At 58.9% G+C, this 40716-nt stretch carries 31 protein-coding genes and 1 pseudogene; 9 read left to right on the top strand and 23 right to left on the bottom strand.

The window, feature by feature from the left end; genetic code table 11:
• Positions 1-346: 346 nt before the first annotated feature.
• The 4 genes from M2447_RS12470 to tatC all read right to left on the bottom strand — a co-directional run bounded on the left by M2447_RS12470 (position 347) and on the right by tatC (position 4648).
• The gene (locus tag M2447_RS12470) at positions 347-1033 is read right to left on the bottom strand and encodes a TylF/MycF/NovP-related O-methyltransferase (protein ID WP_277558878.1); all 687 of its coding nucleotides are present in this window, start codon (positions 1031-1033) and stop codon (positions 347-349) included.
• Between the two features lie 217 nt (positions 1034-1250).
• Positions 1251-2300: an NAD-dependent epimerase/dehydratase family protein gene (locus M2447_RS12465; RefSeq protein ID WP_277558877.1), complete on the bottom strand. Its 1050-nt coding sequence runs from the start codon at positions 2298-2300 to the stop codon at positions 1251-1253.
• Positions 2297-3715 carry an NAD(P)/FAD-dependent oxidoreductase gene (locus M2447_RS12460; RefSeq protein ID WP_277558876.1) on the bottom strand — a complete coding sequence of 473 codons (1419 nt, stop codon included), beginning with the start codon at positions 3713-3715 and terminating at the stop codon, positions 2297-2299. Before M2447_RS12460 ends, M2447_RS12465 begins: the two co-directional genes overlap by 4 nt.
• Positions 3716-3817: 102 nt before the next feature.
• Entirely contained in the window at positions 3818-4648 is an 831-nt protein-coding gene (gene tatC, locus M2447_RS12455; protein WP_277558875.1) for a twin-arginine translocase subunit TatC, read from the bottom strand.
• Between the two features lie 83 nt (positions 4649-4731).
• Between tatC and M2447_RS12450 the strand changes: the two genes are divergently transcribed.
• A complete protein-coding gene (locus M2447_RS12450) occupies positions 4732-5223 on the top strand; it encodes a DUF3299 domain-containing protein (RefSeq protein ID WP_277558874.1) in 492 nt (163 codons plus the stop codon).
• Positions 5224-5268: 45 nt separating this feature from the next.
• On the opposite strand, the gene M2447_RS12445 is transcribed toward M2447_RS12450, so the two are convergent.
• From M2447_RS12445 to M2447_RS12430, 4 genes are all read right to left on the bottom strand, one after another.
• The gene (locus tag M2447_RS12445; RefSeq protein ID WP_277558873.1) at positions 5269-6165 is read right to left on the bottom strand and encodes a DMT family transporter; all 897 of its coding nucleotides are present in this window, start codon (positions 6163-6165) and stop codon (positions 5269-5271) included.
• Positions 6166-6305: 140 nt separating this feature from the next.
• Entirely contained in the window at positions 6306-8963 is a 2658-nt protein-coding gene (gene galB / locus M2447_RS12440) for a beta-galactosidase GalB (RefSeq protein ID WP_277558872.1), read from the bottom strand.
• 100 nt (positions 8964-9063) lie between these two features.
• Positions 9064-9741, bottom strand: a complete 678-nt coding sequence (locus M2447_RS12435) for an SIMPL domain-containing protein (RefSeq protein ID WP_277558871.1) — start codon at positions 9739-9741, stop codon at positions 9064-9066.
• Between the two features lie 72 nt (positions 9742-9813).
• Positions 9814-10545, bottom strand: a complete 732-nt coding sequence (locus M2447_RS12430; protein WP_277558870.1) for a YggS family pyridoxal phosphate-dependent enzyme — start codon at positions 10543-10545, stop codon at positions 9814-9816.
• Between the two features lie 72 nt (positions 10546-10617).
• Between M2447_RS12430 and M2447_RS12425 the strand changes: the two genes are divergently transcribed.
• Positions 10618-11517: a LysR family transcriptional regulator gene (locus tag M2447_RS12425; protein WP_277558869.1), complete on the top strand. Its 900-nt coding sequence runs from the start codon at positions 10618-10620 to the stop codon at positions 11515-11517.
• Positions 11518-11585: 68 nt separating this feature from the next.
• Here M2447_RS12425 and M2447_RS12420 read toward each other — a convergent pair whose 3' ends face one another.
• The gene (locus M2447_RS12420) at positions 11586-12032 is read right to left on the bottom strand and encodes a hypothetical protein (protein ID WP_277510947.1); all 447 of its coding nucleotides are present in this window, start codon (positions 12030-12032) and stop codon (positions 11586-11588) included.
• 143 nt (positions 12033-12175) lie between these two features.
• Between M2447_RS12420 and M2447_RS12415 the strand changes: the two genes are divergently transcribed.
• A complete protein-coding gene (locus tag M2447_RS12415; RefSeq protein ID WP_277558868.1) occupies positions 12176-13708 on the top strand; it encodes a beta-ketoacyl-ACP synthase 3 in 1533 nt (510 codons plus the stop codon).
• 27 nt (positions 13709-13735) lie between these two features.
• On the opposite strand, the gene M2447_RS12410 is transcribed toward M2447_RS12415, so the two are convergent.
• On the bottom strand, positions 13736-14860 hold the full coding sequence (locus M2447_RS12410; RefSeq protein WP_277510950.1) for a glycerate kinase: 1125 nt from the start codon (positions 14858-14860) through the stop codon (positions 13736-13738).
• A 157-nt stretch (positions 14861-15017) separates the two neighbouring features.
• Between M2447_RS12410 and uvrB the strand changes: the two genes are divergently transcribed.
• A complete protein-coding gene (uvrB, locus tag M2447_RS12405; RefSeq protein WP_277558867.1) occupies positions 15018-17075 on the top strand; it encodes an excinuclease ABC subunit UvrB in 2058 nt (685 codons plus the stop codon).
• A 227-nt stretch (positions 17076-17302) separates the two neighbouring features.
• Positions 17303-18058: a sigma-70 family RNA polymerase sigma factor gene (locus M2447_RS12400; protein ID WP_277558866.1), complete on the top strand. Its 756-nt coding sequence runs from the start codon at positions 17303-17305 to the stop codon at positions 18056-18058.
• A gap of 87 nt (positions 18059-18145) precedes the next feature.
• Here the strand turns inward: M2447_RS12400 and M2447_RS12395 are convergent, their stop codons facing one another.
• Entirely contained in the window at positions 18146-18472 is a 327-nt protein-coding gene (locus tag M2447_RS12395; RefSeq protein ID WP_277558865.1) for a cupin domain-containing protein, read from the bottom strand.
• A 220-nt stretch (positions 18473-18692) separates the two neighbouring features.
• Here M2447_RS12395 and M2447_RS12390 point away from each other — a divergent pair, with 220 nt between their 5' ends.
• The gene (locus M2447_RS12390; protein ID WP_277510954.1) at positions 18693-19385 is read left to right on the top strand and encodes a metal-dependent hydrolase; all 693 of its coding nucleotides are present in this window, start codon (positions 18693-18695) and stop codon (positions 19383-19385) included.
• Between the two features lie 115 nt (positions 19386-19500).
• Here the strand turns inward: M2447_RS12390 and lipA are convergent, their stop codons facing one another.
• The 5 genes from lipA to M2447_RS12365 all read right to left on the bottom strand — a co-directional run bounded on the left by lipA (position 19501) and on the right by M2447_RS12365 (position 25726).
• Positions 19501-20457 carry a lipoyl synthase gene (gene lipA, locus M2447_RS12385; RefSeq protein ID WP_277558864.1) on the bottom strand — a complete coding sequence of 319 codons (957 nt, stop codon included), beginning with the start codon at positions 20455-20457 and terminating at the stop codon, positions 19501-19503.
• A 122-nt stretch (positions 20458-20579) separates the two neighbouring features.
• Entirely contained in the window at positions 20580-21254 is a 675-nt protein-coding gene (gene plsY, locus M2447_RS12380; protein WP_277510956.1) for a glycerol-3-phosphate 1-O-acyltransferase PlsY, read from the bottom strand.
• A 115-nt stretch (positions 21255-21369) separates the two neighbouring features.
• Complete coding sequence (gene hrpB / locus M2447_RS12375; protein ID WP_277558862.1) at positions 21370-23931, bottom strand: ATP-dependent helicase HrpB; 2562 nt, start codon at positions 23929-23931, stop codon at positions 21370-21372.
• Between the two features lie 165 nt (positions 23932-24096).
• Positions 24097-25332 (bottom strand): pyrophosphate--fructose-6-phosphate 1-phosphotransferase, encoded by a 1236-nt coding sequence (locus M2447_RS12370; RefSeq protein WP_277558861.1) that lies wholly within the window; start codon positions 25330-25332, stop codon positions 24097-24099.
• A gap of 64 nt (positions 25333-25396) precedes the next feature.
• The gene (locus M2447_RS12365) at positions 25397-25726 is read right to left on the bottom strand and encodes a hypothetical protein (protein WP_277558860.1); all 330 of its coding nucleotides are present in this window, start codon (positions 25724-25726) and stop codon (positions 25397-25399) included.
• 137 nt (positions 25727-25863) lie between these two features.
• Here M2447_RS12365 and M2447_RS12360 point away from each other — a divergent pair, with 137 nt between their 5' ends.
• A complete protein-coding gene (locus tag M2447_RS12360) occupies positions 25864-26394 on the top strand; it encodes a YchJ family metal-binding protein (RefSeq protein ID WP_277510963.1) in 531 nt (176 codons plus the stop codon).
• Between the two features lie 45 nt (positions 26395-26439).
• Here M2447_RS12360 and M2447_RS12355 read toward each other — a convergent pair whose 3' ends face one another.
• On the bottom strand, positions 26440-27249 hold the full coding sequence (locus M2447_RS12355; RefSeq protein ID WP_277510965.1) for a prohibitin family protein: 810 nt from the start codon (positions 27247-27249) through the stop codon (positions 26440-26442).
• 131 nt (positions 27250-27380) lie between these two features.
• Between M2447_RS12355 and M2447_RS12350 the strand changes: the two genes are divergently transcribed.
• Positions 27381-28610, top strand: coding sequence for a DUF2851 family protein (locus M2447_RS12350; protein WP_277558858.1), 1230 nt, complete (start codon positions 27381-27383; stop codon positions 28608-28610).
• A gap of 131 nt (positions 28611-28741) precedes the next feature.
• Here the strand turns inward: M2447_RS12350 and M2447_RS12345 are convergent, their stop codons facing one another.
• From M2447_RS12345 to M2447_RS12335, 3 genes are all read right to left on the bottom strand, one after another.
• Entirely contained in the window at positions 28742-29089 is a 348-nt protein-coding gene (locus M2447_RS12345) for a hypothetical protein (protein WP_277510967.1), read from the bottom strand.
• Between the two features lie 330 nt (positions 29090-29419).
• Complete coding sequence (locus tag M2447_RS12340; protein WP_277558857.1) at positions 29420-31894, bottom strand: carboxy terminal-processing peptidase; 2475 nt, start codon at positions 31892-31894, stop codon at positions 29420-29422.
• A 167-nt stretch (positions 31895-32061) separates the two neighbouring features.
• The gene (locus M2447_RS12335) at positions 32062-34824 is read right to left on the bottom strand and encodes a family 78 glycoside hydrolase catalytic domain (protein ID WP_277558856.1); all 2763 of its coding nucleotides are present in this window, start codon (positions 34822-34824) and stop codon (positions 32062-32064) included.
• A 1088-nt stretch (positions 34825-35912) separates the two neighbouring features.
• On the opposite strand from M2447_RS12335, the gene M2447_RS12330 reads away from it, so the two are divergent.
• Complete coding sequence (locus M2447_RS12330; protein WP_277558855.1) at positions 35913-37652, top strand: hypothetical protein; 1740 nt, start codon at positions 35913-35915, stop codon at positions 37650-37652.
• 93 nt (positions 37653-37745) lie between these two features.
• Here M2447_RS12330 and M2447_RS12325 read toward each other — a convergent pair whose 3' ends face one another.
• The 3 genes and pseudogenes from M2447_RS12325 to M2447_RS12315 form a co-directional block, all read right to left on the bottom strand.
• Positions 37746-38114 (bottom strand): hypothetical protein, encoded by a 369-nt coding sequence (locus M2447_RS12325; protein ID WP_277558854.1) that lies wholly within the window; start codon positions 38112-38114, stop codon positions 37746-37748.
• A 25-nt stretch (positions 38115-38139) separates the two neighbouring features.
• Positions 38140-40455, bottom strand: a complete 2316-nt coding sequence (locus M2447_RS12320; RefSeq protein WP_108824823.1) for an oligopeptide transporter, OPT family — start codon at positions 40453-40455, stop codon at positions 38140-38142.
• 27 nt (positions 40456-40482) lie between these two features.
• Positions 40483-40716: pseudogene (locus tag M2447_RS12315) on the bottom strand (hypothetical protein); the annotation flags it as partial.

The following is a 40716-nucleotide window of genomic DNA, read 5'->3' as shown; positions in this document are numbered from 1 at the left end:
TCCTCCCAGCGCCCGCCGGTTTGCAGGAACTGGAAGAAGAAGATCAACTGGCCCTCGCGTGTAACCGGCGATTGGTCGTCCCACTCCGCGTAAAAACGCCCACCGGGTGTGTCCACCGGCCAGTTGCCCGGCGGGTAGGCGGCACTTGCACGGTTATTTGAGGGCTCACCCGCAGGGTGAGCGCAAATCGGGGGCGCTGGCGTTTCCATCTCCCTGCTCTTACCTCATTTACCCCCGCCTGGCTCTCTTTTTCATTTTCCTTTTTAGGTTTACACACAACCTTCCTCCGCCGACTTTATGCTTTTTAAAATGTGCGAAACTTGACGGACGCTACCGCCACCTAATCCTACTTTATTATTATCGCACTCCCTGAGGCATCCGCCACGGGAACAAGTGTGATGCCCCGTGCTGTGCAAAACTCAACAACCGCCTTGTTAGCCCCTTTATATTGCTTGTTGTTGTAGTCATGAATCAATATATATCCTCCCTTTGACAGGCGCCCATAAAAAAAATCAAGCCCGGCCAGGATGGGTTCATACAAATCCGCATCTATTGACACGAGGGCGAATTTTGCCTCAACATCCTTGGCGGTATCCGGAAAAAACCCTTTTTTTATTATGCATTGTCCGGAATGTCGCATTTTTGATAAAACAAGATTTGCGGAGGTTTTTGAGAAATCATCAATGACAGCGGCGTCGCCGCTGGATCTGCCTTTTTTCATCTCCGTTTTCTCAAAACCCTCAAATGTGTCAAACAGATAGAGTTTTTTTTCAGGAAAGGCCGCGTTTATATATTTTGCAAAATCACCTCTGTAAACACCAAGCTCAGCGGTTTCGCCCTCAACGCGATTTCTTTTGATTTCCTGGCAAACAAGCTCCAGTGTGGACGCCCTTACCGCGTCGAAGGTGAAGTTGTAGTCAAACAGCTTCCCATATGGTGTAAAACGGTGGGTGTCACTTGTTACAAAGATATCCATTTTCCCGATAAGAATATTAAAATATCTCACAAGGGATCTTCCGATTTTTAAGATCATAATATTATGGCGTTGGCTGTTTTATGGCTATGGCACTGGTTCAGGAAAGGAGCATATTGATTGGATTCCTAAAAATCACAAAGGAACCGGCAATTTGGCGGCTATGCATTCGGTAATAAGGAATATAATCTGGTTATTTGCATATAGGTAGAAGAGGCCGGAAATTCGTTAATACTCGAGGCATGTCTGAGATCTCAAAATCAAGGGCGCTCGCGTGTCACGACAGCCATTTGAGCAGCCTGATGATTCCCATCTCGGCTGTTTGCTTGTGCGCGGACACATTCTTGCGACGACGAATTGCATCAATATTGTCATGATAATATTTATATGACTTATACAACATTTCCTCATTTGTGAGCGTGGGAGCCCACCCTAATTCGCGTTTAATTTTTTCAGTGCCAAATACGAAATCCTCCGCAATCATTTTATATTGATAGGGGCCTAGCGGCGAGATGCGCAACGCATGGGCTATTTTCATCGCCCATATCGTCGGTTTCCTGGGAAGCGCTGCCACCCGCGCCCGGTTGCCCGCTTTGTCGATGACGTGTTGATAGACTTCGCGGAAACTTTTGACGTTGTCCGAACCGATGTTAAAAATCTCGGTTTTGGGATAATCAAGCGCGCGCAGGCAAGCATCAGCAAGATCCATCGCGTAGATGAATTGATATCGATTTTTCCCTCCTCCGACGACCCATACCTTGCGCCCCTCATCTATGAATTCAAATAGAATGCCAAGCAAGCCGAGCCTGCCGCTGTCGATTATGGTGGGACAGCGAATGATAATACTGATGATGCGATCCTGCTGACTGAGCAAAATTTTTTCACCCTCCCATTTCGATTTTCCGTAAATTTCCACTGGGTTTGGCATGTCGGTTTCAAGAACCGGGCGATGGAGATTTTCCGCCCACAGACAGTTGGTTGATGTGAAAACGATTTTACCAACACCATGTTCAGCAGCCAGTTCAGCGACCAGTTTCGTGCCATCCACATTGGAAGACCAGAGGAATTTTTTGTCCTTTACCGCATGGGCTAGAATCGCGGCGCAATGAAAAATAGCATGAATCTTTTCACTGCTAAAAATCTCTCTCATTAATGCTTCGTCCCGGATATCTCCGCGCACGGATCGCAGATGGGGATGCGCATCTTCGTCCGGTTCAAGGTCAATGGAAACAACGCGAAATCCGCGCCCCAATAGGCATCGTTTCAGTATGCTTCCAAAAAAACCTGCGCCACCAGTGACTAATAGTGTGTTCGCGTTATGCTTCATTTATGCGTTCGTATTTGTTTTTCCTCGTGATACTCGGCGTCGGTGTTTACCTGCCAAAGGTCAAAGCGGGCTCCCTCCACGTTGCGCGCCGCCAGCAGGGCGGTCATCATTGAGTGATCCATATTGTTGTAGCGATGCATGCCGTTGCGTCCGATCACTTGCAAATTGGATAATTTCTCCAACTCGCGTTGAATGAGGGCCACATCATCCGCATAATTCGGGCCGTAAACCGGATAGGCTTTGGGCATGCGCACCACGCAGCCATCAAAGATTTCGTCTGCTGTTGACACAAGTCCAAGCTGCCGCAGTTCACGCTTACCGAGATCAATTAACATCTCGTCGCTGGCGTTCCACATTTCATCGCCTTCAAAACAAAAATATTCCAGTCCGAGGCACGTCACTCCTGCCTCCGGTGTCAATGCGCGGCTCCAGTTGTTAAAGTTCTGGATCCGTCCGAGTTTCACGCCGGGGTCATGGATGTAAATCCAGTTGTCGGGAAACACGTTTTCGCGCCGAACCATCAGCGCCACTGTCAGGAAATCCCGGTATTCAAGTCGTGATGCCGCGGCCAATGCCTCGGGCGGAACAGCCGGGGCAAGCGCTCGCACGGTTTCCTGCAAAGGCATGGATACTATAAATGAATCCCCTTCCCATCGACGTCCGTCTTCGGTTTCGACGGCTATCACCCGCATGCCATCATGCTCTATTTTTTTCACGGCAGTTCCCATTTCCACGCGTCGCTCCGAAGCGAGTATGTCATCACGCGTCTTCTCCCACATCATGCCGGGGCCGAGGCGAGGATACTGAAATTCTTCAATAAGGGTTTTTACCACTTCGCCTTTTTTCGTTTTTTGGGGAAAGAGAGCGTGTTGCACCGCGCTGACAAGCGACAGCCCCTTGATGCGCTGGGCCGCCCAATCCGCACTGATTTGATCGCAAGGGCGTCCCCAAACTTTTTCCGTGTAGGTTTTGAAGAAAATGGAGAACAGTTTTTTTCCAAAACGATTGCTGACCCAGTCCTGAAAAGAACGCTCTTCTGGTATCGGGCGCAGCTTGACTTTAAGGTAGCTAAGCACGCACAGAAAGCTGGTCCATATGCCGAGATTAAAAAGCGCATTGAATGCCTTTAGAGGATAGTCGAAAAATTTACCCCGATAATAAATGCGTGAAAGGCGCCGCACCTTTATAAAATCATTTGGGAGGCGATTGTGCCACCAATCGGTAATTTCCGCGCTTTTGCTGAAAAAACGATGACCACCTATGTCAAAGCGAAAACCTTTATATTTGACCGTGCGCGAAATGCCGCCGACATAATTGTCGTCTTTTTCCAAAATTATTACCTGATGGCCTTTTTCGACAAGGCTAGCACCTGCCGTCAATCCAGCCGGACCTGCTCCAATAATGATTATTTTCATGAGACGTGGTTTTTTTCTAAAAAAATGAAAATGGAATGGTGGCCAAATATCGTGGATAAACCAGCTTTTTCAGCGGTTATTGTATAGATGCAATCGCATCCCCTATGGAGTCGCGGCCTCGTCGCGTTTTTTCTGCATGCGGCCGCCGATGAAAATCGCCGTCTCGAACAACACATACAACGGCAGCGCGAAGATCGTTTGCGTGAACGGGTCGGGCGTCGGCGTGATGATTGCCGCCATGATAAAAATGCCCACGATCGCGTGGCGGCGGTATTTGCGCAGCGTCTCCACCCGCAGGATGCCGAGATAAACCAGCAGCACGATCACGAGCGGAAATTCAAACGATATGCCCACGCCGATTGTCAGCCAGGCAAGCGTGCCGTAATAACTTGCGATCGTCCACTCGGCGGTCGCGCCAAGAATGTCGCCGGTCAGCGCGGAAATTTTTAACGTGCTCGGCACGAGCAGGAGAAAGCTGAACAGCGAGCCGACGACAAAAAGAACCAGCGACGACAGGCACACGGGGATAATCATGTGCTTTTCCTTTTTAGTAAGCGCGGGCGCGACAAACTGGGATGCGAAGAAAAAGAAAAACGGCATCGCCGGCACCAGCGCCCCGAGAAAGCAAAGCTGGATCACCGCCGTGAACGAATCCGTGACATAAATCATCCGCAGGTTTTCCGGAAGCTCGGGAAACTGCTCGCGCGCCATGTTGAACGGCAGCAGGAGGATCGAGTTCGCCTGCCGGAGAAAAACGCCGATCACCACCGCAAAGAGCACGTAAACGACAATGCATTTGAGAATCACCCAGCGCAATTCCTCGAGGTGATCGAAGAAGCCCATGGGTTTCTCTCGCGGGTCCATGACGTCCTCCGGCAAACTGCCGTCGGCCTCATAGATATCGTCGTCGTTGTTGTCGTCGTTCTGGCTCACAAAAACGCACAGGTTGAGCAAAGTGCGCCGAACTGGAAAGCCGATTGTTGACCCTTCCGTGCCAACGGCCAAATTTTGCCAGCATGTCCTTTGCCGTCCGTTTCCTTTTGCTCGCCGCCGCGTTCGCGCTCATTGGCGCGGTTGCCGATGCTAACACAGGAGGCGGCGACAGCAACAAGGTTGGCTTCGATGTGCTCGGCGGTTTTCCGTTCAGCCCGCCGGCCTATGATCCGGACAAACCCCGCGCGCAGGCCGGCCCGCAAGTGGACGAACAACTCCCCGTCGCCGTTCGCAAACTCAATGGAAAAAAAGTCACCATCACCGGCTTCATGCTGCCCGTGCGAATGAAAGACGGGCGGGCGGTTGAGTTCCTGCTTCTGCGCGACCAGTCCATGTGCTGCTTCGGCGAGCAGCCGCAAATGAACGAGTGGGTTGTCGTGCGCATGGCAAAACCCGGCGCTTATGCGCCCGATGTCCCGAAATCGTTTGAGGGCACGCTTCGAGTCGGCGCGATCGAGGAAAACGGCTATCTAAGCGGCATCTACCTGCTGGAAAATGCGCGTGCCGCGAAATGAGCGGGGCGGATGGCGCCCCGCGATTATTCTCCTCGGCGGGACAATTTATTTCGCATGCGTTATCGGCGAGCTTTTGCGGATCGCCACCCACGCGCGAAACACCGACGCACCAAGCACAATCACCCCGCCGACAATCGCCCACGGCGCGGGCGCCTCGCCGATCGCGAGCATCACCCACACGGGATTGAGTATCGGCTCGATCACCGGAATCAAAACCGCCTCGAGCGCGGTGACGTGCCTGATCGCCCGCGCATAGAGGAAATAAGCGAGCGCGAGCTGCACCGTCCCAAGCGCGATAAGCGCGCCCCACCCCGTCGCGGACGTCCCGCCAAACGGCGCGTGAATCAACACCGGCAACCCGACAAATCCGCTGATAAGATTGCCGAGGATCAACGCATCCGCCGGCGACGAGTCTTTTTGCCTGCGCATGAAAATCGCCGTCAGCCCGAAGAACACGCCGCTGATGATCGCGACGATATTGCCAAAAAACAAATCCGCGCGAAACTTGTCCGCAAAAAACAATGCGATGCCCGCGAGCGTGGCCGCGATCGCGATCCAGTCGGCCCGCGTGGCGCGCTCGCGCAGTAACCACCAGCCGAGCAGGGCGACCCAGACCGGGCATGTGTGCTGGAGCAAAATCGCATTGGCCGCCGTGGTCAGCTTCGTGGCCGCGACAAACGTGATCGTGCACCCCGCGTAACTGAGCGCCGTCGCGAGCGACGCCCGTGAAAACGACAGGCACCGCGGCCGAATCACCAACGCGAGCACCGCCGCCGCGATAAATCCGCGCCCGCTCGAAATCGCGAGCGGCGACCACGGCACCAGTTTGATGAGCACCCCGCCAAGACTCCAAAACAACGCCGTCGCAAACAACAACGCGATCGCGCGTTTGTGCAAGGCGTCGGCGGCGGGCGAATCGGAAGTTGTGACAGGCGGTTTCAAGCGGCGTTTATTCCACGCTGTGCCTGCGCGCGCGCCGTCTGTTTTGCAATATTACTTTCGCCATCGCGGATGGCCGGGCGGGTGAAACGCAAAACACACCGCCCGCGCCACAGTCACACTTCCAATCACTCCCGCGTCCCTTATCTGGCGCTGATCGCGATTTCCGCGGGCGCGAGGCTTTCGCTTTCGGCGCGCAGCGTGAAGTCGCCGCCCGCGCCGGGTTTCGCGCGGACGATCACGAGGGCGAGGCCGTTGAACGCTTCGCGTTCGCTGGCTTGAAAGGGCGCGTGGCTCGTGGGATCGCCGTTGTCCACGGCGACGATTTCGCCGGGCCCGGTGATGGAGAAATTAATCTTGTTCATCGAGCGAGGGACTTGCCGTCCGTTTTTGTCGGCAACGGTCACGGTGATGAAGCTGAGGTCCCGGCCGTCGGCGCGGATTTCCCGGCGGTCCGCGGCGAGCAAAAGTTTCTCCGCCCCGCCCGTGGTGCGTGTTGTCGTTTCGGCCCAGGGCTTGCCGTTTTTATAGGTGACGACTTTTAACTCGCCCGGCGCGTAAACAACGTCGTTCCAGCGGAAGCGGTATTCGTATTGGCCGCGTTTTTTGCGCCCGAGGGATTTGCCGTTGAGGAACAGCTCGGCCTCGTCGCCGCTGGTGTAAACGTGCACGGGCGTGACCTGGCCGATGCGCTCGGGCCAGTTCCAGTGCGGCAGGATGTGCGCCATCGGTTTGTCGGGCATCCAGTGCGATTGGTAGAGGTAGTAGCGGTCTTTCGGGAAACCGGCGAGATCGACGATGCCGAAATAGGAGCTGCGCGAGGGAACGCGTTTTTTGTCGAGCGCGTTCATTTCCTTTTCCATGCGGGCGCGGTCGGCGGCGCCGGCGAAGTTGAGAAGGTTGGTGGTGTCGCTGTTATAGGGCGTGGGTTCGCCGAGGTAATCGAAACCGGTCCAAACAAACTCGCCCATGATGCCGGGCACTTCGTCGTGCGAGCGCCATTCGTCGTCGGGTGTGGTGGCCCAGCGCGGGGCGTAGAGGTCGTAGGAGCTCATCTGGTAGTTTTGGCGATCCAAGCCATCGGCCTTGTCGTCGCTGACGGGAAACACATACACGCCGCGCGTGCTGATGGTGGAGGCGGTTTCGGCGCCCAAGAGAGGGAGGTGCGGGTGGGTGGCGCGAACCTTGGCGTATTCCCGCGGTTTGTAATTGTAACCGACGATGTCGACGGCAGTCATCATGCCGTTGTAGGCGGCCTGAATCACGTTGAAGCCGGCGGCCACGGGGCGCGTGCGGTCCTCCTCGCGAATGACGCCGGCGAGATACGCGGCGGTTTTCCATCCGCCGGGCGCGGCTTGCTCGCGGATTTCGTTGCCAATGCTCCACTGGATAACGCAGGGATGGTTGCGGTCGCGGCGCACCATGGCGCGAAGGTCTTTTTCGGCCCAGTCGGGGAAGAGGCGCGAGTAGTCGTCGCGCACTTTTCCGATGGCCCAGGCGTCGAACGCCTCGACTTGCACGAGCATGCCCATGCGATCGCAGAGTTCGAGGAGTTCGGGCGCGGGCGGGTTGTGCGAAGTGCGGATGGCGTTGGCGCCAAACGACTGGAGGATTTCGATCTGGCGCTCGAGCGCGCGGAGATTGAGCGCGGAGCCGAGCGCGCCGAGGTCGTGATGCATGCAGACGCCGCGAATGGGAACGCGTTTGCCGTTGAGAAAAAAGCCCTCCGTGGTGTGCTCGATGGAGCGGATTCCGAAGGGCGTGAGCACGCGGTCGACGACTTTTCCACCTTGGGTGATTTCTGTTTCCGCGACGTAGCGGTTGCGCTCCCCGAGACTCCAAAGACGCGGGTTTTCGAGCGTGAAGGTTTGCGAAATCCACGCCTGGTTGCGCGCGGCGGCGTTGAGCGCGGCGGGTTGGGCGGTGGCGATGGCGGGGCCGGAAGGCGCGCCGTTGGCGTCGGCGGCGTAGAGGCGCGTCGTGAGTTTGGTGTCGGCGCGGGCGTCGGTTTTATTGTCGAGCGTGACCGCGACATCGACGATGGCGGAGGCCGCGGTGACGCGCGGCGTGGTGACAAAAACGCCCCATTGCGCAATGGCGACGGGCGCGGTTTTGAGCAGCCAGGTGTTGCGATAAATGCCGCCGCCGGGATACCAGCGCGACGCTTCGCGGGGATTGTCGAGGCGGATGGCGATCACGTTTTTCGCGCCGGGCTTGATGTGCGGCGTCAGATCGACGCGCCACGAGGAGTAGCCGTAGGGCCAGCCGCCGGCAAACTGGCCGTTGATCCAAACCATCGAATAAGACATCGCGCCGTCGAGTTCGAGGTATATCCGGCGTCCGGCGTCGGCGGCGGGCAGGTCGAAGGTTTTGCGATACCACGCGACGCCGAACCACGGCAGTTTCGCGGTCTTGCCGGTAAGCTCCTGATAGAACGGCCCCTCGATGCCCCAGTCGTGAGGGAGGTCGAGCGCGCGCCAGGCGGAGTCGTCGAACTTGGATGTGGTGTAATCAATGGCGCGGCCGTAAAGATGGGCGGGATTTGGCGCCGGCGGCGGCAGGCGGAGCGCGGCGGGCGGGCTCATGTTGAGCAGGTCGTCGCCGCACGGGAGCAACCACGGCTTGACGCGCTCATAGTCGAGTGAGTTGCCCACATTGGCGGGATCCCCGCGGGTGAATCGCCAGCCGTCGTTAAACGAAACGCGTTCGCGCGCGGGGGCGGAGGATGCCTGAGCATTCGAAAAAGCGGCGAGGATGGTGAGCGCGAAAAACGCGGAGAACAGGGTCGAGGGTTTGTGCATGATTAAAAAGGAAACAGTGTCCGCCCAACAGAAACGCCCGCGAAAACGAACGCGAGCATCAAGGTGTTTTACCGTGCGGATTTTCGGCAAGCCCTGCGCCTTATTTCAACTCAAAGGTCGCGGTCACTCGCACGGAAAACTCAACCGACTGGACGCCTTCGGAAATCTCCATCTGCGTAAAGTTGTTCGAACTAATGGAGCCATATCTGCTTTTCGGTTCCATATCCATTTCCTCGGCAGATATCAATTGCCCGAGTGTAGCGTTGCCCGCTTTGGCGAGGAGTTCAGCCTTGTCTCGCGCCGCCTTGAGCGCGCCAGTGATGGCTTTTTTGCGCGCCTCGCCCTCTTTTGACGATGTATACTTTGTTCCCCACAATGAGAGTTCTTCGCGAAGACCTGCGTAAGTCGCCAGTTCGGGAAATTTGGACACATCATTCAGCGTAAGCGTTAGGGAAATAGCTGAGCTGAAACCATTGTCGATGCGCCGACGCCCATCACGCACCCACTCCTTTTCAGCCATGCGGCTGTTCAGGACAATCTCATCCTTACGAATACCGAGTGACTTGGCTTTTTTAAAAAACTCGTCCACCAGCGCGTCGAGCTTGGCATTGCTACCTTCGAGCGTTGGGTCGACAGCCTGGATGGAAACTCGGACTTTGACTTTGTCGGCGGGTATCTCGACACGGACAGTTCCAATGGTGGTGATGGAGCGATCAGCGGCATTGGCGGTGACTGCAAAAAGGCAGGCAAGGATAAAAGCAAGAGAGATGTTTTTCATGGGATTGGGATGGATTGAGGATGAAAATAATATCATCCGACTCCTGCGGGCAAGCGGAGAGTCCGCACGCCGTCACTCCCGCGCGCCATACAACGCCGTGCCGACTCGGATGATCGTGCTGCCCGCGGCTATCGCCTCCTTGTAATCGCCCGTCATGCCCATCGAGAGTTCGCGAAGCGCGGTGCCGCGCGTCGCGGCGAGATTGTCGCGGATGGCGCGCAGGTTCGCAAAGGTGCGCACGGCCATCTGGCGCATTTCGCCGGGGTTTTCGGAAAGCGGCGCAATTGTCATGAGGCCGTCCACGCGCAGGTGCGGAAGCGCGAGCGCGGTGTCAAGCAGGCGCGGGGCGTCCGCGGGTTCGGCGCCAAATTTCGCGGGGTCGTTGCCGGCGTTGATTTGCAAAAGGATTGGAAGCGTTTTGCCAAGCTCGCCGGCGGCGCGGTCGAGATGACGGAGGAGTTTTTCGCCGTCCACGCTTTGCACGCGGTCGAAGAGCTCGGCGGCGAGGCGGGCCTTGTTGCTTTGCAAGTGGCCGATCAGCTCCCATTTCAGTTTGCCCGCGCTCATCGCGGCGGCGGTTTCGGGCGAGACGAGCGGTTTTTTGGAGGCGGCTTCCTGCACGCGGTTTTCACCGACGAGGGCAAGTCCGAGGCGCGCCGCGTGATCCACCGCCCAGGCATCGTGTGTCTTGGTGACCGCCAGCAACCGCACCTCAGACGGGTCGCGCCCGGCGGAGCGACAGGCCTCGGCCATTTGCTCCCGCAACGCATCGGCGCGCACTTTATACTGCTCAAAAGTGATCATTGTTGAAAAAAAATTTAATAGTTTGCGCCTCAATTAGCGCGATTTATAGTGAAGCATTCTTACTAGGGAAACATGCAACTGGAAAATTTCAAAGTATTCGCCGACCTTGTTGAGACAAAAAGTTTCTCAAAGGCGGCCAAGATCAACCACATTACACAGTCGGCGGTGAGCCAGCAGGCGCGCGCGATGGAGCGCAACTTCAAGACGCTGCTCATCGACCGCAGCCAGAAGCAGTTTCAACTCACGCGCGAGGGCATGCGCATTTACGAGACATCCAAGGAAATCCTGCACCTATACGACAAGTTGTTAAGCGAGTTGCAGGAGATGAAAAAAGTGATCAGCGGCACCATCCGCATCTCGACGATTTATTCGATCGGCCTTCACGAGCTGCCGCCATTCATCAAACGCTTCCTTCACGCCTATCCGTCGGTCAACGTGCGCATCGAATACCGCCGCTCAAACCTCGTCTATGAGGACATCCTGCACAACTCGGTCGATTTCGGGCTCGTCGCGTTTCCGGTAAAAACGCGCCAGGTCGAGATGCTGCCGTTTCGCAACGACCGGCTCGTGCTCATCACGCACCCGGCGCATTCGCTAGCGAAACGCTCCGCGCTCACGCTCGACGATCTGGTCGGGCAAAAGTTCATCGGCTTTGATCCCGACATCCCGACGCGCAAGGCGGTCGACCAGATTTTCCGCAACGGTAAAATGGAAATCGAACCCGTCATGGAGTTCGACAACATCGAAACGGTGAAGCGCGCCGTCGAAATCGACCACGGCGTGTCCATCGTGCCGCAAGCCACCGTGCAGCAGGAGGCCAAGCAGGGCACGCTCGCCGTCGTGCAGTTCGCCGGAAAAGAATTCACGCGCCCGCTGGCGATCCTCCACCGCAAAGGCCGCGTGCTCACGCCCGCGATGAAAAAATTCGTCGAAACGCTCACGCATCAATCGGGCGGCAACCCCGCCGAATAACCCGGAGCGGCGAGCTCCAAGCCTCCGGACGAGGCACAGCGCGCCTCGCAAAAAAGTGCCCGAAAAAATCAAGGGGCGCGGCCTCGTCGCGCCCGGCATCCCGGAGCGCCCCGCCCCGGCACGCGCTTTTCCTTTCCCGCCCTGTTCCTGGGTTTGCCGATCACGCCAAGACGCGAGTCCCGTCTCCCGGCGATCTCGACGATTTTTTCGGCGACCGATTCGAAACGCTCGTGCTCCTCGGGCAAGAACAACCACTTCGGCAAAACCGAGTGCGGAGCCAGCGCGGGAAAATCCGCCATGAGCGACCCGTGGTGCTCGTATCCCGTGCACACGCACATGCCGCGCCACGCGGGATCACCGCCCGAGGGGAAAAACAGCATCAGTTTGCCGTCGAGATACGCCGCCTTGCCGCCAAACATGGGGCGAAGCATGAAACTCGGATCGCCCTCAAGCGGCTCCCAAAGCCAGGCGAGCGGATGGATTTTGATGGCCTTGCCAAAGGGAATGTCGCGCATGGGTCGTGTGTCCTTTCAATTGTTACGATCATTGAAAAATTGCAGAAATTCGAGCGCGTTCAAAACGATTTGATAAATTTTCAATTTGCGAAGGCGTGCTTGCGATTGGAGGCTTCGCACTATTTAACGCCACCCTTCACAAAATGGATACCTTCCTTATCGACATTCCCATGCCTTCAATGGGCGCGACGGTTAGCGAGTTGACGGTGATCGACATCATCGTGCAACCCGGCGCGCAAGTTTCCAAGGGCCAAAAGCTCGCCGAGCTCGAAAGCGATAAATCCGTTTTTGAGTTCGAATCGCCGTGCGCCGGCATCGTGCGCGAAATATTCGGGCGCGCGGGCGACATCATGCCCTCGGGAGCACCATTCCTGCGCATGGAAACGGACGACGAAACCTTGAAGCATCTGCAGGCAACCGGAAATCCCTCCGCGCCGGCACCGGCCCCAAAAACAATCCCGGCCGCCGCCAAACCCGCAACGCCGCCACCGCCCGCCCCGGCCAAGTCCGCCCCGACAGCGACCGCAGTGCAATGGACGCCGCGCGCAATCAAACTCGTCCAGGAAGCCGGCCTCAACCACGCGGCGATCACAGACATCACGCCCACCGGCCCCGGTGGACGCGTATCGGGCGACGATGTCACCGCGTGGCTTGCCAAGCGCACAATCCCCGCCGCCGCCAAACCCGCCGACGAAACCGTGTGCATCGCGGGAGTCGGCTACGCCTTCCCGAAAGTCGTGCGCACAAACACGGACATTTTGAAGGAATTTCCCGACATGACCGAGGAAGCAGTCCTCAAGCTCACCGGCATACGCGAACGCCGCTACGCCGGCGAGGGCGAATCGGCCACAAGCCTCGCCGCCACCGCCGTGCTCCACGCGCTCGCGCAGGCGAAAATGGACGTGTCGCAAATCGACGGCGTGATCATGGCGACACTCATCCCCGACCAGCCCGTGCCCTCAATGGCCAGCGCGCTGGCCAGGCAGCTCGGCATTCCGCACGCGCTCGCGTTCGACCTCAACGCCGCCTGCGCCGGCTGGCTCTACGCGCTCGAAGTCGGGCGCGCCTTCATCCGCGCCGGCACCGCGAAAAAGCTGATCGTTGTCACCGCCGAGCTCCTCTCGCGCATCACCAACCCGAAGGACCACGCCACGGCGTTTCTCTTCGGCGACGGCGCGGGCGCGGCAATCCTCACCAGCGCGGCCGGCGGACACCGACTCGCGCCCATGGCGCTCTCCGGCGACGCGAACCAATTCGAGGCAATCCAGCGCCCCGGCGGCGGCGCGCGCCAGCCCTTCCCGGACAAGAGCGGCGAGGATCATCACGACTTTTACCTTCAGATGAACGGCGGCGTTGTGTTCAAGCACGCCGTGATCGCGTTTGCCGACCAGATCGAATCGACGCTCAAGCGCCACAACCTGAAAGCCGAGGACATCGCCTGGATCGTGCCGCACCAAGCCAACGAACGCATCCTGCGCGCCGTGAGCAAACGCGTCGGCATTCCCTACGAGAAATTTGTCGTGACGATCGGCAAATACGGCAACACCTCGGCGGCGAGCATTTCGATGGCGCTCGGCTGGGCCGCGGAAGAGGAGATTTTTGTCACGGGTGACAAAATCATTTTCTGCAGCGTCGGCGCCGGACTGACCTTCGCAAGCGGGTTGCTCGTGTGGTGACTTTTGCCCCGGCGTGATTTCTCGCGCTCAGGGTTGCATTCTTTCCGCGGCGAAACGACTGGCGGCGGCCTCAAGCGCGGCGCCAGCTCCCGCGCCCGCGGAGTCGGCGCCGGCAAGCGTGTAAATATCGGCGAAAATCTCGCGCAGGCCTTTTTCCGCGCCGGCTTCAACGCACCCGCCAAAGGCGACCACGGGCTTCCCTTCGCGGCGGGCGAGGCGCGCAAGCTCGGCGGGGCCTTTTCCAAAAAGTGTCTGGTTGTCGAGCCTGCCTTCGCCGGTGATGACAAGGTCGCATTCGCGCACCGCCGCCTCAATTCCGGCGAGCGCGGCGATTATTTCAAAACCGGGTTTCAACTTTGCGCCGGCGAAAGTCATCAAGCCGTAACCGAGACCGCCCGCAGCCCCCGCGCCCGGCGAGTCGCGGTAATCGACGCCCAAGTCGCGCGCGATCAGCCCGGCAATGCGCGCCAGCGCGGCGTCGAGGCACGCGGGATCGCGCAGGCCTTTTTGCGGACCGTAAACATGCGACGCGCCGTCGGCCCCGAGCAGCGGATTTGTGACATCGCACAACCCGGCCACCTCCACGCCTCCGAGCGGATTTGACGCGGGCGCGACGATGCCGGTGATGTGCTCGTAGTTTTCGGGAAGCGGAACGACCTCGTTTCCCCGCGCGTCGAGAAAGCGATAATCGAGGGCCGCGCCGACGCCGAGCCCCGCGTCGTTGGTGGCGCTTCCGCCGAGACCGGCATGGATTTTTTTCGCGCCACCTGCAGCAAGCGCGCGCAGCATTTCGCCGACACCGCGCGTTGTGGCGCGCCAGGGATCGCGCGATTGCGGCGGCACGAGCTTGAGACCGGAGACACAGGCAACCTCAAAAAACGCGTCGCCGTCCGAAACCGCGGCCACCCCCTCGCACGGCTCGCCAAACGGGCCGGCTGACGGAACCGCCACAAGACGCGCGCCGGGCAGCGCGGCGCAAACCGCGTCGGTCGTGCCCTCGCCGCCGTCGGCAATCGGAAGCAGCCGGACGGCCAGTGCGCCGCCATTCGGCGCAACGGCGCGCAGGCCGCGCTCGATTGCGCGCGCGGCCTGCGTTGCGGTGAGCGTGCCCTTGAACTTGTCGGGCGCGATGAGGATTTTCTGCGGAGGCATGCGGTTGGTGAATTGGGATGAAACGATGAACGCGGAGCGAGGGGAAAAAGAGGCAGCCCCGCGATTGATGAGGCGGCCATCTTTTTAAAAATTCGGGATTTGAGACCTTGTGATTGCAAGACCGCTCGCCAATCCTCGCAGAGGAATTTTTCCACCCATGTCCCTTTTCAAACTCAACGCCGAATACAAGCCCACGGGCGACCAGCCGCAGGCGATCGACACGCTTGTTGATTCCATCCGCGCCGGGCACAAGCACCAGACGCTTCTCGGCGTCACCGGCTCGGGCAAAACTTTCACGATGGCCAACGTCATCGCGCGCCTCGACCGGCCCGCGCTCATCATCTCGCACAACAAAACCCTCGCCGCGCAGCTCTACTCCGAGTTCAAGAATTTCTTCCCCGAAAACGCCGTCGAATACTTCGTCTCCTACTACGACTATTACCAGCCCGAGGCCTACATCGCGTCGAGCGACACCTACATCGAAAAAGACTCCTCGCGCAACGACGAGCTCGAGCGCCTGCGCATCGCCGCCGCCAGCTCGCTCGTCTCGCGCCGCGATGTGATCGTCGTCGCCAGCGTGTCGTGCATCTACGGCCTCGGCTCGCCGGAGGATTTCGCCGAGCAACGCATCCAGATTCGCCGCGACCGTCCGCTCGGGCGCAACCGCCTGCTCGAGCGGCTCGTCGAAAACCTTTACGAGCGCAACGACTACGAGCTCAAGCGCGGCACGTTTCGCGTGCGCGGCGACGTCGTGGACATCATGCCCGCGTATCTGGAGCACGGACTGCGCGTCGAGTTTTTTGGCGACGACGTGGACGCGCTCACCGAGTTCGACCCGCTCACCGGCAACACGCTCCGCAAGCTCGACCAGTTCGACTTGTATCCGGCAAACCAATACGTGACCTCGCGCGACAAGCTCGAAAAGGCGATCGACGCCATCAAGATCGAGCTCGACGAACGCGTCGCCTGGTTCGAGTCGCAGGGCAAGCTCCTCGAGGCCCAGCGCATCCGCATGAAAACCAACTACGACCTGGAAATGCTCCAGGAAATGGGATTTTGCAACGGCATCGAAAACTACTCCATGCACATGGCCGCGCGCAAACCCGGCGACCGGCCGTTTTGCCTGCTCGATTTTTTTCCGAAGGACGCGCTGTTCTTCATCGACGAATCGCACGCCACCATCCCGCAGATCGGCGGCATGTTCAATGGCGACCGCGCCCGCAAGCAGAACCTCGTCAACCACGGCTTTCGCCTGCCCTCGGCGCTCGAAAACCGCCCGCAGGCGTTCGACGAATTCGAGCGCGTCACCGGCCAGACCGTTTACGTCTCCGCCACGCCCGCGAAGTTCGAGATGGAGCACTCCGCCGTGGTCGCCGAGCAGCTCATCCGCCCGACCGGCCTGCTCGATCCCGAGATCGTGATGCGCCCAATCAAGGGACAGGTTGAGGACCTCGTCGCCGAAATAAAAAAAGCCGTCGCCTCGGGCGAGCGCGTGCTCGTCACCACGCTCACAAAACGCCTCTCGGAAGACCTCACCGGATTTTTGCGCGACCAGAAAATCCGCGTCGAATACCTGCACTCCGACATCGACGCGATTGAGCGCGTGGAGATTTTGCGCAACCTGCGCCTCGGCAATTTCGACGTCCTCGTCGGCATCAACCTTCTGCGCGAAGGGCTCGACCTGCCCGAGGTCGCGCTCGTGGCGATCCTCGACGCCGACAAGGAGGGCTTTTTGCGCAGCCAGACCTCGCTTGTGCAAACCGCGGGCCGCGCCGCGCGCCACGAAAAAGGCCGCGTTATTTTTTACGCCGACAACATCACCGACTCGATCCGCAACACAATCGAGATAACAAACTACCGCCGCGAAAAACAAATCGCCTACAACCGCGAGCACGGCATCACCCCGCGCAGCGTGAAACGCGCCGCGCAGGCGAGCCTGCACACCTACGACGGCAGCGGCGCGGGCGACGGCCACGACGACGAAGTCGCGCTCGCCATGGCCGAGACGAGCGCCGACGACGTGCAAGCCGTGATCGCCGAGTTGCAAAACGAAATGTCCGAGGCCTCCGCGCGCCTGGAGTTCGAGCGCGCCGCCGTGTTGCGCGACCAGATAGAGGCGTTAAAATCCGGCAATTTTCGCAAACCCGTGAAACCAACCGGCAAAAAGGCGGTCAGTCGCGGCAGTTATTCGAAAAAAAATTCCGCACGCCGTTGATCCATTACGGCGTGACGCAATTCTCGGCCATCGTGCATTTTGCATACTGGAGGTGCTGGTGCTCGTGCATTTTGCGCTGACCCCAAAAAGGTGGATATGTAAAAAAATATTTTAATATCCTAATATTCATCGCGTTATGTTGCCATTTATGCGGATGGCATGGAAACTGTTGGTGCAGCACGCGCGTTGGCGCACCCAGTGCGCGCAGCAAGTCTTTCGAATAACTTATGAACACACTCCATCACACAGCAGCATCAGCGAACCCATTCAGCGTCGCATCGACGCCGGAGATGACGCCATCCGAGATCACCGCGCGCGAGGCGGCTCATGACCGGGAGCTGGTGAGTCGTTTTCGGGCGGGCGAAGAGTCCGCGTTCACGGAAATCATGGAACGCTATCGCACGCGCATCTTCGGGCTGGCGAACAACCTTCTGCACAATGCCGCCGACGCGGAGGAAATCACGCAGGACACTTTTATTCGGGCGCACCGGGCGCTGGCAAATTTCCGCGGCGACTCGTCGCTGGCCACCTGGCTGTATCGCATCGCGTTGAATCTTTCGCGCAACCGCTACTGGTATTTTTTCCGCCGCCGCCGGCAGGATTCGATCTCGCTCGAAATGCAACTGGGCGATGATTCGGACAGCGCGTTCAGCGACATGATCGCCGCCACCGCGCACACTCCGGTGCAGGAGGCCGTGACGCGGGAGTTCACCAACTTGATCGCCGATTGCATGGAACGCCTGGACACGCGCCATCGTGAAATCCTGACAATGCGCAACGTGCTCAACCTTCCCTACGACGAAATCGCCTCCGCGCTGGGCATCAACGTGGGCACGGTGAAAAGCCGCATCGCGCGCGCGCGCGAAAGCCTGCGCAAGCTGCTGTCCGAATCCGCGCCGGAATACGCAAACGCATCAGAGTCGTCCGATTTTTTTGAGCACGTGCGCCCCGCGCCCGGCTGCGAGGCGATTGCCTATGCGTGATCATTAAGGACGGCGCCTGGCCGGAAACGTCGCGAAAAAACCGGGACGGTTTCTTTCGCGCCCGCCACGCGCCCGGCAAAAACACCATCAGCCCTTTATCATCGTTAATAGCATTTTGAATTTTTCGACGGCGTGCAGCGCGTGAGGAATGTTGGCGGGCAGGATAACGGCCTTGCCCTTTCCGAGCACAAAGGGGTTGCCGCCGATTTTTATTTCGGCCTCCCCGTCCAGGATTTGCACCATTGCGTCGAACGGCGCGGTGTGCTCGCTCAGCCCCTGCCCCTTGTCGAAGGCAAAAAGCGTGATGTTGCCCGCCTCGTTTTTCAAAACCTGCTTGCTGACGATTCCGCCCTCAGAGTAATCGGCCAGCGCCGCAAATTCCAATATTTTTCCTTTTTCAAACATAGTGCCCATAATTGTTATTATATAATTTTTAATACTCTTCCCTTAACAGATGCCCCGTATCCGCTGATGCTATTCATTAATCGGAAGAATTGTCAAGAGTTGAGGGCAAACGCTACCGGGGCATTTTAATTTAATCCACCACGTTTGTTCGGAATCGCGGATGTCTCTACCCGGCCCCCGCTATTTAGGCTGTGAAAATCCGGCCAATTCATGCTTAAAGGGGCGTGTCATGAAAATCACTTATCTTGGCCACTCCTGCTTCCTCGTCGAAACCTCCACCGCCAGTCTTGTCATCGACCCTTTTCTCACCGGCAACCCGACCGCAACCGCAAAGGCCGACGACATCCGTTGCGACTATGTGTTGATCTCGCACGGACACTGCGACCACACGGGCGACGCGCTCGACATCGCAAAGACGAACGACGCGGTCATCGTTTCGAATCACGAAATCTGCAACTTTTTCGCCGCCCAAGGCGCGAAGGTTCACAACATGAACCCCGGCGGCGCGTTCAAGTTTCCATTCGGACGGGTCAAGCTCACCATCGCGCACCACTCGTCGAGCGAGGACGGCGACAGCTCCGATCCGCTCCTGCCCCCGTATCTCGGCAGTCCGTGCGGAATCATCATCGAAGCCGACGGCAAACGAATCTACCACGCCGGTGACACCGCGCTCTTTCTCGACATGCAGCTCATCGGTCGCGCCGGACTCGACCTCGCCATGCTTCCGATCGGGGACAACTTCACCATGGGGCCCGAGGATGCGATTGACGCGCTCGACATGCTCAAACCGAAAGCCGCGATTCCAATGCACTACAACACCTGGCCCCCGATCGCGCAGGACGCCCCGGCCTTCGCCGCCGCCGCCAAACAACGCGGCCACCTCGCGCATCCGCTCAAACCCGGCGAAAGCGTGACGATCTGATACTATTCACGAGCTTGTTTTGGTCTTTAGCAGGCAGGGCGAACCGTCGCGGCAATTTAAACCGCAACAGCCGCATCGCGGCGGGATCGCCGGAGAAGACCAACGTCCGCTCAGCTCAAGACGCGGGGCGCGTTTTTTCGGAGGTCAGGTTGTTCTCGGTGTTCAGGTGGTCGGCGCCGGTGTATTTTTCGGATTGTTCGTCGGCGTGATAACTCGAACGCACCAACGGGCCGCTCTCGACAACACCAAGGCCGATTGAAAGGCCGAATTTTTTCCAATACTCAAACTCCTCCGGCGGCACCCAGCGCTTCACGGGCCAGTGCTGCGGCGTGGGTTGCAAATACTGCCCGATGGTCACGATGTCCGTGCCGTCCGAGACGATGTCGCGCAAAGTTTGCTCGATTTCCCCCGGCTCCTCGCCGAGGCCGAGCATGATGCCCGTCTTGGTCGTGAGGCCGCGGCTTTTCGCATGGCGCAGCACGCTGCGCGAGCGGTCGTAGCGCGCCTGCACACGCACGGGTTTTTGCAGGCGCTCGACGGTTTCGAGATTGTGATTGAAGATGTCCGGCCTTGCCTCGAGCACGATGTCGACGTGCTCCATCTTTCCCTTGAAGTCCGGCACGAGCACCTCGATGGCGGTTTTCGGATTCGCATGGCGAATCGCGCGAATCGTCGCCGCCCAAACCGACGCCCCGCCGTCGAGCAACTCGTCGCGCGCCACCGATGTGATCACGCAATGCCGCAGCCCCATCTTCGCGACGGCGTCGGCCACGCGCGCCGGCTCGCCAAGATCAAGCTCGGTCGGACGTCCCGTGGCGATCGCGCAGAAGTTGCACGAGCGCGTGCAAATGTTTCCGAGGATCATCACCGTGGCGGTGCCGCGCGTCCAGCACTCGCCGAGATTCGGGCATTGCGCGCTCTGGCAGACGGAATGCAAATGGTGCCCGTCGACCAGCTTGCGCACCGCGTTGTAACCCGAGCCGGAGGGCAGCTTGGCGCGGAGCCATGAAGGTTTGCGCGATGTGTCCGCGTGGGCGGGATCGCGCGCGGGTGCGTTTGCCATTGTGTCCATTTTCAAAATCGTAAAACGACAAGGTAACAATAAACCGGCATACGCAAACGGCTTTTTCGCCAAAAAGCGCGTCGCGCATCAAGGCCGGCCGGCGCGTGTTTGCGACACCCCGGCGCGCGCGGTCACATTTTTTCTTCCGGCGTTTTTTTCACGAACTTGTTTTCCGTGCCGCGCATCAGCCGCCCGATGTTCGCCCGATGCCGCACCGCCACAAAAATGGCCGCGCCCGCCGAGATGATAACAACCGAAAACGGCGGCCAGCCCCAAAGGCACCACATGGTGCAGCTCGACACCGGCAGCGAGACCGTCGCCAGAATCGACGCCAGCGAAACATACCGCGTCGTCTGGAAAACCACCCACCACACAAGCAGCGCGATCAAAAGCGAGGGCGCCATCAACACCATAAAACCGCCCGCGCCCGTCGCCACGCCCTTGCCGCCCTTGAACCGCGTGAAACACGAAAAACAATGCCCCAGCAACGCCGCGCCGAGCCCGATCAACGACACCACGTCCCAATGGTCGTAAGCCGCGTCCCACACGCCCATCTTGAAAGCGATCCACGGCCAGCCCGTCGCCACGGCCCCCTTCAACGCGTCCAGCACGAAGACCATGATACCCAGCCGCCTGCCCGGCTCGCCAAACTTCTGGCTCAGCACGCGCAGCACATTTGTCGCGCCCGGGTTTTTGCTCCCCTCCTCAAAAATGTTCACACCCTTTGCGCGCGAAACCACATACCCGAACGGCAGCGCGCCCAGGAAATACCCCGCCACAATCGAAGCTAGAATCGGGATCAACATGGATTTGAGTGCATTGATTGCATACGCGTGAGCGCGACGCGCAAGACCGCTTTACGGGAAAAGTTCCATTATTTTTTGAACATCTTACCGCCAATTCCTGGCCTTAACGCGCCCATTAACGCCACTCGTGCCTCGGGTAGCGTCGTGACAGCTCCGCCTTTATCTTCGGATACATGTCGCGCCAGAACGCCGTCAAATCGTCCGTCACCTGAATCGGCCGCTGGTTCGGCGCGAGCACCTCGATCTTCACCGGCACGCGCCCGTGGCCGAGCGTGAAGCGTCCCTCGACTCCATAGAGTTCCTGTATTCGCGCGCTCAATATGGGCGGCCCCTCCTTCGCATAGCGCACGCGCGACCGACGGCCGTTGCCCATCACGAGGCGCTCCGGCAGGTAGTCGTCAATCACGGCCAGTTGCTCCGCCGTCAACCAGTCGCGCAGCACCGGCATCACCGGCTTGCCGCGCACATCCTTCGCGCCGAGTTCGCCGTAACAAATCTGCTCGATCAACGTGGCCCGGTCCGCGTCCGTAAGCGGGTTCACCTCCAGCTCCGGAAACCATTCCGCGAGCCGGTTCACGCGCACGATCCATTGCTCCACGTTTTCATCCCACTGCTCCAGCTTGATTTTGCCCGCCAGCACCTGCTGCGTCAGCAACGCCGCCGCCGCGTCGTAGGGCACATCGTCCGCGCTCGCCCTCGATTCGAGCACCAAGTCGCGAAACCGGCGCTCGCGTTTTGCAATCACGCGCTTCGCCGACTCGTCATAGACGACGCTTGTCGCCTCAAAATAATCGTCGGGGAAAAGTTCCTTCAACCACGGCTCCCGCACCGCCGTCGCCATGCTCAGCAGCACGTTCACCTCGCCGCCCCGCCCCTCGACCTCGCTCACCTCCGCGGCCACAAACAACGGAGCGCGCTGCATCGCGCTCTCCCTCGCCAGCACACCGCGCCGCTTGTGCACCAGGTCGCAACGCAGTGTTCCCGCGTCCAGGCGCTTCGCCAGCTGGTCGGAAAATCCCGCGAGCACGCACTTGCTCACCGCCTCGCCCTCGACGCGTTTCTCGCCCGCGTCGAGCCCCTCGCGCTCCGCAATTCGCAAAAACTCAGCAAACAGCGGCCCCACCTGGCGCGCCCCCATCGAGTGGATTCCCAGCCGCCGGCACGCGTCCATTGAGTAACGATTCTGGTCGGCAAACCGCCACGCGCGCATGAGCAAAAAGAAATCCGACTCCGTTTCCTCGCCGAGCAAGTCCTCGCGCGCTTCCTCCACCGCGCGCGGCACGCCCCGCAAAAGAAAATTTCTTCCCTGCACAAGCGCCGCCATCATCGCGACCGGCCTCACGCACCCGCGCGCATCCGCCTCCAGCAACATGCGCGCGTAACGCGGATGCACCGGGAAACGCAGCATCCTGCGGCCGGTTTCGGTGATCGTCGCATGCGCGTCTTTCTCATGGCGCGCCACCGCGCCCAAATCCTCGAGCAACATTTCCGCGCGTTCCAAACCTTTCGCGTCGGGTTTTTCCAGCCACGGAAAACCGGCCACGTCGTCGATGCCGCTCGCCTTCAACGTCAGCACCACCTCCGCCAGGTCGAGCCGCCTCACCTCCGGCAATTCCTGCGCCGGACGCTGCGCATGCTCGCGCTCCGTCCACAGCCGCACGCACACACCCGGGGCCGTTCGCCCCGCGCGCCCCGCGCGCTGGTCCGCGCTCGCCACGGAAATCTTTTCGATCAGCAGCGTGTTGATCCCGCGATGCGGATCGAACCGCGCCACGCGCGCCAGCCCGCAATCAATCACCACCGTCACGCCGTCAATTGTCAGCGATGTCTCCGCGACGTTTGTTGAAACAATAATCTTGCGCGCGTCATAACGCGCCACCGCGCGATCCTGCGCCTCCGGCGGCAGCTCGCCATGCAGCGGAAACACCACAAAATCGCGCAATTCGCGGCTGCCCTGCAAGGCTTGGACCGTGCGCGAAATCTCATGCGCGCCCGGCATGAACACCAGAAAATCGCCGCCCGCCGACTGCGCCGCCACGCGCGCGCATTCGCGCGCCGCCACATCCCATACCGGCTCGCGCTCAAAATCCGCCGTCTTTTGCAGATACTCGATTTTCACCGGAAAACTCCGCCCCTGCGAAACCAGAACCTCGCACGGCGACAGGTAATTTTTCAGCGCCCCCGCGTCCAGCGTCGCCGACATCACAACAATCTTCAGGTCGGGCCGTGTTGACTGCTGGATTTGCAACGCCCTCGCCAGCGAAATGTCGCCGTAGAGATGCCGTTCGTGAAACTCGTCAAACACGATCACGTTCACGCCGCGCAAGGTCGCGTCGAACGACATCTGCCGCAGCAAAATCCCCTCGGTTACAAACCGGATTTTTGTGTGCTTGCTCAACCGCGATTCCAGCCGGATTTGGTAGCCGACGATGTCGCCCAGCGGCGTTTCCATTTCCTCCGCAACGCGCTTTGCCAGCATCCGCGTTGCCAGCCGTCGCGGTTGCAAAACGACAACCTCGCCGCCGTCGAGAAATCCGTGACGCAACAGCATCTGCGGAATCTGCGTCGATTTGCCCGACCCCGTCGGCGCCTGCACAATCAACCGCCCCTGCGCGCGCACGGCTTCAACAATGGCGCTCTCAAGTTCATAAATCGGAAGTTCGCGAGGATTCGGCATGATGTCGGAAAAACAAAACGGGGAAGCGCCAAAGGCATTGCGTCCGGGCCGCACCACGGAAGGCGGCCAAGCCCGCGCCGCAAAACACAAACGGCGTTTCAGTTTAAAAAATCGGCGGAGGCGCGCGCAATGAACGCCTCCGCCAATGAAAACAAAACCCGGGTCTTAGTGTTTCACGTCCACGCGCGCGCCCTTGGGCTGGGCAATGGCGGCGAGCGTTTCAGTGAACCACGGAGTGTCGATGTTGAAGGGTTTGCCGCCCTTGATGCGCGGGAACTCGATTGCGCGGAGCACGCCGCCCTGGTCCTCGTCGTGGCCGATCACGCCGCTCTCGCGACGGAGCGCGCACTCGACGGCGAGGTCGGTGCAGCTCTTGATGAGGCGCAGGTCGTCCACGTTGGCGGCGGCGGCGCGGGCGAAATAACCGCTCTTTTGCACGAGCGTTTTTTCGGCGCCGATCATTTTTGCGAATTGCTCGCCGAACCACTTGCCGGGGTTCACTGCGTCGAGCTTCACGTGGCCGAACGCGTCGCGCGGCACTTCCTGTCCCTTGGACTCCATTTCGGCGACGATGGACTCCACGCCGGCGCCCTCGGAGATGAAGATGTTGATGTTGTCCTGCTTGTCCATGAGGGCCTTCAGGCGGGCGGCCTCGGTCTTGAGATCGACGGCCATTTCGGGAATGTAGACGCCGTGGACTTCGAGGTTGGCGCGGGTGAGGCCGAGGCCGGGCGCGAACTCCTCGCGGTCGAGCAGCTTGCGATAATCGCGAGCGGTGGCGGCAGTGAGCCAGCCGCAGTTGCGGCCCATGACTTCGTGCACGATCAGCATGCGCGGGTTCGCGCCGTGCTCGGCGACGACGTTGCGGAAATAGCGCGCGCCCTGCTCGGCGGCCGTCCACGCGCCGAGCGACTGGCGGATGGGATACACGTCGTTGTCGATTGTCTTGGGCAGGCCGATGACGGACAGGCCGTAATTGTTCTTGGCGAGAAACGCGGCGAGGTCGGCGGCGGCGGTGTTGGTGTCGTCTCCACCGATGGTGTGAAGCACGTCAACGCCGTCCTTGATGAGCTGGTCGGCGGCGACTTTTTGCGGGTCCTGGCCCTCCTTGACGAGGCCGCGCTTCACGCAGTCCTTGACGTTGGTGAGCTTGACGCGGCTGTTGCCGATCGGGCTGCCGCCGTGGCGGTGCAGCACGTGCGCCTGCGCGCGCTCGGCGGGGCCGATCTTGTAACTGTCGCCGAGCAGCAGGCCCTTGTAGCCGCCGCGGTAGGCGATGATTTCGATGTCGGGCGCAATCTCGGTGTAGCGTTCGACCAGGCCGCCGATGGCGGAGCTGAGGCACGGGGCGAGACCGCCCGCTGTGAGGATTGCGACTTTCTTGGGTTTTGTTGTGCTCATGATGGAAATTTTGGATTTTGGATTGCGGATTTTGGATTCAAAAAATGCAAGGCGCAACCGCCCGTCAGTTGTAGCCAAACCCGACGCCCGCGCCCGCGCCGACGGCCTCCTCGACCTCCTCTTGCTCGGGCGGCAGCTCCTCAAGCGGCGCGAAGCGTTCCGATGTGAAACCGAGTTCCTGCTTGGCCGCATGAAACGGGTCGGGCGGATTTACCAGCTCCTCAAGGAGGATGCCCACGGTCGCGGATTCGCCGCCTTTCACGATTTTCTCGCGACCGAGAAACACCTCGCGAATCGTGTAGGTCTTCCCCTTTACGGGAAGCTGCAGATAGATCGCACGAATGAAATCGTTGAACGTGTCATTGATGCAGACGACTTTTTGTCCTTTGACCATGGTTGAAAAAGAACGGTCACTTTGAGGCCTCCGCCGTCCAAGTGCAAGCGGTCAAAACACGCGCGCCGCCGGTGGCGCCGATTTTCTTTGCTCGCGCGCTGCGGACGATCCGCTTAACACCTCGCCCAATTCTCATCATGACAACTCCCGCCGCGCTCCCCGCCGACATCACTTCCGAATCCCCCTGCCCTTGCGGCAGCGGGCAAACTTTTGGCGCATGCTGCCAGCCCGTGCTCCAGAGAAAACGGCCGGCCGCCACGGCCGAGGCGCTCATGCGCTCGCGCTTCACCGCGCACGTCGTCCGCGACTACAAGCACCTGCACCTCTCCTACGCCGGCACCGCGAAAAAACCCTACGATGAAGTCCGCGCAAAGGAAAACACCTACGACTTGGAATGGACGCGCCTCGTGATTCACTCGCACGAAGCCGTCGTCAACGGCAACCCCGACTCGTCCACGGTCGAGTTCACCGCCTACTTCCTCGACGAGGAGAAAAACGAGCACCCGCTCCAGGAAAAATCCGCGTTCACGCGCACAGGCGGCGAATGGATTTACACGCGCCCGATCCGCACCGGCCCCGCGCCCAAGGTTTCGGCAACGCCCAAGGTCGGGCGCAACGACCCCTGCCCCTGCGGCAGCGGCAAAAAATACAAGCACTGCTGTCTCTGATAGCACGCGCGCCGGCGACAGCTTGTTGCGCGGCGCCCGGGCGGTTTACTTTGCGCGGTTGGCCGCGGAGACGTTGATCGGCAGCAATATGTTTGCGGCGCTTTGGCTTCCGCCGCCGATGACGAGCGGGCTCTTGCCGTCCCACTTCTCGACAATCTGCAATTCGATCAAGGTCGGGTTGTCGCGAAGCGCCTCGCCGCGAATGCGGATCGCCTCGGCCTCGCCCTTTGCGCGGATGATCGCCGTCGCCGCCTCGATTTCGGTCTTTTGTTGCGTGAAGCGCGCCTTGGCCGCCTCCTGCTCCTGGACCATCTTGGATTCAATCGCCGCCTCCAGTTCGCGCGACAGCGTGGTGTCCTCGATCACGAGGTCGACGATGTTGAGAATGTCCCCGATTTTTCTGCGGGCGTTTTCGAGCGCGTGGTTTTTGATCTGCTCGCGCTGGCGCACGATTTGCTCGGCGCTTTGCAACGCCGCCACTTCCTTGAGCGCCTCCTGCACGCGCGGCGCGATCAGGCTCGTGAACGGATCGCCCGCGTATTCCTGGTAAATCTTCACGACCGATTGCTCGGGAATGCGGTAGAGCACGCGCAGCTTCATCTGCACTTGCTGCAAATCCGACGAGTAGCACTCCGACGGCAGCTCGCGCGTTTGCTGGCGAATCAGCACGGGGATCACCGTCGAGATAAAAGGTTTTTTCACGCCGAAGCCCTCCGGCTCAAATTGTTTGCCGACGGTTCCCAGCGTCACAAGCACACCGCGATAACCGGGCTCGACAACAAACGTGGCCTGCGCCGCCGCGACGATGATTACAAGGATGAGAACGATTGGGCCGATGACTTTTGCGGGTTGCATAATGTGTATAAAAAGCGGGCATACGCCCCCGTGTGCAAGCGCTGATGCGCCTCCCCTGAAAAATTCGCTCACTTTGGAATCAACAAACCGTCCGTGTTCTGTTTCATTTCCACGCAAAACCACCACGCCCCATGAAATCCCCCGCCGTCGCTGAAATCCAAGGGCTCTACGGCCCGTTCACCTTTCCCGAGACGTTGCTCCAGAAAATCTGGGACCGGCGCGATTTCGACACGCTTCACGCCGCAACCGTCGGCGGACAGCGCGTGCGCATCGGGCACCCCGGCCAGTGGAATCACGGCGGCGGGCCCGATTTCAAAAACGCGCGCCTGCATATCGGAAACGCAAGCATCACCGGCGATGTCGAGGTGCATTTGCGGGAGGCCGACTGGCACGCGCACCATCACGCGAGCGATCCGGCCCATGCAAACGTGGTTTTGCACGTCGTGCTTTTCCCCCCGCAATGCGCCACGACCCGGGGAGTCAACGGTCGCGAAATCCCGGTCCTCGCGCTTCTCCCGCTCCTGCACCACGACCTCGAGCAATACGCGGCGGATGATGCCGTCGAGCGTCTCGCCGCGCATCCGCTTTCGACCGCCGGCAAAAGCCTTTCCTCGCTCACGCCCCCCGAGCTTTCCTCCGCGATCGCGCATCACGCCCAAAAGCGCTGGCATCAGAAAATTCATTTCGCCAGCGGGCGCGTCACGCGACTCGGCTGGGACGACGCGTGCCATCACACCGCGCTCGAAATCCTCGGATACCGGAACAACCGCCCCGCGATGGTTGCGATTGCCGGGGAGCATCCGCTGGAAAGCTGGCCGCAATCGGTGAGCGCGCAAAATGCCATTTCGTTCGCGGAACGCATTTTCAACGAACAGACTGACAACCGCGCGTGGGCGCCGCGTTCCTCGCGCCCGGCAAATCATCCGCGCACCCGCCTGCGCCAGTATGCCTTGTGGGCATCGGCGCGCCCCGCGTGGCCTCAATTGCTGCAAAAGTTTGCCGCGGGATTTCAAAAAAACGAGCCGGCGCCGGCCAGTGTCGCTGAGTGGCGGCGCGTGAACAAGGCCGCCTCGCTGCGCAAACGCATCCGCATGGAAATCTGCGGCGACGCGCTTGGCGGCTCGCGATTCGACACGCTTGTTTGCGACGGTTTTCTGCCGCTTCTCGCCGCGCAAAATCACGCGCGCGAGGAGACGCTTCGCGAGGCGTGGACGAACTGGTTTGCGGGCGACATGCCCGCGCGTTTTGCCGCATACCTCCGCGCGCTCGGCATCACGGGCGCGTCGGGCACGCCAAACCACAACGGCGCGGGCCAAGGTCTTCTCGGCTTTTTATTGGAAACGGAAAATGCCGCCGTGTGAGGAGTGGCGTGGCGCGGACTATCCAAAATAAAACCGGAGTGGCGCGAGGCCACTCCGGATTAATTTTAGGTCACGGAATAAACGGGGCTGCCGTCACGGGGAGCGGCGCCGGTTCATCCAAAACACAGAATTTACTTTGCTGCCTTCGCGGCGGCGTCGGCCAGTTCCTGGGTGACAGCGTTGATCCAGTCGGTGAGCTTCTTGGAATCGGCGTCCTTGAGGCCCTTGAGGGCGTCGGCGCTCTTGCCAGTGATTTCAGCCATCTTGGTCGAGAGGGATGCGATCTTGGTGTAGTCCTTCGCCTTGTAGGCGACGGCGACCTCGTTGGCCACGTCGGAATAAGCCTTAACAAATTCGTTGGTCGCGGCATTTTCAAACTTGGGCGCGTTTTGCGTGGAGGGAAGCGCTTCTTTCTTCGCGCCGCAACCGGCGAAAGCAAGAACGGCGAGGGCGATAACTGCAGTGTAGATGAATTTCATATGGATGGTTTAGGTGGATTAGTGTTTGTTTTTTGCGTCGGTCGAAAAACCGGATCAATCGGGTTTTCACCGGCGCGAGCTTTGACAGACAGGCATTCTCGCACGGGTTCCAGTATAAAATAACCCCCGATTTTTCGTCCACCCATCTCCTTGGCCTTCAACTAATTGCGGAGTTAGAAAAATGCGTTTTGTTTCCACGCGGTGTTTTTTCATGCGAGACTCACGCAGCCTTGGTCCAACTTGCCGCATCGCAGCGCGTCTCGTCTTTCCGTTGCGGCGGCATGCCGCGCGAGGGCGGTTTTTAGAGAAATAATACTGCCGTCGAAAGAATCAATGGCGTCCGACAGCGGCGGCGGTCAGGGGCGCGGGAGCGTTGGCGGCGACACTGGGGCCGGGGTGCCTGGCCATGTTAATGGCGTCGTTCAACACGCGCAGGGTTTCTCGGAGGTGGATGTCGAGTTTTTTGGCATCCTCCTCCAGTTGCTCGTCGCTGAAAGGGTCGTCGTCCTCGCTTTTCGCGTCCGGTGTGCCGGCGCCGGGCTGGGTCTCGGCATTTCCGGAGCCCGCGGCACTGGTTCCCGCCAGGCGAATACCGTCCGGAAGGGTTTTCGGAATGGCGCTGCTTTGGTCGGGAAGCGCCGGCTGCTTGTCAGCCCCGGCGTCAGGAGCGGATTCGGGCCGGGGCTCGGCGCCCGCGGGAGGGACGGTGTTTTCCACGGGTGTCTTCGAGGTTTTGCGCGTTTTTTCCTTAGGCGGACCGAGAAGAAACTCCGTGGATGCGTAGCCGACGGCGGCGGCAAGGCGGTTGCGTTCCTCGTCCTGCTCTTTCTTGAATGCTTTGTCGCGGGCTTGCTGCGCGAGGCGTTCGTCGAGGTTGAGCGACAGGATTTTTTGCTCCTGGCGCGTCTTGAACCAGTCGATTGTTTTTCGGAAATAATCAAATTCCTCGAGTGTTTGCTGGCGTTTTTCACTGGCTTCGCGAAGAGCCTCGAGAAGCTCGGGAGGGAGGGCGGAACCCTCGTATCTGCTCGGTGTGATTTCGTCCCATGCGAGGGCGCGCGGAAGACTTTTTTCACCGATGGGCAGGTAGTCGTCGATTGAGGGCAGCGGGATGTCGGAGACCACGCCCTTGAGTTGGGTGGAGTCGCCGTTGGGGAGGTAGAATTTTTGGATGGTGAGCTTCACGCCGCCGGTTTTGCTGTTGAGGCGGGCGAGCGCGGGGACGAGTTGCTGCATTTCGAGGAGTTGCTGCACAGTGCCTTTTCCGTGCGTGGAGCTGTCGCCGACGATGATGGCGCGCCCGTAGTTTTGAAGCGCGCCGGCCACGATTTCGGAGGCGGAGGCGGAGAAACGCGAGACGAGCACGGCAAGGGGACCGGGGTAAAGGGGCTCGGGCGCCTCGCTGCTGTCCACCTGCACCTGGCCGTAGTAGTTTTTGACTTGGACAACGGGACCGGCTTTCACGAAGAGACCGGTGAGTTTGATGGCCTCGGAGAGGAGGCCGCCACCGTTGCCGCGAAGGTCGAGGACGAGGCCCTGGATGCCGCGTTCGCTTTGTTGAAATTGAGTGATGAGCCTGGCAATATCTTGCGTGGCGCTGGGGCTGGGCTCGCCTTTGTCGTTGATGCCGGCGTCGTAGAAACCGGGGAGCGTGATGACACCGATGGGCGTCGTGCCCTTGCCGTCGAGGGAGGGGATTTCGTGAATGGCACCGCGGGCGCGCGAGGCGTCGAGGCTGACAACATCGCGCGTAATGACAACCTGCTTGCGCTGGGAGGCATCGGCGGCGGGAATGACGGTAAGGTGAACCTTGGTGTCTTTTTTCCCGCGAATGAGCTGCACGACATTGCGGAGTTTCATGCCGATGACATCAACGGGCTCATGGCCGTCCTCGGCGACCGCGATGATCTTGTCCTTTGGCTGCAGTTGTTTGCTCAGGTCGGCGGGGCCGCCCACGACGATTTCACGAATGGTGCAGTAATCATCCTCGATTGAGAGGACAGCGCCAATGCCGATGAGCTGGAGTTTGATGCCGATGCTGAACTCCTCAAGGGTTTCGGCGGACATGTAGGCGGTATGCGGATCGTAGAGGTGGGCGACGGTGGTGAGGTAGGTTTCGGAGATGTCCTTGGGCTCGATGTCGGCGAGGTTTTTGAGCCAGCGCTCGTAGCGTTTGCGGATGTTGGCCCTGGCGTCATCGAGGCTCTTTTCATTGAGCATTTCGCCTATGATTTCGTTTTTGAGGCGTTGCATCCATAGGGTGTCGGCCTCGGCCATGTCGGCGGGCCAGGGAGAGTCCTTGCGGTCGTAGAGGTAGCCGTCGTTTCCGGCAAGGTCGCCGGATGTGATGGCGTCGAGTTTGTCGAGAGCCCAGTTGATGCGGTTGGTGACGCGCCTGGTATAGACGTTGAAGATGTCATAGGCGGGGTCGGTTTTGCCGAGACTGGTAAGGTTATTGTAAACCCATCGCGGACTGTAACGGGTGGTGAACGCGACTTTGTCGGACTCGAGGAAAAAGAGGCGCTGTCCGTCAAAATCGGCCATGAAATTGGGAATAATCTCAGCGTAGTCGACGGGCCTGACGGCGTTGCGGTTATAGTGGAATTGCTCGAGCAGGGCGACGACACTGGCGGCCTCGCGGTTGAAACCGGGAGCCGGCGCGAAAATGCGATCCTGCGGAGCGGTGGCGGCGGCCGATTGGGCGCGCAGGAATGAGCCGTCCGTGCCAAGTGATAAAAGCGCCGCGGCCATCACTGTGAGGAACAGGGAGGAAAATGCGCGGGCGGAATGTGTGAACTGCTTCATCAACGATGCGAAGGTGCAGAATGTAAAAAAGGACGAATTGTCAGCAAGGCATCTTTATTACTCTGGGCGCAAAGCAAAGAAGATAATTGCGAGGGATTCGCAAAACCCCCAAATAGCCGTTTAATCACCAAACTCGTGCTGAAGCAGGAGTTACAAAAATATTCGGATCAAAGTTGAGTCTGCAATCCGCTCTGGAATGTGTGATTTCCCGCTTCAACCCGCATGATTTTATGGCGCCGTTTGCTGTCGGGAAGGAAAATAGTCGCGCGTGTGTTCGGGGGCACGCTGACGCGCAGCACCATGCTTCCGTTTGCGTCGATTTCCCACGCGGACCGAATCAGTCCGGCGGGCGAATCAAACGCCGATCTTGCCCATCTCATCCCGACATCCCCGGGATGGGGCGGGCGTATTATGAAATGCTGGAAGCCGGGATTCTCCGGGTCGCGCTTGATTCCGGCGACGCCGTCAACATACCAAGCGCCCGGAAACAAATACGAGCTGTGCAGGAGCGAGTGCCCGCGCAGGTCTTTTTCCCACATCTCCCAAAGCGTCGTCGCGCCATTTTCCCGCATGTATCCCCAGCTTGGATAATCCGTCTGCGATGTCATGGAGTGGATCAAGTCGTGCCTGTCCGCCTCGCGAAGCACCTTAAAAAGCATCGCTCCCGCGGTGATGCCGGCGTGTATGCGCCCCTTGCGCACGACCAGGATTTCATGCTCCAAGCGCCGCATGACCTTGTCCCTCAGTTCCGGCGGCATCACATCCGCAAGCAATGCGCCGGCCAGGCATGCCATTGAGCCATCGGCATAACTGCTGTCGCCGGCATTGTAATACTTTCCATGAATCGCGCGGCTCGAAACGCGGGCTTGGGTTTCCCATTCCGCGGCCTCCGCCTCCCTGCCAAGGACGCGCGCAATCTTCGCCGCCGTTTTAATATTATACACGCGATAACAATTATTAAGGCACAGTGTTTGCGCGCTGTCGTTGTTCATGCCCTCGGCGGTCGCGTTTGGCCAAAGCCAGTCGCCAAGAAAATCCCACTTGCCGCCAAAACGCTTGAGCAGGCCGTCCCCGACATGCGTGTCAAGAAACGCGAGCCATTTTTTTATCATGTCAAAATTGGTTTCAAGAACGCGCGCGTCCCCCTCGTGCTGGTAAAGATACCATGGCAAAACAACACAAATGCCGCCCCAGCCGGGCCCGCCGCCGCCCCAATAAGTCGGGGCCGTGTGCGGCATGATGCCGCCGCCAAGAAACCGCCCGCTGGTTTCCGCTTTCCGCGCATAATCCGGATCATTCATGCCGCCCACCATCGGCTCGGTGCCCTGCACGTCGCGCCAGTCCTCCAGCCACTTTGTATAAAACGCGGCCATGCGATAATTATACATGGCGGTTTCCGCCGTCGCATGGGCGTCGCCGCCGTAACCCATCCGCTCGCGCTGGGGACAATCGACTACCATCCCGCCAATCGAAAGATTTTCAAATGTCCAGCAAACGCGGTCATGTATCCAGTTTTGCAGGGGATCGGAGCACTCGAACGCCGTTGCGCGCCCGACATCCGTGCGCACATTCCACCCGCGAATATCATCAAGCGCCGGTTTCGCCTTGAGGCCTTTAATTGTGATCCAGCGACCGGAGCCATAATTAAAGCGATTGCGGAAAACACCCTTCCCCGAAGACCCGATTATATATGCGCTCCGATTCCGGAAAGTCATTTCGTTCTGCTGCCGCTCCGAAAAAAGAAATTCAATCCGGTCGCCGGGAGTCCCCGCTATTTTAATTTCAGTCCAGCCGGCAAAATTCACCCCCATATCAACACGCCAGACACCCTTGCCCCGATCCCCGATCGCAACCGGACGAATCTCGTCGAAAAGGCGGTTTTTCTCAACCCGCTGTGCCGTCACCTGAAGCTTCGGATTATATACGGTGGCATTTTTCCAATTTGTATCATCAAGGGAAACACTGGAAAAATCATCCATCTCCTGCTCCCGCGTTCCGTCAAAGATTTCGCCGCCCATGTTGCCAAAATCCCAAGTGCCCAAAAGCCTGTTCGGGCTTGGACGTGTTTTCCATGCTTCATCTGTTTGCAGGCGAAGAAGGGGCGATGTGTCGCCTGGATTTTTATAAATATCCGCCTGCGCGCGAACGATTGGCGTGCGCGGAAGATTTTCCGTTATATAACCGGGAAAAATCGACCACGACGCGCCCAGCCAAATGGTAATGGCGTTTTTCCCCGGTTGAAGCGCCCCGGCTATATCGTAGGCGATATATCGCGCCCTCCTTGTATGGTCGGTCGCCGCCGGGGAAAGCACATGGTGGCTGTCGATTTGTTTCCCGTTCACATACAATTCATGATAACCGACCGAGGCGACAAACAGGACCGCGCGCCCCGGTTTTTCATTTAGCTTAAATGTCTTGCGCAACCAGGGATCGGCGATGTTGCAGTCGCCTTTTTTCATGCCGACTTTATAATCAAAAACTTCATCGGAGCCAATCCACTTCGCGCTCCATTCCGATTGTTCAAACAAACCGGTCGTCCATTCGCTTTGCACGGGCGGTGCCTCAATGCCATTTTCATCTTTCACGAACAGCGTCCATGTATAACGACGGTCGGACTCCAGCGGCTTTCCCTGATACTCAATCTGCTGCATCCGATTCGATGCAACCCAGCCGGAATCCCAAGCGGTGCATTCCCCGCATTTAACAATCACACGATAGGCAGTCTGCCCCTGACCGCGCCCGTCGGGGTTTGCAGCCTCAAACGCCCAACCAAACCGGGGCTTCCTTTCATCAAGCCCCTCCGGCCTGTCGAGATACTCTATTCGCAAATTAACCGGCTTGATACTGCATGCCGATTGTGCATCCGCAAAACCGGAAACAAAAAGACCGGAAATAAAAACGAGGAAAGAGTGGAATAATATTTTTTTCATAGAGGGACTATAAAGGGTGAATCTCAGATTTTGAATATCAAAGAGAACCTTGCACACAGAACAGCCAAACGAAGTCAATGCTCCGCCTTTTGTTGCGTGCGTTCGAATACGAAAATTTCCTCTAAAAGCAAACTCAAGGAGGGCGCGAACGCCTGCCTTGGGCCATGAATACAAAATTAAGCGCGACTCTGATGATAATTTCGACACGGTCCGCATTGGCATCCGTTATCCCCACATTCACAAAACCCACCTCCGCAACAGTTATCTCTGCCGCAATCGGGGCATGTTACAAGTGGGGTAACCTCGGAGCCGGGGCGGGATCAATGTCATCGGGGTCAATCCACCAAGGACAAGTTGTAAGGCACGCTCCGTCACTACCGCACATAGGACACTCTTCCATGCATCCACCAAAACAAAGCCAGCCATATTCGCCACAAAAGATGCATGTGGGACAGTTACAATTCCGATATCCACAATGGGGACATGGATCACAAGAACAATCATCGCTGTCGCACTCTGGACATATATCAGCGCACATGCAAAGCCAGTTGCTGAAGCCGCATAGGGGGCATTGGTCGCTGCATTCGCAGTCATAGGCCTCATTGCCGCAATCGGTGCATGTTTGCATGCACTCGCTGCCCGGGCAATTAGGACTCCCGCAATTATCGCACGGGGAGCAGTCTCCGCCGCATTCGAGATCACCGCAACTGGAGCAGGGATCATAATGATTTCAGCCCTCTCCGCAATCCTCGCAAGCGTGCGCTTGTTGGGTAATTAGGATGACACAAGACGACAGCAGTAGGTATTTTAATATATTTGGAGTTTTCATCGTAGGGTTTGAGTTTTTATATAACATATTTCCGAAGGGTTTATCGGAAACTAAATCTATCACTGTCTTGCAATCAGCTTGAGAGTATTGTGTGAAATGAAATGGGGGCAATCTTAAAATGGAATGATATCCGATGCACAGGTGTAATTAAGAGCGTGATTGTAAAAAGTGCGAGCATAGTATTATTTTTGTGCCGTAAGGGTTGCGCTGATTGCCGTTTTACTTGCCTTTGTCCACGCGTCGCGCATCGTGAGTTTCCATGAACTCAATCCCGCGCATATTGATGTTGCTGCTGGCGTTTGTGCTCGTGCCGCTGCATTGCCATGCGGCTGATGAAGAGATCATCACACTCGACACGCTCACCGTGTCCACCAAGAAACACCAGTGGCGTTACGCACGCTCGGCGCATTTCGAAATTCTCTCGGCTGTTGACTATACCAAGTTTGTTTCGCGTGTCGTGCAGCGCGCGGAGCAAATCATCGGTGTGTTTGAAAAAAACAGCCCACTCTTTCGAATGCAGCGCGAGTTGCCCGCAAAACTCATCTTTATCAACGACCAGGGTATAGATCGTTACCTTGTGCTCGCTGGCAAGGAAGACCTGCGGCACGCCCGCGATAACCCACCGCTGGGCGTGTTTCCGGATCGCATATTATTCATCCCTTCGAGACAAATTTCCGTGCGCGGTTTCCACGATGAAGAACAAGCTGTGTTCTTAAAGCTTATCACGCAAGCATACCTCGATAACGAAACGCCGTTTGATGAACGCGTAACCGAAAATGCCATTGACCTTGCGCTTAATTATTTGCTCATGTGCGTCGATATTCAGACCGGGCGAGGCAGTCCGCCGTGGCTTGCGACGGCGCTCAAGTGTTTGCGCGGTCACACGCAATCCACGCCAACGCCCTCAACGCCGAGCCGTGGATTTGGGTCGCCAATCTACAAGCGCAAGTATCGACCCTCATGGTTTTCGATTAGCGATTATGAAATGCTCGTCGGGCGCTACTGTGTCGCATGCGAGACCTTGTTTTTGAGCAGGGCGTTTGATTATCCACGCGAAGACGACAAGGATGCCATCGAACGGCGAAAGAAAATCTGGCTCAATTACGCGCTCGCGCCAAATGCGAGCCTTGGCGTTTTTCTCGAAAACCCGGTGAGGAAAAAACCAAATGTCGCGATTCTGAATGCTGCGATTATCGCGGAGCGCGAGGCGCGGGACTTTGTGTATTATTGCACATTCGTTGCGGACGCTAAAACGCGCATGGCATTTGCGCGGTTTGTCGTCCGCACGAGGAAACAACGACCAAACGAAGTCGTTTTTAAGGAATGCTTCGGCATGGACTACGACGCATTTCGCGCGCGCATGTATGATTTTTACACACAGCTCGGCAAAAACGACCCCGAGCACAAGGACAACCCGTGGGGGCCGCCTGGGATTGCCGTGGCGAAATTCAAGAGGGAGAACATTCCCCCCACTCCGAAGTTTCGCCCGTCACGCCGCAGCGAGACAGCGCGGATTCTAAGCGATTGGTTCGCGCTTTGCGGCGCGCGCGACCTGGCGCGCCAAGTGCTGGTCAAGGCCAACGACGAATCCGCTCAAGTGCGAAGAGATCCGGAGTTTGTCGCCGCGTTTGGCTTGAACGAAGCCGCGCACGACCGAAAATACAGCGCGGTCACCATGCTTGAGAAAGCGATGGCGTCGAAACAAGTCGTGCGCCCCGAGGCATGGCGCACGCTTTCACGACTGCGACTCGAAAACCTTTTGGAGCTAAAAGGCGAAAAGCATAAGCTGACGAAAGACGAACTGAACACCGTCATCGAGCCGCTAGCCGAGGCGCTCAAGCAAAACGGCGCGTCGCAGCAGACGTATGTGCAATTTGCGCAGGTATGGACGCACACGGATGTGAAACTGCCGAAGGAATATCTCGACATGCTTGCAGCGAGGGTTCGCGCGTGGCCGGAAAACGAGGAATTGCGCAAGGTGATTGAAAAAATCCGCTGAGTCAGCGCCAGCCGATGAAATCAAACGGGATAATCTCATCGGACACCGTTTGCGCCGCGAGCATCCCCAAATTTTGGGATACGCTTTTATATATTACCGTTCCCCGGATTGCAGCGCGTGCAATCGTTGTGTGAGCGGGTAGAGTTTTTGGGTATTATTCTCGAGCACGTAATAATGGCGCAGGTAGCAGATTTCGGTGAGTGTGAGAATAATCGTGACCGCAAGCATTTGCCAGGTGGGCAGGAATATCGCGCCAATGGCCGCCGCAAGCAGGAGCATCGCGAAAAAGAGCATTACGAGCAGGTGGATCAGGCGTTCGTGCTGAAAGGCCTGTGTTTGCGCGAGGTGATAGGCAAGCAGGGCGCGAAGATGCCCGGGGCGCCTGTTTTCGCAGGGAGAGGATTCGATCGCGGCAAGCTCCCGCTCCATGCGCCTGATGTGATCGAGCAGTTGTTTTTTCATTATTAAGAAGCTCCCATGCCCGCACCTATTTTTTCCTCGGCGACAGAAACCATTCCCTGGCCACGCCGTAGAGGAAAATCGCCAGCAGCGCGAAGGGGATCAGCGAAAGCAACCCGGCGTGGGGGCCGTTGTAAAGCGGGTTGTGATTTTGCGCCCACGTTGCGATGGCGTTGTCCGCGCCGGGGAAAAAGCCCGCCAGCACCGCAAACACAATGCCGCCTATCGCACCGCCCGCGATGTAGCCCGACGAGAGCAGCACGCCGGGGCTCTTGTCGCTTTCGGCGTTAAACTGCTCCGGCGTGAGATTCGCGTGCGAGGATTTCCGGCTCATCCAGCGGTCGATCAACCAGCGGATCATGCCGCCCGCAAGAATCGGCGTCGTGGACGACAACGGCAGATACACACCCACCGCAAACGCGAGCGCGGGAATAAAGGAAAGTTGCAGCGTCACCGTGATCATCACACCGAGCAGCACCAGCGCCCACGGCAGGCGCTGGTCGAGAATGCCTTTTATTATATACGACATGAGCGTCGCCTTCGGGGCGACAAACTTGCGCACCTTGCTGCCGTCCGGGCGCGTGTCGAACGAGCCGTTGATGCCCGGATCGACAAACCAAACCGCCACGCCTTTTTCATTAACCAAATACTTGCCCTCGATGCCGGCCTTGGGATCGGTGTTGTGCCAGGTGTAATAAACGCCGGAGTCGTCGCGACTTTGCGGGCCGTGCAGCGATTCCTTGCGCGAGAGCGCGCTGACATCGACCTGGATTCCCGCGGGGGCGACTTGCGCGACCGGCACATAAACCGTGCTTCCGTTGTTGAGCAAGCTCAGCAGCGGCCCGAGCACGAGCGCCGCCGCGAACGCACCGATCAAAATCGCCAGTTGCTGCGAGCGCGGGGTCGCGCCGAGCAGGAAACCCGTCTTCAAATCCTGCGAAGTCGTGCCGCCGTTCGACGCCGCGATGCACACGATCGCGCCAACGGAAAGCGCCGTCACGTAATACTGGCTGCCCGTCCATCCCACGATCAGGAACACGAGGCAGGTGAACAGCAGCGTCGCCACAGTCATGCCCGAAACCGGGTTCGACGTGGAACCGATCTCGCCGGTGATGCGCGACGAAACCGTGACAAACAAAAATCCGAAAAGAACAATGAGCAGCGCGCCGAGCACGTTCATGTGCAGCGAGGGCGCGAGGGAAATGACCGCGATGAGCGCGAGAATACCGATGAACACGGTTTTCATCGGAAGGTCGCGCTGCGTGCGCGCGGTGGAGCCGTTTTTCCCGGGGGCGTTTTCGCCGGGCCGCGGCATCCCGCGAATATCCGCGAAGCCGGCCTTGATGCCGCGCCAGATGGCCGGCATTGCCTGCACCATGCTGATGATGCCGGCGGACGCCACCGCGCCCGCGCCGATGTAAAGGATATACGCGTCGCGAATACTATTCGCTCCCTCGATGGGCATTTCACTGATGGGAATGGTGCCGGGCTCGACGATGCCGTTGATGCCGTCGCCGAAAAATTTTATCAACGGAATCAGCACCAAATACGAAAGCGCGCCACCCGCGCACATGATGCCCGAGATGCGCGGCCCGATGATGTAGCCGACGCCGAGCAGCTCCGGCGAAACCTCCGCCGAGATCGAACCGCCCGCGAGCGGTTTGCCGAAAATTTTCTGCGGAATATCCTGCCACCCGCGCATGGCGACGTTGAGTGTTTTGTAAACGAGCCCGATTCCGAAGCCCGTGAAAATCTGGATGGCGCCGGGAGCATTGCCTAGCCCGGCGGCCTCGGCGGCGCGCATATCGGCCTGGGCGGAGGGCGAGGCAACGGCGCGATCCCGCGCGTTGGCGCCGGCCTTGAGCACGGCGGCGCACGCGGTGCCCTCGGGATATTTCAACTTGCCGTGATCCTCGACTATGTGCGTGCGGCGCAGCGGAATCATCATGAGGATGCCGAGCAGCCCGCCGAGGATCGCCACAAGCATCACGCGCGTGAGCTCAAGGTCGAAGCCGAGGATAAAAATCGCCGGCATGGTGACGCCCACGCCGAACGCGATTGACTCGCCCGCGGAACCGGCAGTTTGCGTGATGTTGTTTTCGAGAATGGAGGAGTCGCGCACGCCGAGCTTCGAGAGCCCGCGAAACAGCGCCAGCGAAATGACCGCGACCGGAATCGACGCGCTCACGGTGAGACCGACCTTGAGGACGAGGTAGAGTGACGACGCGCCGAAGACCATGCCGAGAATCGCGCCGGTGAGGACTGCGCGCAGGGTAAACTCGGGGAGCTTGGTGTTGTCGGGTATGTAGGGCTCGAACGGCTGGGGGGCTTGGTGTTGCGACATGGCTGTGGGCAAAATGAAGAACGCTCATCATGCGCGCGAAGGCGCGGACTGCCAAGTCTGCTTTTCAGCGGAGGCGGGAGGTCCAGACAGAAGTTGACCCATCGGGGCATCGAGAAGGAGTGGGGATAGAAGCAGGACGCGAGGGTCGATTTGAGGGGACTTTTCACGGAGCAATTGAGCCGGGGTTTTGTTGGCGCGGGAGCGGTTGGTGCGCGCGAAGTTGTAGTAGTGCTGGTAGGTTGTTACCGCAGCCATGAACTG

Source organism: Ereboglobus sp. PH5-10, from assembly GCF_029504735.1.
Taxonomy (GTDB): domain Bacteria; phylum Verrucomicrobiota; class Verrucomicrobiia; order Opitutales; family Opitutaceae; genus Ereboglobus.
Note: the sequence above shows the minus strand (reverse complement) of the source record. Positions and strands in the feature narration are given on the sequence as shown.

Coding starts and splice junctions, on each gene's coding strand:
- M2447_RS12470 (WP_277558878.1), bottom strand. CDS start 1,033: ATGATCTTAAAAATCGGAAGATCCCTTGTGAGATATTTTAATATTCTT.
- M2447_RS12465 (WP_277558877.1), bottom strand. CDS start 2,300: ATGAAGCATAACGCGAACACACTATTAGTCACTGGTGGCGCAGGTTTT.
- M2447_RS12460 (WP_277558876.1), bottom strand. CDS start 3,715: ATGAAAATAATCATTATTGGAGCAGGTCCGGCTGGATTGACGGCAGGT.
- M2447_RS12450 (WP_277558874.1), top strand. CDS start 4,732: ATGTCCTTTGCCGTCCGTTTCCTTTTGCTCGCCGCCGCGTTCGCGCTC.
- galB (WP_277558872.1), bottom strand. CDS start 8,963: ATGCACAAACCCTCGACCCTGTTCTCCGCGTTTTTCGCGCTCACCATC.
- M2447_RS12435 (WP_277558871.1), bottom strand. CDS start 9,741: ATGAAAAACATCTCTCTTGCTTTTATCCTTGCCTGCCTTTTTGCAGTC.
- M2447_RS12430 (WP_277558870.1), bottom strand. CDS start 10,545: ATGATCACTTTTGAGCAGTATAAAGTGCGCGCCGATGCGTTGCGGGAG.
- M2447_RS12425 (WP_277558869.1), top strand. CDS start 10,618: ATGCAACTGGAAAATTTCAAAGTATTCGCCGACCTTGTTGAGACAAAA.
- M2447_RS12420 (WP_277510947.1), bottom strand. CDS start 12,032: ATGCGCGACATTCCCTTTGGCAAGGCCATCAAAATCCATCCGCTCGCC.
- M2447_RS12415 (WP_277558868.1), top strand. CDS start 12,176: ATGGATACCTTCCTTATCGACATTCCCATGCCTTCAATGGGCGCGACG.
- M2447_RS12410 (WP_277510950.1), bottom strand. CDS start 14,860: ATGCCTCCGCAGAAAATCCTCATCGCGCCCGACAAGTTCAAGGGCACG.
- uvrB (WP_277558867.1), top strand. CDS start 15,018: ATGTCCCTTTTCAAACTCAACGCCGAATACAAGCCCACGGGCGACCAG.
- M2447_RS12400 (WP_277558866.1), top strand. CDS start 17,303: ATGAACACACTCCATCACACAGCAGCATCAGCGAACCCATTCAGCGTC.
- M2447_RS12395 (WP_277558865.1), bottom strand. CDS start 18,472: ATGGGCACTATGTTTGAAAAAGGAAAAATATTGGAATTTGCGGCGCTG.
- M2447_RS12390 (WP_277510954.1), top strand. CDS start 18,693: ATGAAAATCACTTATCTTGGCCACTCCTGCTTCCTCGTCGAAACCTCC.
- lipA (WP_277558864.1), bottom strand. CDS start 20,457: ATGGACACAATGGCAAACGCACCCGCGCGCGATCCCGCCCACGCGGAC.
- plsY (WP_277510956.1), bottom strand. CDS start 21,254: ATGTTGATCCCGATTCTAGCTTCGATTGTGGCGGGGTATTTCCTGGGC.
- hrpB (WP_277558862.1), bottom strand. CDS start 23,931: ATGCCGAATCCTCGCGAACTTCCGATTTATGAACTTGAGAGCGCCATT.
- M2447_RS12370 (WP_277558861.1), bottom strand. CDS start 25,332: ATGAGCACAACAAAACCCAAGAAAGTCGCAATCCTCACAGCGGGCGGT.
- M2447_RS12365 (WP_277558860.1), bottom strand. CDS start 25,726: ATGGTCAAAGGACAAAAAGTCGTCTGCATCAATGACACGTTCAACGAT.
- M2447_RS12360 (WP_277510963.1), top strand. CDS start 25,864: ATGACAACTCCCGCCGCGCTCCCCGCCGACATCACTTCCGAATCCCCC.
- M2447_RS12355 (WP_277510965.1), bottom strand. CDS start 27,249: ATGCAACCCGCAAAAGTCATCGGCCCAATCGTTCTCATCCTTGTAATC.
- M2447_RS12350 (WP_277558858.1), top strand. CDS start 27,381: ATGAAATCCCCCGCCGTCGCTGAAATCCAAGGGCTCTACGGCCCGTTC.
- M2447_RS12345 (WP_277510967.1), bottom strand. CDS start 29,089: ATGAAATTCATCTACACTGCAGTTATCGCCCTCGCCGTTCTTGCTTTC.
- M2447_RS12340 (WP_277558857.1), bottom strand. CDS start 31,894: ATGAAGCAGTTCACACATTCCGCCCGCGCATTTTCCTCCCTGTTCCTC.
- M2447_RS12335 (WP_277558856.1), bottom strand. CDS start 34,824: ATGAAAAAAATATTATTCCACTCTTTCCTCGTTTTTATTTCCGGTCTT.
- M2447_RS12330 (WP_277558855.1), top strand. CDS start 35,913: ATGAACTCAATCCCGCGCATATTGATGTTGCTGCTGGCGTTTGTGCTC.
- M2447_RS12325 (WP_277558854.1), bottom strand. CDS start 38,114: ATGAAAAAACAACTGCTCGATCACATCAGGCGCATGGAGCGGGAGCTT.
- M2447_RS12320 (WP_108824823.1), bottom strand. CDS start 40,455: ATGTCGCAACACCAAGCCCCCCAGCCGTTCGAGCCCTACATACCCGAC.